This window comes from Arthrobacter sp. NPDC055585 (genome assembly GCF_053619115.1).
Genome location: NZ_JBSHIT010000003.1, coordinates 57,672 through 113,168, shown reverse-complemented (window position 1 = coordinate 113,168; position 55,497 = coordinate 57,672). Strand labels below are relative to the sequence as shown.

The 55,497-nt window shown below is 66.2% G+C and carries 56 protein-coding genes (2 of these 56 running past the window's edge); 33 read left to right on the top strand and 23 right to left on the bottom strand.

The annotated features are described in order from the left end of the window. The 8 genes in view from ACWGQ2_RS06720 to ACWGQ2_RS06685 are tightly spaced (each overlapping or abutting the next) and all read left to right on the top strand, a layout consistent with a single transcriptional unit that may run on beyond the window. Window positions 1-723, top strand: partial view of a hypothetical protein gene (locus ACWGQ2_RS06720; RefSeq protein WP_452015571.1) — the 3' portion only. It extends 303 nt beyond the left edge of the window; 723 of the gene's 1,026 nt are visible here — the last part of the coding sequence; its start codon lies off the left edge, out of view; the stop codon is at window positions 721-723. Continuing rightward, window positions 710-2,026, top strand: coding sequence for a V-type ATPase 116kDa subunit family protein (locus ACWGQ2_RS06715; protein ID WP_452015569.1), 1,317 nt, complete (start codon window positions 710-712; stop codon window positions 2,024-2,026). The genes ACWGQ2_RS06720 and ACWGQ2_RS06715 overlap by 14 nt, the downstream gene beginning before the upstream one ends. After that, window positions 2,023-2,475: an ATP synthase subunit C gene (locus tag ACWGQ2_RS06710; RefSeq protein ID WP_452015567.1), complete on the top strand. Its 453-nt coding sequence runs from the start codon at window positions 2,023-2,025 to the stop codon at window positions 2,473-2,475. Before ACWGQ2_RS06715 ends, ACWGQ2_RS06710 begins: the two co-directional genes overlap by 4 nt. Beyond that, a complete protein-coding gene (locus ACWGQ2_RS06705; protein WP_452015565.1) occupies window positions 2,472-2,702 on the top strand; it encodes a hypothetical protein in 231 nt (76 codons plus the stop codon). The genes ACWGQ2_RS06710 and ACWGQ2_RS06705 overlap by 4 nt, the downstream gene beginning before the upstream one ends. Further along, window positions 2,699-3,223: a hypothetical protein gene (locus tag ACWGQ2_RS06700; protein WP_452015563.1), complete on the top strand. Its 525-nt coding sequence runs from the start codon at window positions 2,699-2,701 to the stop codon at window positions 3,221-3,223. Before ACWGQ2_RS06705 ends, ACWGQ2_RS06700 begins: the two co-directional genes overlap by 4 nt. After that, window positions 3,211-4,989, top strand: coding sequence for a V-type ATP synthase subunit A (locus ACWGQ2_RS06695; RefSeq protein WP_452015561.1), 1,779 nt, complete (start codon window positions 3,211-3,213; stop codon window positions 4,987-4,989). Before ACWGQ2_RS06700 ends, ACWGQ2_RS06695 begins: the two co-directional genes overlap by 13 nt. Next, window positions 4,986-6,389 (top strand): V-type ATP synthase subunit B, encoded by a 1,404-nt coding sequence (locus tag ACWGQ2_RS06690; protein ID WP_452015559.1) that lies wholly within the window; start codon window positions 4,986-4,988, stop codon window positions 6,387-6,389. Before ACWGQ2_RS06695 ends, ACWGQ2_RS06690 begins: the two co-directional genes overlap by 4 nt. After that, window positions 6,386-6,973 carry a V-type ATP synthase subunit D gene (locus ACWGQ2_RS06685; protein ID WP_452015557.1) on the top strand — a complete coding sequence of 196 codons (588 nt, stop codon included), beginning with the start codon at window positions 6,386-6,388 and terminating at the stop codon, window positions 6,971-6,973. Before ACWGQ2_RS06690 ends, ACWGQ2_RS06685 begins: the two co-directional genes overlap by 4 nt. Here the strand turns inward: ACWGQ2_RS06685 and ACWGQ2_RS06680 are convergent. Both ACWGQ2_RS06680 and ACWGQ2_RS06675 read right to left on the bottom strand, forming a co-directional pair. Next, complete coding sequence (locus ACWGQ2_RS06680) at window positions 6,970-7,515, bottom strand: GNAT family N-acetyltransferase (protein WP_452015555.1); 546 nt, start codon at window positions 7,513-7,515, stop codon at window positions 6,970-6,972. The two genes, ACWGQ2_RS06685 and ACWGQ2_RS06680, sit on opposite strands and share 4 nt — an antisense overlap. Window positions 7,516-7,543: 28 nt before the next feature. Then, window positions 7,544-8,695 carry an acetyl-CoA C-acetyltransferase gene (locus tag ACWGQ2_RS06675; RefSeq protein ID WP_452015553.1) on the bottom strand — a complete coding sequence of 384 codons (1,152 nt, stop codon included), beginning with the start codon at window positions 8,693-8,695 and terminating at the stop codon, window positions 7,544-7,546. Between the two features lie 169 nt (window positions 8,696-8,864). Between ACWGQ2_RS06675 and ACWGQ2_RS06670 the strand changes: the two genes are divergently transcribed. The 7 genes from ACWGQ2_RS06670 to ACWGQ2_RS06640 all read left to right on the top strand — a co-directional run bounded on the left by ACWGQ2_RS06670 (window position 8,865) and on the right by ACWGQ2_RS06640 (window position 16,703). Then, on the top strand, window positions 8,865-10,493 hold the full coding sequence (locus tag ACWGQ2_RS06670; protein ID WP_452015551.1) for a peptide chain release factor 3: 1,629 nt from the start codon (window positions 8,865-8,867) through the stop codon (window positions 10,491-10,493). Between the two features lie 88 nt (window positions 10,494-10,581). Next, window positions 10,582-11,304: a VC0807 family protein gene (locus ACWGQ2_RS06665; RefSeq protein ID WP_452015549.1), complete on the top strand. Its 723-nt coding sequence runs from the start codon at window positions 10,582-10,584 to the stop codon at window positions 11,302-11,304. Window positions 11,305-11,414: 110 nt separating this feature from the next. Continuing rightward, the gene (locus tag ACWGQ2_RS06660) at window positions 11,415-12,788 is read left to right on the top strand and encodes a DUF6421 family protein (protein ID WP_452015547.1); all 1,374 of its coding nucleotides are present in this window, start codon (window positions 11,415-11,417) and stop codon (window positions 12,786-12,788) included. Continuing rightward, window positions 12,785-13,510, top strand: coding sequence for an SDR family NAD(P)-dependent oxidoreductase (locus tag ACWGQ2_RS06655; protein WP_452015545.1), 726 nt, complete (start codon window positions 12,785-12,787; stop codon window positions 13,508-13,510). Before ACWGQ2_RS06660 ends, ACWGQ2_RS06655 begins: the two co-directional genes overlap by 4 nt. A 42-nt stretch (window positions 13,511-13,552) precedes the next feature. Next, window positions 13,553-14,617 carry a threonine aldolase family protein gene (locus ACWGQ2_RS06650; RefSeq protein WP_452015543.1) on the top strand — a complete coding sequence of 355 codons (1,065 nt, stop codon included), beginning with the start codon at window positions 13,553-13,555 and terminating at the stop codon, window positions 14,615-14,617. Window positions 14,618-14,740: 123 nt separating this feature from the next. Then, a complete protein-coding gene (locus ACWGQ2_RS06645) occupies window positions 14,741-15,367 on the top strand; it encodes a DUF3000 domain-containing protein (protein ID WP_452016066.1) in 627 nt (208 codons plus the stop codon). A gap of 55 nt (window positions 15,368-15,422) precedes the next feature. Continuing rightward, the gene (locus ACWGQ2_RS06640; RefSeq protein WP_452015541.1) at window positions 15,423-16,703 is read left to right on the top strand and encodes an HRDC domain-containing protein; all 1,281 of its coding nucleotides are present in this window, start codon (window positions 15,423-15,425) and stop codon (window positions 16,701-16,703) included. Here the strand turns inward: ACWGQ2_RS06640 and sigJ are convergent, their stop codons facing one another. Continuing rightward, window positions 16,704-17,573, bottom strand: a complete 870-nt coding sequence (sigJ, locus tag ACWGQ2_RS06635) for an RNA polymerase sigma factor SigJ (RefSeq protein ID WP_452015539.1) — start codon at window positions 17,571-17,573, stop codon at window positions 16,704-16,706. It abuts the gene before it with no gap. Then, window positions 17,570-18,691, bottom strand: coding sequence for an NAD(P)/FAD-dependent oxidoreductase (locus tag ACWGQ2_RS06630; protein ID WP_452015537.1), 1,122 nt, complete (start codon window positions 18,689-18,691; stop codon window positions 17,570-17,572). The genes sigJ and ACWGQ2_RS06630 overlap by 4 nt, the downstream gene beginning before the upstream one ends. Before the next feature lie 233 nt (window positions 18,692-18,924). On the opposite strand from ACWGQ2_RS06630, the gene ACWGQ2_RS06625 reads away from it, so the two are divergent. The 7 genes from ACWGQ2_RS06625 (at window position 18,925) to ACWGQ2_RS06595 (ending at window position 26,970) form a co-directional block, all read left to right on the top strand. Beyond that, window positions 18,925-20,286, top strand: coding sequence for a hemolysin family protein (locus tag ACWGQ2_RS06625; protein ID WP_452015535.1), 1,362 nt, complete (start codon window positions 18,925-18,927; stop codon window positions 20,284-20,286). Beyond that, the gene (locus ACWGQ2_RS06620; protein WP_452015533.1) at window positions 20,279-21,319 is read left to right on the top strand and encodes a hemolysin family protein; all 1,041 of its coding nucleotides are present in this window, start codon (window positions 20,279-20,281) and stop codon (window positions 21,317-21,319) included. Before ACWGQ2_RS06625 ends, ACWGQ2_RS06620 begins: the two co-directional genes overlap by 8 nt. Before the next feature lie 79 nt (window positions 21,320-21,398). Continuing rightward, the gene (locus tag ACWGQ2_RS06615) at window positions 21,399-21,854 is read left to right on the top strand and encodes a DUF6153 family protein (RefSeq protein ID WP_452015531.1); all 456 of its coding nucleotides are present in this window, start codon (window positions 21,399-21,401) and stop codon (window positions 21,852-21,854) included. Window positions 21,855-21,956: 102 nt separating this feature from the next. Continuing rightward, window positions 21,957-22,562, top strand: a complete 606-nt coding sequence (locus tag ACWGQ2_RS06610) for a DUF305 domain-containing protein (RefSeq protein WP_452015529.1) — start codon at window positions 21,957-21,959, stop codon at window positions 22,560-22,562. Window positions 22,563-22,606: 44 nt separating this feature from the next. Next, complete coding sequence (locus tag ACWGQ2_RS06605; RefSeq protein WP_452015527.1) at window positions 22,607-23,476, top strand: F510_1955 family glycosylhydrolase; 870 nt, start codon at window positions 22,607-22,609, stop codon at window positions 23,474-23,476. A 114-nt stretch (window positions 23,477-23,590) separates the two neighbouring features. Further along, window positions 23,591-24,832 carry a thiolase family protein gene (locus tag ACWGQ2_RS06600; RefSeq protein WP_452015525.1) on the top strand — a complete coding sequence of 414 codons (1,242 nt, stop codon included), beginning with the start codon at window positions 23,591-23,593 and terminating at the stop codon, window positions 24,830-24,832. Continuing rightward, window positions 24,832-26,970 carry a 3-hydroxyacyl-CoA dehydrogenase NAD-binding domain-containing protein gene (locus tag ACWGQ2_RS06595; RefSeq protein ID WP_452015523.1) on the top strand — a complete coding sequence of 713 codons (2,139 nt, stop codon included), beginning with the start codon at window positions 24,832-24,834 and terminating at the stop codon, window positions 26,968-26,970. Before ACWGQ2_RS06600 ends, ACWGQ2_RS06595 begins: the two co-directional genes overlap by 1 nt. 587 nt (window positions 26,971-27,557) lie before the next feature. On the opposite strand, the gene ACWGQ2_RS06590 is transcribed toward ACWGQ2_RS06595, so the two are convergent. Genes ACWGQ2_RS06590 through arsB form a run of 3 tightly spaced genes read right to left on the bottom strand, consistent with a single transcriptional unit; the run spans window position 27,558 to window position 30,604 of the window. After that, window positions 27,558-29,015 carry an FAD-dependent oxidoreductase gene (locus tag ACWGQ2_RS06590; RefSeq protein ID WP_452015521.1) on the bottom strand — a complete coding sequence of 486 codons (1,458 nt, stop codon included), beginning with the start codon at window positions 29,013-29,015 and terminating at the stop codon, window positions 27,558-27,560. Between the two features lie 24 nt (window positions 29,016-29,039). Then, window positions 29,040-29,462, bottom strand: coding sequence for an arsenate reductase ArsC (locus ACWGQ2_RS06585; protein WP_452015519.1), 423 nt, complete (start codon window positions 29,460-29,462; stop codon window positions 29,040-29,042). Beyond that, window positions 29,459-30,604 (bottom strand): ACR3 family arsenite efflux transporter, encoded by a 1,146-nt coding sequence (arsB, locus tag ACWGQ2_RS06580; RefSeq protein WP_452015517.1) that lies wholly within the window; start codon window positions 30,602-30,604, stop codon window positions 29,459-29,461. Before arsB ends, ACWGQ2_RS06585 begins: the two co-directional genes overlap by 4 nt. A 96-nt stretch (window positions 30,605-30,700) precedes the next feature. On the opposite strand from arsB, the gene ACWGQ2_RS06575 reads away from it, so the two are divergent. The 4 genes from ACWGQ2_RS06575 (at window position 30,701) to ACWGQ2_RS06560 (ending at window position 33,371) form a co-directional block, all read left to right on the top strand. Beyond that, window positions 30,701-31,051 (top strand): ArsR/SmtB family transcription factor, encoded by a 351-nt coding sequence (locus tag ACWGQ2_RS06575; protein WP_452015515.1) that lies wholly within the window; start codon window positions 30,701-30,703, stop codon window positions 31,049-31,051. A 55-nt stretch (window positions 31,052-31,106) separates the two neighbouring features. Then, a complete protein-coding gene (locus ACWGQ2_RS06570; RefSeq protein ID WP_452015513.1) occupies window positions 31,107-31,274 on the top strand; it encodes a hypothetical protein in 168 nt (55 codons plus the stop codon). Between the two features lie 81 nt (window positions 31,275-31,355). Then, entirely contained in the window at window positions 31,356-32,663 is a 1,308-nt protein-coding gene (nhaA, locus tag ACWGQ2_RS06565) for a Na+/H+ antiporter NhaA (RefSeq protein WP_452015511.1), read from the top strand. 90 nt (window positions 32,664-32,753) lie between these two features. Continuing rightward, window positions 32,754-33,371: a TMEM175 family protein gene (locus ACWGQ2_RS06560; protein ID WP_452015509.1), complete on the top strand. Its 618-nt coding sequence runs from the start codon at window positions 32,754-32,756 to the stop codon at window positions 33,369-33,371. Window positions 33,372-33,403: 32 nt separating this feature from the next. Here the strand turns inward: ACWGQ2_RS06560 and ACWGQ2_RS06555 are convergent, their stop codons facing one another. Beyond that, window positions 33,404-34,015, bottom strand: a complete 612-nt coding sequence (locus ACWGQ2_RS06555) for a dihydrofolate reductase family protein (RefSeq protein WP_452015507.1) — start codon at window positions 34,013-34,015, stop codon at window positions 33,404-33,406. 3 nt (window positions 34,016-34,018) lie between these two features. Continuing rightward, the gene (locus tag ACWGQ2_RS06550) at window positions 34,019-34,471 is read right to left on the bottom strand and encodes a winged helix-turn-helix transcriptional regulator (protein ID WP_452016064.1); all 453 of its coding nucleotides are present in this window, start codon (window positions 34,469-34,471) and stop codon (window positions 34,019-34,021) included. Window positions 34,472-34,621: 150 nt separating this feature from the next. On the opposite strand from ACWGQ2_RS06550, the gene ACWGQ2_RS06545 reads away from it, so the two are divergent. Beyond that, the gene (locus tag ACWGQ2_RS06545) at window positions 34,622-35,482 is read left to right on the top strand and encodes an oxidoreductase (RefSeq protein ID WP_452015505.1); all 861 of its coding nucleotides are present in this window, start codon (window positions 34,622-34,624) and stop codon (window positions 35,480-35,482) included. A gap of 46 nt (window positions 35,483-35,528) precedes the next feature. Here ACWGQ2_RS06545 and ACWGQ2_RS06540 read toward each other — a convergent pair whose 3' ends face one another. Both ACWGQ2_RS06540 and ACWGQ2_RS06535 read right to left on the bottom strand, forming a co-directional pair. Further along, window positions 35,529-36,026 carry a DNA alkylation repair protein gene (locus ACWGQ2_RS06540; protein ID WP_452015503.1) on the bottom strand — a complete coding sequence of 166 codons (498 nt, stop codon included), beginning with the start codon at window positions 36,024-36,026 and terminating at the stop codon, window positions 35,529-35,531. 14 nt (window positions 36,027-36,040) lie between these two features. Continuing rightward, window positions 36,041-36,517 carry a DUF2975 domain-containing protein gene (locus ACWGQ2_RS06535; RefSeq protein ID WP_452015501.1) on the bottom strand — a complete coding sequence of 159 codons (477 nt, stop codon included), beginning with the start codon at window positions 36,515-36,517 and terminating at the stop codon, window positions 36,041-36,043. A gap of 298 nt (window positions 36,518-36,815) precedes the next feature. Between ACWGQ2_RS06535 and ACWGQ2_RS06530 the strand changes: the two genes are divergently transcribed. Then, a complete protein-coding gene (locus ACWGQ2_RS06530; RefSeq protein ID WP_452015499.1) occupies window positions 36,816-38,006 on the top strand; it encodes a M14 family zinc carboxypeptidase in 1,191 nt (396 codons plus the stop codon). A gap of 56 nt (window positions 38,007-38,062) precedes the next feature. Here ACWGQ2_RS06530 and ACWGQ2_RS06525 read toward each other — a convergent pair whose 3' ends face one another. Both ACWGQ2_RS06525 and uvrA read right to left on the bottom strand, forming a co-directional pair. After that, window positions 38,063-38,476: a hypothetical protein gene (locus ACWGQ2_RS06525; protein WP_452015497.1), complete on the bottom strand. Its 414-nt coding sequence runs from the start codon at window positions 38,474-38,476 to the stop codon at window positions 38,063-38,065. 267 nt (window positions 38,477-38,743) lie between these two features. Continuing rightward, complete coding sequence (uvrA, locus tag ACWGQ2_RS06520) at window positions 38,744-41,224, bottom strand: excinuclease ABC subunit UvrA (protein WP_452016062.1); 2,481 nt, start codon at window positions 41,222-41,224, stop codon at window positions 38,744-38,746. Window positions 41,225-41,389: 165 nt separating this feature from the next. On the opposite strand from uvrA, the gene ACWGQ2_RS06515 reads away from it, so the two are divergent. The 3 genes from ACWGQ2_RS06515 to ACWGQ2_RS06505 all read left to right on the top strand — a co-directional run bounded on the left by ACWGQ2_RS06515 (window position 41,390) and on the right by ACWGQ2_RS06505 (window position 42,966). Continuing rightward, window positions 41,390-41,881 (top strand): MarR family winged helix-turn-helix transcriptional regulator, encoded by a 492-nt coding sequence (locus ACWGQ2_RS06515; protein ID WP_452015495.1) that lies wholly within the window; start codon window positions 41,390-41,392, stop codon window positions 41,879-41,881. Between the two features lie 38 nt (window positions 41,882-41,919). After that, complete coding sequence (locus tag ACWGQ2_RS06510; RefSeq protein WP_452015493.1) at window positions 41,920-42,576, top strand: maleylpyruvate isomerase family mycothiol-dependent enzyme; 657 nt, start codon at window positions 41,920-41,922, stop codon at window positions 42,574-42,576. A gap of 99 nt (window positions 42,577-42,675) precedes the next feature. Then, window positions 42,676-42,966 (top strand): DUF4287 domain-containing protein, encoded by a 291-nt coding sequence (locus ACWGQ2_RS06505; RefSeq protein WP_452015491.1) that lies wholly within the window; start codon window positions 42,676-42,678, stop codon window positions 42,964-42,966. A gap of 69 nt (window positions 42,967-43,035) precedes the next feature. Here the strand turns inward: ACWGQ2_RS06505 and ACWGQ2_RS06500 are convergent, their stop codons facing one another. From ACWGQ2_RS06500 to ACWGQ2_RS06475, 6 genes are all read right to left on the bottom strand, one after another. After that, a complete protein-coding gene (locus tag ACWGQ2_RS06500; RefSeq protein ID WP_452015489.1) occupies window positions 43,036-44,013 on the bottom strand; it encodes an aldo/keto reductase in 978 nt (325 codons plus the stop codon). A gap of 46 nt (window positions 44,014-44,059) precedes the next feature. Then, on the bottom strand, window positions 44,060-44,377 hold the full coding sequence (locus ACWGQ2_RS06495; protein ID WP_452015487.1) for a primase-like DNA-binding domain-containing protein: 318 nt from the start codon (window positions 44,375-44,377) through the stop codon (window positions 44,060-44,062). 42 nt (window positions 44,378-44,419) lie between these two features. Beyond that, window positions 44,420-45,283 carry an SDR family oxidoreductase gene (locus ACWGQ2_RS06490; RefSeq protein WP_452015485.1) on the bottom strand — a complete coding sequence of 288 codons (864 nt, stop codon included), beginning with the start codon at window positions 45,281-45,283 and terminating at the stop codon, window positions 44,420-44,422. Window positions 45,284-45,324: 41 nt separating this feature from the next. Continuing rightward, window positions 45,325-47,298, bottom strand: coding sequence for a 1-deoxy-D-xylulose-5-phosphate synthase (gene dxs / locus ACWGQ2_RS06485; RefSeq protein WP_452015483.1), 1,974 nt, complete (start codon window positions 47,296-47,298; stop codon window positions 45,325-45,327). A gap of 160 nt (window positions 47,299-47,458) precedes the next feature. Further along, a complete protein-coding gene (locus tag ACWGQ2_RS06480) occupies window positions 47,459-50,284 on the bottom strand; it encodes an aconitate hydratase (RefSeq protein WP_452015481.1) in 2,826 nt (941 codons plus the stop codon). Window positions 50,285-50,573: 289 nt separating this feature from the next. Continuing rightward, on the bottom strand, window positions 50,574-51,926 hold the full coding sequence (locus ACWGQ2_RS06475; protein ID WP_452015479.1) for a class I SAM-dependent RNA methyltransferase: 1,353 nt from the start codon (window positions 51,924-51,926) through the stop codon (window positions 50,574-50,576). Window positions 51,927-52,067: 141 nt separating this feature from the next. On the opposite strand from ACWGQ2_RS06475, the gene ACWGQ2_RS06470 reads away from it, so the two are divergent. Together ACWGQ2_RS06470 and ACWGQ2_RS06465 are read left to right on the top strand one after the other, a co-directional pair. After that, window positions 52,068-52,742 carry a potassium channel family protein gene (locus ACWGQ2_RS06470; protein WP_452015477.1) on the top strand — a complete coding sequence of 225 codons (675 nt, stop codon included), beginning with the start codon at window positions 52,068-52,070 and terminating at the stop codon, window positions 52,740-52,742. Further along, complete coding sequence (locus ACWGQ2_RS06465) at window positions 52,739-53,401, top strand: potassium channel family protein (protein WP_452015475.1); 663 nt, start codon at window positions 52,739-52,741, stop codon at window positions 53,399-53,401. The genes ACWGQ2_RS06470 and ACWGQ2_RS06465 overlap by 4 nt, the downstream gene beginning before the upstream one ends. 14 nt (window positions 53,402-53,415) lie before the next feature. Here ACWGQ2_RS06465 and ACWGQ2_RS06460 read toward each other — a convergent pair whose 3' ends face one another. The 4 genes in view from ACWGQ2_RS06460 to dut are tightly spaced (at most 56 nt apart) and all read right to left on the bottom strand, a layout consistent with a single transcriptional unit that may run on beyond the window. Then, window positions 53,416-54,129, bottom strand: coding sequence for a DUF3159 domain-containing protein (locus ACWGQ2_RS06460; protein ID WP_452015473.1), 714 nt, complete (start codon window positions 54,127-54,129; stop codon window positions 53,416-53,418). Continuing rightward, entirely contained in the window at window positions 54,126-54,482 is a 357-nt protein-coding gene (locus ACWGQ2_RS06455) for a hypothetical protein (protein WP_452015471.1), read from the bottom strand. The genes ACWGQ2_RS06460 and ACWGQ2_RS06455 overlap by 4 nt, the downstream gene beginning before the upstream one ends. After that, on the bottom strand, window positions 54,475-55,188 hold the full coding sequence (locus ACWGQ2_RS06450) for a DUF3710 domain-containing protein (protein WP_452015469.1): 714 nt from the start codon (window positions 55,186-55,188) through the stop codon (window positions 54,475-54,477). Before ACWGQ2_RS06450 ends, ACWGQ2_RS06455 begins: the two co-directional genes overlap by 8 nt. Window positions 55,189-55,244: 56 nt before the next feature. Continuing rightward, window positions 55,245-55,497: the 3' portion of a dUTP diphosphatase gene (gene dut / locus ACWGQ2_RS06445; RefSeq protein ID WP_452016060.1), read on the bottom strand. 233 nt of this gene lie beyond the right edge of the window; 253 of the gene's 486 nt are visible here — the last part of the coding sequence; its start codon lies off the right edge, out of view; its stop codon occupies window positions 55,245-55,247.

Genomic DNA, 55,497 nt, shown 5'->3' with positions numbered 1-55,497 from the left:
GCCGGAGCCGCATTCGAGCTTGCCAACATTACGGTCCTTGCCCGCCGACTGCAGGAAGACGCGGCTGAAGAAGCCGGAACCCCGCTGCGCAGAAGCGTTGCGCTGCCTGAGTACTTCGAGCTGGGCGGACTTGCCACCGCCTGGCCGCGGCTGTCCAGGGCCGGAAACATTGCCGAGCTGGTGGACATGCTGCGCACCAGCCCCTGGGGAGACCCAGGCACTCCGGAGGACCTGGCGGACACCCTGGGCGTGGTCTGGATCCGCCGGCTGGCCGCCGCCGCGCCCCAGACCCGCAGCTGGATGGTCTCCGGCGCGGCGCTGCTGGCGGCGCGCCGGGTGCTCGTCCAGCCCGGCACGTCCGGTGAGCCGGGTTCGGCGGTCCGTCCCGACCCGGAGAGCAGGCTGAACAGCCTGCTGCAGCCGATGATCGGCGGCACCTGGGCCCAGGCGCAGGACGTTGACTCCTTCCGGGCAGCGCTTCCGGCCGCAGCGGCGCCGGTGCTGGTCGGCGTCGAGGAACCCGGTGACCTCTGGCGGGCCGAAGCAGCGCTGCGGGCACGGGTCGAGGAAGATGCGTTCCGGCTGCTGCGCTCGGGGCTGCCCGGACCGGACGTCGCAGTCGGGGCAGTCACCGTACTGGCGGTGGACGCCTGGCGGGTCCGTGCTGCGATGGCCGCAGCGGCCTCCGGCGGCGGAAGCGAGGTGCTTGATGCAGTGGCGTGAGACCCTCAGCCCCATCCGGATGGACCGCGTGGCGGTCATTGCTCCGACTGACCGGACACGGGAGGCGCTGGAACAGGTAGCCCGCAGCGCCGCCGTCGAACTTGAACTGCCCTACACCCCCGGTGACGGGCCGGAGGAAGTGGACCGTGCGGCCGAAGCCGCAGTGGAGAACGGCGCCGTCTCCGGCCTGGTGGGCTGGGCGCCGTCGCGCCGGGTTTCTGAACTGCAGCAGACGCTCAAGCCGCTGGGTGCCGGGCTGGTGCCGCTGAAGGCACCCCGCGGCGTCCAGCCGCCCACCCTGCTCACCGGAAACGAACGCCGCACCCGGCAGGCACCGAAACTCTCCCGCCTGCTGGTGGACACCTACACCACGGTGCCGTACGCAGACGTGGACCCGGCGCGGCTGGCCGGACTGGCGTACGTGGTGATGTTCGGCATGATGTTCGGCGACGCCGGGCAGGGGCTGCTGCTGGTGCTCGCCGGGCTGATCGTCCGTTCCGGGAGGATCGCGAGAATCCGGCGCTTCCAGCGGACCTGGCTGTTCATCTTCGGCGCCGGACTGGCAGCAGTGTTCTTCGGCGTGCTGTACGGCGAGTTCTTCGGGCCCACCCACGTCATACCGGTGCTTTGGCTGGAGCCCGTGGAGAATCCCATCCCCCTGCTCATTGCCGCCCTGATCTTCGGCGCGGTGCTGCTGGCCGTGGCCTTCACGGTCGGCACCATCAACCGGGTCCGCGAAGGCGGCTGGGGGTATGCCCTATACGCCCGGACGGGCCTGGCCGGGGCGCTGCTCTTCCTCGCCGTCGGAATGCTGGCCGGCGGGCTGGTGGCCGGCTGGACCCCCATGGTGATCGCCGCAGCCGTCCTGGCAGCGCTGGCCCTGGTGCTCATCTTCACCGGGCTGTTCGTTGAAGCCGGCGGCGGGGGAACGGGCACCATGCAGGCATCGGTGGAGCTGGTGGACACGGTCATCCAGCTTGCCTCGAATCTGGTGTCCTTCACCCGCCTCGCCGCGTTCGGCCTCACCCACGCTGCCCTGATGTCCATCGTCTGGCAGGGCACCACCGCCCTGTGGCATCCGGACTGGCGGGCCGTACTGGCAGTTGTGGTGTTCCTGGTTGGCAACGCGATCACGTTCGCGCTCGAAGGGCTGGTCGCAGCGATCCAGGCGCTGCGGCTGGAGTACTACGAGCTGTTCTCCCGCATCTTCACGGACGAAGGCCGTCCGTTCAAACCCTGGAGCCCCCAGCTGCCCGAATCCGCGGCATCCGGTTCGTCCACCACCGAAAGGCAAACGCCATGAACCCCTGGTTTGCCGGCATCCCCCTGGCACTGATCATCACCGTCCTGCTGGCCGGCGGAGCGATCTGGCTGCTCCGGCGCCGGCGCGGAGCGGGCATCAAGGTGATGCTCGGCGTGAACGGCCTGATCATGGCCGGTGCCCTGGCCCTGCTCGCCGCGGCCTTCGCTGCAGCACCGGCCACTGCGTCCGGCGGAGCGGCAGGAACGGCCGTCTCCATGGCCACGGACGGCAGCGGCAGCTCCAGCGCGGCCCTGCTCGGCGCAGCGATCGCCGTCGCCGGATCCTCGATTGGTGCGGCGATCGCTGTTGCGTACACCGGTTCCGCCGCGCTCGCAGCCATGAGTGAACGCCCGGAAATCTTCGGCCGCGCCATGGTGGTGGTTGGCCTGGCTGAAGGCATCGCCATCTACGGGCTGATCATTTCCATCATCCTGATCGGCCAGGCATGAGCACCCGGACGGTCATCGCGGCACTGGGCGCGCCGGGGATCCTGGCCGGCTACGAGCTGGGCGGCGCCCGGCTGGTCCCCGCGAAGTCGGACGAGGACGTGCTGCAGGCGTGGGAGCAGCTTCCCGAGGACACCGCCGTCGTTATCCTGACCGCCGACGCCGCTGCCGCCCTGGCCGGGCATCTGGACGATCCCGCGGCTCCGCTGACCGTGGCGCTGCCCGCATGAGCAGCCTGCCGCGCGCCGCAGCAACGGCCCTGATACCGATCCGCGATGCCATCCGCTCCGAGGCCGCTGCGCAGGCTCAAACCATCCTGGACACCGCGGAACGGCAGGCGGCGGACATCCGCGAGCGGGGCCGTGCCGAGGCAGAGCAGATCCGTAGCCGGGCAGAGGCGGACGGCCGGGAAGCGGCGCGAGCCGAAGCCGTGCTGCGCTCCGCCCGTGCGCGCCGGGCAGCCGGCGGCACGGTCCTGGCCCGGGAAGAGGAACTGCGCGGGCAGCTGCGCCGGCAGGTCCTGGCCGAGGCCGCCAAGCTCCGTGAAGATCCGCGGTATCCGGCCCTGCTGGACTCCCTGCGGGACCAGGCACGCAGCCTGCTCGGTCCGGACGCGCAGATCCGTGAAGCTCCCGGAGGCGGGATCACCGCCAGCCTCGGCTCACGCAGTGTGGACCTGTCCTTGCCTGCCCTGAGCAACGCAGCCATGGAACGCTATGCCGGGGAGGTGCGGGACCTGTGGCAGGAGTAAACACCGGGGGCATCCCCCGTGAGCAGCCGCCGCCCGGAACAAGCGCGGGCCGCATCCGCCGGGTCAGCGGACCACTGGTGGAAATCAGCGGGCTGCCGGACGTTTCAATGCTGGAAGTGGTGGCACTCGGGCCGGACCGGATCTCAGCGGAGACCATCGCCGTCAACGGGAACGACGCCGTCCTGCAGGCCTACGAATACACCGGCGGGCTGAAGGCCGGGGACACCGCTGAAGGAACCAGCCACCAGCTCTCCGCCCTGCTTGGCCCGCACCTGCTGGGACAGGTCTTTGACGGCCTGCTCCGGCCGCTGTCCTCGGCTCCCCTGTGGCTGAGCGCGGACCGGGAGGACGCCGCAGAGGACCATCTGGTCCTGGACCGGCAGTGGAAGTTCGAACCGCAGGCCACCGTCGGAGACACCGTCACCGCGGGGCAGGTGCTCGGCACCGTGCCGGAAGCCGGCAGTGTGCCCTTCCGGGTAACCGTGCCGCCGGGAGTCGACGGTGAACTCACCTGGCTGGGCAACGGCATGCTGCGCCCGCTGGAACGGGCCGCAGTCGTGGCAGGCACGGAAATCAACCTGGCCCAGCGCTGGCCGGTCCACCGGCCCCGGCCGGTCGCCTCGAGGCTCTCCGACGCGGTGCCGATGCACACCGGGCAGCGGGTGCTGGACCTGATGTTCCCGCTTCCCCGAGGTGCCGCCGCTGCGGTACCTGGCGGCTTCGGCACCGGCAAGACGCTGCTGCTGCAGCAGATCGCCAAATGGTCCGACGCCGATGTGATCGTCTACGTGGGCTGCGGCGAGCGCGGCAACGAGATGGCGGATGTCCTCGACGGGCTCAGCCACCTAGAGGATCCGCGCACCGGCGGTGCCCTGCTGGAGCGGACCGTAATCATCGCCAACACCTCCAACATGCCCATGATGGCGCGGGAAGCGAGCATTAACACCGGGGTCACCGTCGCGGAGTTCTTCCGCGACATGGGCTACCACGCTGTGGTGATCGCCGATTCGACCTCCCGCTGGGCCGAGGCGCTGCGCGAGTTCGCCAACCGCAACGGTGACCTGCCTGCCGAAGAGGGCTATCCGGCGTCGCTGGCCTCGGAGCTGGCCGCGTTCTATGAACGTGCCTCACTGGCCGTCACGCTGGGCGGGGAAACGGCGTCGGTCACCGTCATCGGTGCCGTCTCTCCCCCGGGAGGCGACATGAGCGAACCGGTGACCACCGGCACCCAGCGGTTTGTCCGTTCGCTCTGGCAGCTGGACCGGGACCTGGCGTACTCGCGGCACTATCCGGCAGTGAGCTGGCGCGGTTCCTTCTCCCGGGACGCCGATGCGCTGGGGCGCTGGCACGCAGCCAACGGGGATCCCGAGTGGGCCTCGCGGCGTGCCCGCGCCAGTCTGATCCTGGCCGAGGCCGACCGGCTGGCCGCCCTGGCGGAAATCATCGGAGCCAACTCGCTGCCCGGCCACGAACAGGTGGTTCTGCTGGGCGGGCGGCTGCTGCGCGACGGCGTGCTGGTGCAGAACGCGCTCAGCGAGAACGACGGCTACTCCTCGGCGGCCAAGGGCGCCGCACTGCTGCAGGCGGTGCTGGACACCATCGACGCCTGCCAAGATCTGGTGGCTCACGGCGTGCCGCCGGCCACCGTGGATTCCTTCGACTTTTCCCCGCTGCTGCGCCTGCGCGAGTCCGCCGGGCCTTCCGACGCCGAGGGCGTCACCGAACGCGCTGCGGCCTTCCTGGCCGGGCTGAAGGAGCTGCAATGACCGTCCCGAACCGGAACCTGGTTTCGCACCGCGACGTGCGTGAGCTGCGCGGGCCGCTCATGGTGGTAGGAGATGCCGACGGCGTGGGCTGGGATGAGTTCGCCGGTGTGGACGTGGACGGCGAAGCGGAGCGCCATGCCCTGGTGCTGGAGGTTGACGGCGACCAGGCCCTGCTGCAGGTTCTGGAAGGCACGGAGGGAATGCGGCTGGGCGGGATCTCGGTGCGTTTCCAGGGCCGGCCGCTGCACATCCCCGTGGGGCCTCAGTGGCTGGGCCGGGTCTGCAACGGACGCGGCGAACCGCTCGACGGCGGTCCCCCTATTACTGCGGACACGGTGGAGCCGGTAAGCGGATGGCCGCTGAACCCGGTCTACCGCATTCCCCCCAAGGAGGCGGTGATCACCGGTATTTCCGCCATTGACGCCCTCACCACCCTGGTCCGCGGGCAGAAACTGCCGATCTTCTCAGTGGCCGGGCTGCCGCATCTGACCCTCGCGACGCAGATCGCCGCCCAGTCCCGGACCGGCGGCAAGAACTTCCGGGTGGTCTTCGCAGCCATGGGCATGACCCACGCGGACATTTCCTACATCCGGGACCGGCTGGAGGAACGCTCCGGCGCCGGGGAACTGGTACTGCTGCTCAATGCAGCCGATGATCCGGTGATTGAACGCATCCTCACCCCGCGAATCGCACTGAGCATCGCCGAGCACCTGGCGTATGAGGAAGGCAGTGACGTCCTGGTGGTCATGAGCGACATGACCAGCTACGCCGAAGCCGTCCGCGAAGTCTCCGCGGCCCGGAAGGAAATCCCGGCCCGGCGCGGCTACCCCGGATACCTCTACAGCGACCTGGCAACCCTGTACGAACGCTGCGGACGGGTTCAGGGCCGGGAGGGTTCCGTGACGATCGTTCCGGTGCTGACCATGCCCTCGGGAGACATGACCCATCCGGTGCCGGACCTGACCGGCTACATCACCGAAGGCCAGATTGTGCTCTCCCCGGAGATCAGCGCGAGGGACATCTATCCGCCGGTGGACGTGCTGTCCTCCCTGTCCCGGCTGATGCGCTCCGGGGCCGGCAAGGGCCGGACCCGGGAGGACCACCTGGACGTAGCGGCACAGGTGTTGGCGGCGATGGCGAGGGCCCGGCAGGCCTCGGAGCTTGCGGAACTGGTGGGCCAGGAAGCACTGGGCGAGGCAGACCGGGCCTATATCGAGTTCCGGGCGGTGGTGGAGCAGAAACTGCTGAACCAGGGGGTGGATGAATACCGGTCCCTGGAGGCGACCCTGGGCCTGGCGTGGGAAGCCCTGGGTGTGCTGCCGCGCCGCGAGCTGAGCATGCTCTCCCCCGAGCTGCTGGATAAGTACCTCCCCGGACCGATCGGCGGAGCCCGGCTGTGAGCGGCACCGGCCGGGCAGCACGGGCAGAAACTGAACGCCGGCTCGAAACCGCACGGCGCGGGGCCGAACTGCTGGACCGCAAACAGCAGATCCTGCGGATCGCCATCGGCAACCGGGCCGAACAGTCAGAGGAAAGCCTGCGCCGGTTCCACGAGGCGTCCGCCCGGGCCACCCTCTGGCTCGGACGGTCACTGGCGCTGGACGGGCTGGGCCGGATCCGGGAGTCCGTTCCGGACACCCTCGCCGAGGCGGAGATCCGGTGGGGCGGGGCGATGGGCATCTCCTATCCCGAAGACGCCGCGGTGAACCTGCCGGCCCAGACACCCTCCGCGGGGTCATCGGCCCTGCTCTACGCCGCCGCCGCGCACCGGGACGCGCTCGCCGCCGCCGTCGTTCATGCTGCCGACGCGCGGGCCCTGCTGCTGGTCAGCCGGGAGCTTGCCGCCACCCGAACCCGGCAGCGCGCCGTCGAACACCGCTGGATCCCGAAGCTGGAGGCAGAGCTGGACCGGATCCAGCGCAGCCTCGCGGAACAGGAACTGGAGGAGAGCCTGCGCCTGCGCTGGGCTGCCGGCGCCGTCTAGGCCGAAACGTCTTCCCAGTCGAACGGCGTGATCTCCTGGTTGACCCAGTCCTGGCGCAGGATCGCGTACGCAACCGATGCCAGCCGGGTGCCGTCCGCGGTGGGCCAGCCCTGGCGGTAGTGCGCTTCCTTCAGGAATCCGGCACGCAGGAACGTCCGGCGCATCGCGATGTTGTCCTCGCGGGTCTGGCCTTCAAAGCGGACAGCCTCCGGGAACCGCTCAAAGACCATTGCGCACAGTTCCTTCAGGACTTCCACGCCCAGCCCGCGGCCGCGGTATTCCTCCCCCAGCCTCAGGTCGAACATGGGTGTGTCTTCTTCCAGGTCGTCCAGGACCACCAGTCCGATGCGCTGCCCGTCGTCCTCGATCCAGAACCCTACGGACTCCGAACTCCAGAAGCGTCCGTCCTCCACGAGTTTCCGGGCGGACTCCTTGGAATGGACGGGCAGAACGTGGAAGGGGAAACGGTTAGAGGTCAGGAACTGCACCAGAGCCGTGGACTCACTACTGGACTCCACCATGGGCAGGAAACTAATGGTCATGGCGGAAGTCTAGGAGAACGGGTGAATATCAGCCGAGCCGTTCGATGATCGTGACGTTGGCCTGCCCGCCGCCCTCGCACATGGTCTGCAGTCCGTACCGGCCGCCGGTGCGTTCGAGCTCGTGCAGCATTGTGGTCATCAGGCGGGCTCCGGTGGCGCCGATGGGATGGCCCAGGGAAATGCCGCCGCCGTTGACGTTGACCCGGGACATATCCGCCTCCAGCTCGCGCTGCCAGGCCAGGACCACGGACGCGAAGGCCTCGTTGATCTCCACCAGGTCCATCTGGTCCAGGGACATGCCGGTGCGCTTGAGGGCGTGCCGGGTGGCTTCAATTGGGGCGCTGAGCATCATGACGGGATCGTCCCCGCGGGCGGAGATGTGGTGGATCCGGGCCCGCGGCTTCAGACCGTACCGGCGCACTGCGTCCTCGGAGGCCAGCAGCAGGACGGCAGCGGCGTCGGAAATCTGCGACGACGTTGCAGCGGTGAGCTTGCCGCCTTCGCTCAGCGGTGCAAGGGAATCAATCTTTGCCCGGTTCGGGACCCGGGGTCCTTCGTCGGCCGTGATGCCGGCAAGCGGCAGGATTTCGCGGTCAAAGCGCCCCTCGGCCTGGGCTGCGAGCGCCCGTTCATGGGAGCCGACGGCGAAGTCCTCCATCTCTGCGCGGCTCAGCCCCCAGCGGTCCACCATCAGCTCCGCGCCGATGAACTGCGAGATCGGCTGCGTGCCGTAGCGGGCTTCCCAGCCGGCCGACCCGGCAAACGGGTTATCGAACCCCAGCTCCCGGGCGGCAGTGTTGGCGTAGGACAGCGGCACCGAGGACATGCTCTGCACCCCTCCGGCGACCACCAGGTCAGCGGTCCCGCTCATCACCGCCTGCGCGGCATATGTCACTGCCTGCTGCCCGGAGCCGCACTGCCGCTCCACCGTGGTTCCCGGCACCCGCTCGGAGAGCCCGGCTGCGAGCCACGCGGTGCGGGCAATGTCCATCGCCTGCGGGCCCACCTGGTCAATGGCACCCAGGATCACCTCATCGAATTCACCGGACTCGATGCCGGTACGCCGCACCGTTTCGCCGATGACGGCGGCAGCGAGGTCAGCCGGATGCACACCGCTCAGTCCCCCGCCGCGCCGGCCGACCGGAGTGCGCACCGCGTCGATAATGAATGCTTCAGCCATGGTCTATCCCCTGCACGTAGAGCGGCCTGTGTTCTGCACCACACTAAGCCAAAACACCTCCCGTCCGGTCTCCCGGCGGGCTCCGGGTAGAATGGAAAGCTGTGATCGCAGCGAACCGGCTGCCCAGCACACGCAGCCCCACCCCACACCCAAGTCTGAAAGCAGCGGAGTGTCCCAACAGGTTTCCACCACCGTCAGCACCACCGCCTCCCGGGAAATCGTGAAAGAAGCCGCCCGCCGGCGGACCTTCGCCGTCATTTCCCACCCGGATGCCGGCAAGTCCACGCTGACCGAAGCGCTGGCCCTGCACGCCCGCGTCATTGGTACTGCGGGGGCAACCAACGGCAAGGACAACCGCCGCGAAACGGTGTCCGACTGGATGCAGATGGAGAAGGACCGCGGTATCTCCATCAGCTCCACCGCACTGCAGTTCGCGTACCGGGACACCGTCATCAACCTGCTGGATACCCCGGGCCACGCCGACTTCTCCGAGGACACCTACCGCGTCCTCGCCGCCGTCGACTGCGCCGTGATGCTGGTGGACGCAGCCAAGGGCCTGGAAACGCAGACCATGAAACTCTTCGAAGTCTGCCGCTCCCGGAACCTGCCCATCATTACCGTGATCAACAAGTGGGACCGCCCCGGCCTGGACCCGCTGGCCCTGATGGATGAAATCACCGAACGCACCGGGCTGGCACCCATGCCGCTGACCTGGGCCGTTGGCATTGCCGGTGACTTCCGCGGCGTGTGGGACCTGCAGAAGGACGAGTTCGTCCGCTTCACCCGGCAGAACTCCGGCGCCTCGCTGGCACTGGAAGAGCACTTCAGCCCCGAAGAAGCCGCAGCAGCGGAAGGTGATGCGTGGGAAGACTCCCTCGGCGAAGCCGAACTGGTCATCGACGGACGCGAGTTCGACCGGCAGGCCTTCCTGGACGCCAAGGCCACCCCCATCCTGTTCTCCTCCGCTGCGCTGAACTTCGGCGTGAAGCAGATCCTGGATGCCCTGGTTGAACTGGCGCCGTCCGCTTCACCGCGCGTGGACAACGACGGCGGCCAGCGCCCCGTCGATGCCCCGTTCTCCGGTTTTGTATTCAAGGTCCAGGCCGGCATGAACAAGGCCCACCGGGACCACGTCGCCTTTATCCGCGTCTGCTCAGGCATCTTCGAGCGCGGCATGGTCGTGACGCATTCGAACACCGGAAAGACCTTCGCCACCAAGTATGCCCAGCACCTGTTCGGCCGCGAGCGCGAGGTGATCGACCAGGCGTACCCGGGCGACGTCGTCGGACTCGTCAATGCCTCTGCCCTGCGGGTGGGTGACAGCCTCTACGTCGAGGAACCGGTGCAGTACCCGCCGATTCCGTTCTTCAGCCCCGAGCACTTCCGGGTGGCCCGGTCCCAGGATCCCAGCCGCTACAAGCAGTTCCGCCGCGGCATCGACCAGCTCGAGCACGAGGGCATCATCCAGGTGCTGCGCTCGGACCGGCGCGGAGACCAGGCACCGGTGCTGGCCGCCGTCGGCCCCATGCAGTTCGAGGTGGTGGAAGACCGGATGAACCAGGACTTCAACGCCCCCATGCGCTACGAACAGCTCTCCTACTCCCTGGCACGGCTCACCGATGCCTCCGCCGCGGACATCCTCAGCAATGTGCACGGCGCAGAGGTGCTGGTCCGCACCGACGGAGCCTATGTTGCAGTCTTCAACGACGTGTGGGCGCTGCGGCGGGTGGAGAAAAACCATCCGGAGGTTCCCCTGGCCGTGATCGGCACCGAGTCACCGAACAGCGCGGGGTACTAGGCCCGCGGAACTGGTTTCCGCAGGCTCTGGCCCTGCTTACCTGCCCGGCGTACTTTTTTGCCCGTCGCTTCCAGACGGGAGAGAGGCTATGGGCAGCACCAGCCCCAGCAGAAAACCGGCAGCAGCCAGACTCCTGCGCGCGGGCATCGAGTTCCTCGTTCCCGTCGCATTGTTCTACGGACTTCGTGCGGCCGGCGTCAGCGCCTACGCCGCGCTGCTGGCCGGGACAGCTGTTTCGGTGGCGGGCTCCCTCGCGGACCTGCTGCGGTCGCGGAAAGTTTCCCCGTTTGGCCTCTACGCCCTGTCGCTGATGGTGCTCAGCACGGTGGTCTCACTCATCCCGGGCGACGAGCGGTTCCTCCTGGCCCGCGGCGCCCTGGTCATGGGAGTTTCCGGTCTGTGGTTCCTCATTAGCGCGGCAACACACAAGCCCCTGGTCTACGTTATGAGCCGGCCCATTCTCGAGGGCAGGTTCGGCTGGCCCGGGCAGTGGGACGTCCTGTGGGAGCAGCTGCCCCGGTTCCGGAGGATCTGGCGCATCAGCTCCGTGCTGTGGGGCGTGGGACTCTGCACTGACGCCGGGCTGCGTATCTACATGGCGTGGCACCTGCCGGTGGACGCCGTGCCCGGTCTGACGACGGCGCTGACCACGGGCACAGCCATTACCCTGATCGCGGTGGCAAACATTCACTACCAGGTCTCGGGCGCTGCCCGCGCCTGGTCGCCGTTCTACGCCGGCGTCCCCTGGGCGGTGGAGAACTACCCGAAGGCCCGCTGGGCCAAATCCCGCGGCCAGCAGCCGAAAGCATAAGCGTTGCTAATCTGAATGTACTTTGAGGCTAAGTTCAGTTGATTTGTGGCTACGCTGGGGCCATCACATCTTCCCGGCCCGGGAGTTAGTGCAACCGGAAGGTCTCAGCTATGTCATCCACTGCTTTCTCCTCCCCCGCGGACCAGCTCGCTGCGCCCGAGGACTCCGCCGCCTGGCAGCGGCTGAAGACTGCGGCTACTGAGTTCGCGCAGTTCCAGGAGCAGGACGGCTCCGTGCCCGCGGACCACAAGGGCGCTGCCGCCGAGCTGCTGGAGACCGTGCGCGGAGCCGTCGCCGAGCTCGCCCCTGCCTTCCCCCACGATGCCGAATACCTTGACCTGGTGATCCGGGACCTGGACCGGTGGCTCGAAGCTGGCCTGGAAGTGCCCGACTTCCTCGATTCACTGATGGCCTTCCAGCCACAGCTGGACCGCACCGACGGGCTCCTGCATCTGGTGGTGTTCCCTATGTACACGCAGAACGGCTCCCGGTCCCGCCTGCTCGAGGCTGTGCTGGTTGAAGTGATCTGGCCGGATTTCATCGCGGAGCTGGAAGCCGGCGAATACTCCAACAAGCTCTTTGTGCCGATCCGTTTCCGGGACTTCACCCCGGGCTATGACACGAACTCCGCCGTCCTGTTCCCGGAAACCGTCGCCGTGCGCGAGACACCCACGTTTACGTGGGGCGCCATCTTCGCCGACCGCGAGGCGGCACGTTTCCGCCGGGTCCTGCGGGCCGCGGCGGAGATCACGTCCCTCGAACTCCCGGAGGGCGCAGCTGAGCTGCTGGACAACCAGGAGCTCACCGAAGAGACCTTCGTGATGTGGGACCTGATCCACGACCGCACGCACATGCGCGGAGACCTGCCCTTTGATCCGTTTATGATCAAGCAGCGGATGCCCTACTTCCTCTACTCGCTCGAAGAACTGCGCTGCGACCTCACGGCCTTCCGCGAATCGGTGAAGATCCAGAAGGACGACGACGCCGATCCCAAGGCGCGCAGCACTGCCCAGCTGGTGCAGTACGCGGTGATCTTCGACCGGATTTTCCGCTTCGCCATCACCGGTTCCCGCGTGCGCAACTACGACGGCCTGGGCGGGCAGCTGCTCTTCGCCTGGATGCACCAGCACCGAGTGCTGCACTGGACCGACGGCAAACTCAGCATCGACTGGGACGAAGCCCCCGCCGTCGTAGTCAAGCTCGGCGAGGAAATCGAGGACCTCTACTGGCGTTCCATTGACCGCCCGAAGACAGCCCACTGGCTCGCCGCGTACGCTTTGGTGTCAGGCACGCTGACACCCCACCCCGCTTCCCGCTGGGCGAAGGGCCCGGACGCGCTGCCGCTCGAGGGACCGCCCCGGGCACTGACGGACCAGGTGCTCGACGACGAATTCCCGCTGTCAATGTTCTATGAGGCGCTGTCGAAGAAGATGGCACCGGTCATCGAATCCACCGCCGGAATCACAGGGAGCAGCACGTCATGAGCGCAGCCGGAGCAGAGGACACCACCGCACTGGCAGGGCTGAAGGTCCTGGTGGCCGGAGCGTCCTCAGCCTCCGGAACAGCGGTCTGCAAAGCCCTGGCTGCGGCCGGCGCGAAGGTAATTGCCGTCGGTTCCAGTGCCGGGCGCCTGGCCGAAGCGCTGGAGGACGTCTCCGGGGTTGAACTCCGCACGTGTGATCTCAGCCGGCAGGGCGACGTCGACGGGCTGGCCCGGGACCTGCAGGCCGAAGGCGGCGTGGACGGGCTGATCCACCTCGTGGGCGGCTGGCGCGGCGGGGGAACCCTCGCAGACCAGAGCGATGAAGACTGGGACTTCCTGCAGCAGAACATTCTGACCACACTGCGCAACGTGAGCCGCAGCTTCATCGGAGCGCTGGCGGCGTCCCCGCACGGGCGCCTGGCAATCGTCTCCTCCACCGCGGTTGAATCCCCTACCAGCGGAAACGCCGGTTACGCGGCAGCCAAAGCCGCCGCTGAGGCCTGGGTGCAGGCCATCGCCGCCGACTTCAGCGGCACCCGGGCCGCCGCCGTCGTCTTCGTTGTAAAGGCGCTGGTGAACGATCCAATGCGCGCGGCGGCGCCCGAGCGGAAGTTCCCCGGTTACACCAGCGTCGACGACCTCGCCGCAGCCTCTGTGCGGCTCTTCACCACCGATGCCGCACAGATCAACGGAAAGCGGATCAGCCTGGTGCCCCGCACCTGACCCGTTTTCACCAATGACCCACCTTGAGGAATACTGACACCCGTGACTGATACTGCCTCCCTGCATGATCCTGCCCTGCGAGCCTTTGCCTCGGACAACTACTCCGGTGTCCACCCGGAAATCCTGGACGCACTCGCGGCGGCGAACCTGGGCCACCAGGTGGCCTACGGCGAAGACGTGTACACCGCCAAACTGCGCGAGGTCTTCACCGGCCACTTCGGCAACCGGATGCGTGCCTTCCCCGTGTTCAACGGCACCGGAGCCAACGTCATCGGCCTGCAGTCCCTGCTGCCCCGCTGGGGTGCGGTCATCTGCGCCTCCACAGCCCACATCAACGTGGATGAAAACGGCGCCCCGGAGCGCGTAGGCGGCATGAAGCTGCTCACCGTTCCCGCTCCGGACGGCAAGCTCACCCCTGAGCTCATCGACCGGGAGGCATGGGGCTGGGGTGATGAGCACCGCGCCCAGCCGCTGGCCGTCTCCATCACCCAGTCCACCGAGCTGGGCACCCTGTACACCGTGGAAGAGATCCAGGCGATTGCCGACCACGTGCACGCCCGCGGCATGAAGCTGCACATGGACGGTGCCCGGCTGGGCAACGCGGCCGCAGCGCTGGGCGTACCTCTGCGCGCGATCACGGCCGACGCCGGAGTGGACATCCTCTCCCTGGGCGGAACCAAAAACGGCATGATGTACGGCGAGTGCATCGTTGCCCTGGATCCGGATGCCGCCCCGGGCCTGGATTACCTGCGCAAGATGAACATGCAGCTGGCCTCCAAGATGCGCTTCGTCTCCGCCCAGTTCATAGCGCTCTACGGCACGGACCTGTGGGAGCGTTCGGCATCCACGGCCAATGCCATGGCTGCCCGGCTGCGTGCTGCAGTGGAAAAGATCGAGGGGATCACCCTTACCCAGCCGACCCAGTCCAACGCCGTGTTCGCCACGCTGCCTGCCGGCGTGGCTGACAAGCTGCGGGACAAGTTCCGGTTCTACGACTGGGACCAGTCGACCGGCGAAGTCCGCTGGATGTGCACCTTCGACACCACAGAAGCCGACGTCGACGCGTTTGCCGCAGCCATTGCCGAAGAGGTTTCAGCAGCCCGCTAAACCCCCGTACTGTCGGTGCCGGTGTGCTCCTGCGTAAGCTGTAGGCACGTAACGAATAGGACACACCGGCGAGCCTGCGCGTCCTGCGCGCAGGAGCGGCCGTAACCTTCGAGGGTGAGTGCGATTGGTGACCTGTCACAGGTGCCCCCGGATTTCCTGACAGCCCTGGGGGCGCTGCGCCGGGCGAAATGCCGGCCGGAACTGCGGCTGGAAGAAATTCCAGCCCCCACAAGGCTGGCTCCCTATGCCGTTTCGCTGGCTGCCGACGTCACGGCGTCGGGCCCGCAGCCGGTCAACGGAACCTTCCACGGACCTGTTGGTCCTGTTCTGCCGGAGAGCCGGGAGCTGGCGACGGGACGTTTTATCCTGCTGCACGACCCGGACGGCAGCGATGTCTGGAACGGAACCTTCCGGATCGTCACGTACATCCGGGCGGAACTTGAACCGGATATGGGCAACGACCAGATGCTCGGCTCCGTCGCCTGGACCTGGCTGGTAGAGGCCCTGCAGGAGCACGGCGCACAGTATTCCTCAGCCGGCGGCACAGCCACCCGCATCCTCTCGGAGAGCTACGGCACTCTGTCCGAACGCAGCGACGCGATCGACATTGAACTCCGGGCGTCCTGGACACCGGCTGGCGCCGACGTCCAGGCCCACCTCGAAGCCTGGTCGGATATGGTGTGCACTTTCGCCGGTCTGCCTCCGCTGCCCGACGGCGTGTCCCCGCTTCCGCGGCGCCGGCTGAACTAGCCTCAATCAGCCGGAAAACAGGATCACCGCCAGTTCTCGATAGACTGAAGTTCTTATGACCGCGCAAACTTCCGGCAATCCGGCCTCCGAGCTCTCCGCAGACGAACCCGCCGCGCCCCTTCCAGTCCTTGATGCTCCCCGTGAAGGCGTTCCGCTCGTCATTGACACCTTCAGCGGCCTGGAACGTGCTGCCAAGGCCCTTGCGGCCGGCACCGGCCCCGCAGGCGTCGACGCCGAACGCGCCTCCGGCTTCCGCTACGGCCAGCGCGCGTTCCTGGTGCAGATTCGCCGCGAAGGCGCCGGAACCTGGCTCATCGACCCGGAACCCCTGCGCGACCTGAGCATCATCAACGAAGCCCTCTCCGGCGTCGAATGGATCCTGCACGCCTCCACCCAGGATCTGCCCTGCCTGTCCGAGCTGGGCATGTGGCCGGACAAACTCTTCGACACGGAACTTGCCGCACGGCTGGCCGGGCTGCCCCGCGTGGGACTGGCCGCCGTGATCGAGAACCTGCTGGGCTTCAGCCTGGCCAAGGAGCATTCAGCAGCGGACTGGTCCACCCGGCCGCTGCCCGAACCCTGGCTCCGCTACGCGGCGCTGGACGTGGAAGTCCTGGCTGAACTGCGTGAGGAGCTGATCAAGATCCTCGAAGCGGACGGCAAGCTGGCGTTCGCCGAGGAAGAGTTCGAGGCCATCCGCACCGCTGAACCGGCGCCGCCGCGGACGGATCCCTGGCGCCGCACCTCAGGCATGCACCAGCTGCGTGACCGGCGGCAGCTGGCAGCAGTACGCGAGCTGTGGCAGGAACGCGAGCAGCTGGCCGAACGCCGGGACACCGCGCCCGGCCGCCTGATCCCGGACGCCGCCATCGTTGCCGCTGCCCGCGCCATGCCGTCCACCGTTCCCCAGCTCCTCTCCACCCCGGGGTTCCACGGCCGCGCCGCCCACAAGGAAGCACCGCGCTGGCTGCGCTGCATCGCCGCCGCCCGCGGCACACAGGATCTTCCCCCGCTGCACATTCCCACCAACTCCCCGCCGCCGCCGCGGGTCTGGGCCCGGAACGATCCGGCCGCTGCTGCCCGCCTGCACACTGCCAAGCCGCGCCTGGCAGCTCTGGCGGAACGGCTGAACATGCCGGTGGAAAACCTGCTCACTCCGGACCACCTGCGCCGGCTGGCCTGGCGTCCGCCGGCCGTGATCGATCTGGACACCATCACCGCTGCCCTGCGCGAGCTGGGTGCACGCGAATGGCAGGTTGAGCAAACCGCCGCAGTGCTCACGGTCGCCTTCCTGGACCCCGACCCACTTCCGGAGAAGGACACCGACAAGGAGTAGCTACTGCAGGAGCCGGAGCTTATCCGGGTTCCGCATGGCGTAGACGCCGGTTATCAGTCCGTCCTGACGTACCAGCTGGAAGACCGTGGTGACCGTTCCGTCCTCCCGGAAGGCAACGGCCGGAAGCCCGTTCAGTTCAACGAACTCCGGCGCGGCACCCTCGCCGAATTTGACGGCAAGTCCCAGGAGCAGTGCTGCAACCTTCTCCGGCCCGTAAACCGGCCGGCGGGCCGCACTCACCTTGCCGCCGCCGTCGGAGTGCAGCACCACCTCCGGTGCCAGCACCTCCAGGAGCGCCTGGGTTTCCCCGGTGAGTGCAGCCTGAAGGAAGCGTTCGACGGCGGCGCGGTGCTCAGCCTTGTCCGGCTGGGTCCGCGGCACACCGGTCCGCACACGTTCGCGGGCCCGGTGAACCATCTGGCGGACAGCCGCTTCAGAGGATTCCAGCACAGCACCCACCTCCGCGTAACCGAAACCAAAGACGTCCCGCAGCACGAGCGCCACCCGTTCGGGTCCGCTCAGCTGCTGCAGCAGCACCAGCATGGCCGTGGAGACTTCAGCCTCAGTGAGGGCGGACGCTTCGGGGTCGGTGTCCGCCCGCGCGTCCCGCCCGGTGGGAAGCGGCTCAGGCAGCCACTCCCCGGAGTACTCCTCGCGGCGCCGAGCCGACGTGCGAACGGCGTTCAGCGCCTGCCGTGACGCCATGCGGGCCAGATACGCCCGCGGGTTCTCCGGCGGGCGGGAAACAGCCGCGAAGCGCAGCCACGTTTCCTGCACCACGTCCTCAGCATCTGCCACCGATCCGGTCACGTCGTAGGCGATGGTGAAAACCAGGCGGCGGTGCGCCAGGAACTGCTCCTGGGCTCTCACACCTGCTGCAGTGCTGGATTCGGTTCCATCCGGGGTCCGGCCGGCCATGTGTAACCTCCGCTTCGCTTGGCTTCACCGCGCATCCACCGCAGCGTCATGCGGCAGATTACTTCTTTTAGCACCGCTGCGCTTCTGCCGTGCACATGCAATCGCCGGGGCGTGCAACCCGGGTACAGGAACTGGACCGCACCGTCACGCCGGCCCAGCGACACACACTGGGCCTGAAATCCACTGTCGTGCGGAGGCAGATCCTCACCGGCCAGGGAGCGCAGGATGTTCGATGCCGCTTCGGCGCCCATAGGCATGGCCGTGGCGCAGGTCTGTGGAAGATAGCCGTAGCCGGGATCCATGATGACGGCCGCATCCCCGGCTCCGAAGATCCGCTCGTGCCCCTGCACACGGAGCCGGGACTCCACCAGCAGCCGGCCGGCGGCGTCGACCGGCAGCCCGCTGCGGGCGGCCAGGTCCGGCACACTGAAACCGGCACACCACAGCACAGCCGCCGCTTCCGGCAGGTGCTCCGGATCCACCAGCTGCCTCCTCACCTGCACCCCGGCGCGCTTCAGGCTGCGCAGCACGCCCTGGCGGGTACTGTCCGCAAAGTGCTGAACCAGCGGCCCGGCGGCGTAGACCGTCACGGGGTTCCGCGGATGGGCGTGCGCGGTCTCAGCGGCCACCTCGACGGCGGTCAGCCCGCCTCCCACCACCGCAACCGGATCGCCTGGCCTCAGGCTGCCCAGCTTTTCCCGTGCTGAACCGGCACCGCCCAGACTCTCAGGTGCCTCCGCTCCGGCGGGGGCGGAACCGCTGCCGCTGCCCACGGCGTAGACCAACCAGTCATAGTCCAGGGACGTTCCGCCGGTGAGCTGCACCCGGCGGGAAGGCGCGTCGATTTCCTCCGCGGCCGCCTGGATGACCTCAACGTCCGGGTGCAGGAGAGTGCTGAAGGGAACGGTTGGATCCGCTCTGGTGCCGGCCGTGAACTCGTGCAGCCGGATCCGCTCCGTGAAGCGTGGTTCCGGACTGACCAGCTGCACGCTGACGCCCTGTCCTGCCAGCCGGTTCGCTGCCATCACGCCGGCATAGCCGGCACCGAGGATTACTGCTGTGCTGTTCACTGGATTCTCCTCCTGGTCGTGGAAACCGCCTGTTTGTGCGGCCACACATAAGACACCGCCGGAGAGGATTTTGTGACAGCCTGTGCCGGCGTTGTTGGCTGCACGGCTCTGGCTAGGCGTTTTCAGGATTTTCCTAGGAAAAAGCCGTAAGCTTTTGGCTACTATGGACGATCCTTCTCATAAACCCATGCCCTCCTGTGTGCCAGACGACTTGGTTCTAGGAGGGCAGCCCCATGTATGAATGGCTCATGATCGGCGTCGGCCTCCTGCTGACCGTCGGCACCGGCCTCTTCGTGGCTTCTGAATTCGCCTTGGTCAACCTGGACCGCAGCGACCTGGAGGCCCGCCAGGCCGCCGGGGAAAAGCGCCTTGGACCGACCATCAAGGCCCTGAAGATCACCTCGACCCATCTTTCTGGCGCCCAGCTGGGCATTACCCTGACCACCCTGCTCTCCGGTTACACCTTTGAACCGGCCATCAGCTCCCTGCTCCGCGGACCACTGCTTTCCGCGGGCGTCCCGGAAGCAGTGGTAGGCGGCACCGGAGCAGTCATCGCCATCGCCGTCGCCACCCTGCTCTCGATGATCATCGGCGAACTGGTGCCGAAGAACTTCGCCCTGGCACTTCCCAAAGCCACCGCCAAGGTGGTGGTTCCGTTCCAGGCCCTGTTCACCACCGTCTTCAAACCCGTCATCCTGGTTTGCAATAACACGGCCAACAAGGTCATCCGCTCCTTCGGCATCGAGCCGAAGGAAGAGCTTTCCGGTGCGCGCAGTGCCGAGGAACTGAGCTTCCTCGTGCGCCGTTCCGCCCTGGAAGGCGTACTTGATCAGGACCACGCCGAGCTGCTGCACCGCACGCTGCGATTCAGCGACCACACCGCCGAGGACGTCATGACCCCGCGCGTGCGCATGGTCGGCGTCCAGGCAACGGACACGGCCGAGGACATCATCGCGATTGCCGTTTCCACCGGATACTCCCGCTTCCCGGTCCTGGGCCGGGACTCAGATGACATCCTGGGCGTGCTGCACGTCAAGCAGGCCTTTGCCCTGCCGCTTCAGGCACGTGCCACCACGACGGCGGCAGACGTGATGGTCCCGCCGCTGCGCGTCCCCGAATCCATGGGCGTTGACTCCCTGCTGGGCATCCTGCGCAGCCAGGGCCTGCAGATCGCCGTGGTGACCGACGAACACGGCGGAACCGCCGGCGTCGTCACCCTGGAAGACCTCGTGGAGGAGATTGTCGGCGAACTGGAGGACGAACACGACCGCGCGCGCGTCGGCGTCGTACGCACCGGACGCTCGGTGACCTTTGATGCGTCCCTGCGCCCCGATGAACTCCTGGACCGTGCGGGTATCACCGTGCCGGAAGGCGAGGACTACGAGACGCTGGCCGGCTTTGTCACGCACTGCCTGGACCGGATGCCCGAACTGGGCGATGAAGTGGAAGTCGACGATGGCGTCCTGCGCGTCGAGCGCGTCGTGGGAACCCACGTCGAACGCCTCCGCTTCACCCCCAACCCCGGTTCGGAATCACCGCGCAGCGCGCACGACCGCCTGGTCGACACCCTGACGAAGGAAGCCATCCATGAGTGAGTATCTGCCCGGCATCATCTGGCTGTTTGTGCTGCTGGCCGTGAACGCCTTCTTCGTCGGTGCCGAATTCGCCGTCATTTCTGCCCGCCGTTCCCAGATTGAACCAAAGGCCGCCCAGGGCAGCAAGGCCGCCAAGACCACGCTGTGGGCAATGGAACACGCCACCCTGATGCTGGCCACCAGCCAGCTCGGCATCACCGTCTGTTCACTGCTGATCCTGAACGTATCCGAACCGGCCATCCACCATCTGCTGGAAATCCCGCTGGCCAACACGCCGCTGACACCGGAGGCCATCAGCATCACCGCCTTCATCGTGGCGCTGCTGCTGGTGACCTTCCTGCACGTGGTGGCAGGCGAGATGATCCCCAAGAACATCTCCTTCTCCGTGCCGACCCGCGCGGCACTGCTCCTGGCTCCCCCGCTGGTGCTCGTGGCCAAGATCTTCAAGCCTGTCATCTGGACACTGAACTCCATCGCCAACGGCGTGCTCCGCCTGTTCAAGGTGGAACCGAAGGACGAGGCGACCAGCACCTACACGCTGGATGAGGTCGCCACGATCGTGGAGCAGTCCACCCGTGAGGGTGTACTGGACGACGCTACCGGCGCCCTGACCAACGCCTTCGAGTTCACGTCGAAGACCGTCGCGGACGTTGAAGTGCCTCTGGCGGACATGGTCCTGGTTCCGGCCCAGCCAACCCCGGCGGACATCCAGGCGGCGGTGGGCAGCCACGGCTACTCGCGCTACATCCTGGCCGACGCCGACGGCGGCCTGACCGGCTACCTTCACCTGAAGGACGTCATGGACCTGAACACGGCGGAGAAGTTCAACGCCCCGGTTCCGGCCAAGCGCATCCGACGCCTCGCCTCGGCGTTCCGCGGCAGCGAGCTGGAGGACGCCCTGGATACGATGCGACGCACCGGATCCCACGTGGCCCGCGTATTCGACGCCGATGGCAACACCACCGGTGTCTTGTTCCTCGAGGACATCATTGAAGAGCTGGTGGGCGAAGTCCAGGACGCCACCACCGTATAGCTGCACCTGTCCCCGGGAGCCGGAACCGCACAGCGCGGTTCCGGCTCCCTTGTTTTTCGCTGTTAGACTCCTTGCCATTATGAGGGCCGCCATCCGCACCATAGCTGCCCGGACAGTGCATGTCCGGTCGCTTCCGCGGCTCGTGATCCCCGCACTGGGCCTGCTTTCGATACTCGCCGGCATTCTGGGGATGCACATGGTAGCTGACCCCTACCCGGCTGCGGACCACACGGCTGCCCATGCCGCTGCCTCCTCCGCGCAGCAGCACAGTGCCGATCCGGCACCTTCCGGGGCAAGCGCTGTCCCGACCGAGGGGCATCACGCGGATGGCTGCGCCCAATGCGGGCCCGCGGGATGCATGGCAGGGCTCTGTGTCCTGTTCCTGGTAATGGTTAGCCTTGCCGCCGTACTCGGGCTCGATCCCCTGCGGCTTCTCCGCGGTCCGGACAACACCGGCCCGCCTTCGGTCCTGCCCAGGGCAGGGGTCCCCGTGCTCACTCCTTCGCTCGATCAGCTCTGCATCAGCCGTACGTAAAATCCACGGCCCGGCTCTATGCCCGGGCCCATCCTGCGCACCCTTCTCCGGTGAGCAGGGCTGAATGCACAGTCCCAGATCGTTCTTATGAAGGAACCCACCATGAACAACCATGCCCTTTTCCCCGCAGCAGCCGTTGCTGCTGCCGTCCTCCTCGCAGGCTGCAGCACCCCTGACGTCCCGGGCTCCACGCCGGGCACTGCGGGCAGCATGAGCCACCATGCGGAAGAAACATCCGGCGGCACGGCGGAGAACAACAGTGCGGACACCATGTTCGCGCAGATGATGATTCCGCACCACGAACAGGCCATCACCATGAGCGACATCATGCTCGCCAAGGAAGGACTGGATCCCCGAATCACGGAACTGGCCGGGAAGATCAAAGCGGCGCAGGGTCCGGAGATCCAGAAGATGGAGGATTGGCTCCACGACTGGAATGAGCCAGGGGACCCGATGGCAGGGCACTCCATGATGATGGACGGAATGCTCAGCGACGAGGATCTTGCGGCTCTGGAGGAGGCACAGGGTACGGAGGCTGCCAGGCTTTTCCTGACCCAGATGATCGCCCACCACGAAGGGGCCGTGGAGATGGCCGAGGATGAGGCCGCTGCCGGGGGGAACGCCGGCGCCGTCGAACTGGCGGAGGCGATCAGAGCGGAACAGAACGCTGAGATCGAGCAGATGAGAGCGCTGCTGCGGGACTTCTAACCCCCTCCGCTCCGAGAATCCACACCAGTTCGATTGGAACCACCATGACCATTCAACACACCTCCCGCCGGCGCCCGCTCACCGCCGCAAGCGCCGCAGCTGCCCTGCTCTTCACCCTGGCCGCGTGCGGCCAGGCCGGCGGGGGCGGACAGGAAACCACCAAACCGACCTATCCCACCCACGTCCATGCACTGGCCCTCAAGCCGGGAACCACTGACGTGCTAATCGCTTCGCATGAGGGCATTTACGAAGTCTCCGGCAGCGAGCTGCGCCCCACCGGCGCAAACATCGATCTGATGGGCTTCACCGTTGACGGCGACGGCGTTTACCTGGCCTCGGGGCACCCGGGGCCAGGAGTCGACCTCCCGGATCCGGTTGGGCTCATCAGCTCCGCCAACGGGGAGGACTGGACGCGGGAGTCGCTGGCCGGCAAATCCGACTTCCACGCCCTCACTGTCGCCAGCGGCGGAATCATCGGGTTCGATGGAACGCTCCGGCTCAGCGCGGACGGCCGGTCGTGGACCGATGCACCGGCACAGTTCACGCCGCACAGCCTGGCCGGTTCGCCGTCCGGTCCACTGGTTCTCGCCACGACCGAGGACGGCCCGCTGGTTTCCAACGACTCCGGCCTCACCTGGGGCCCGCTTCCGGGTGCACCGGTGATCATGCTGGCCGCCGTCACCGAGTCCCGGATTGTTGGTGTCCTACCTGATGGAGAAATCCTTATCAGCACTGACCGCGGGCAAAGCTGGGACACTGCCGGCCGCGTATCCGGCTATCCGGCCGCCGTAACCGCAGCCGAGGCCGCTGACGGCCTGCAGGTCTGGGTCATGACTGACGCAGGACTGGAGTACTCCGCCGACGGAGGGAGGACCTTCAGCGTAAAAGTCGAACAGCCCGCCAAGGCACCGTAGTCTGCTAGCAGGCGTCAGGGGCGGCAACAGGCCCGCCCCTGACCCTTGCAGCCTAAGTTACTGACGAGTAACATTGAACGTGAGCCAATCCACATCTCAAAGAGGAGCAGTACGTTGAGCCCACAGAGCCGAGCACGGCAGATCAGGGACGTCGTTTTTGTCGACGGCGTTCGGACCCCCTTCGGAAAAGCCGGCGAAAAGGGTATGTACGCCGACACCCGTGCCGATGACCTGGTGGTCAAGTGCATCCGTGAACTCCTTCGCCGCAATCCTTCCCTGCCTCCCGAGCGCGTGGATGAGGTGGCCATTGCCGCAACGACGCAGGCCGGCGACCAGGGCCTGACCATCGGCCGCACCGCAGCGCTGCTGGCAGGGCTCCCCCGCACGGTTCCCGGCTTCGCCATCGACCGCATGTGCGCCGGCGCCATGACCGCAGTGACCACCACCGCCTCCGGCATCGGCTTCGGCGCCTACGACGTCGTTATTGCCGGCGGTGTGGAGCACATGGGACACCACCCGATGGGCTTCGACGCCGACCCCAACCCGCGCTTCGTCACCGAACGCCTGGTGGATCCGGCAGCACTGAACATGGGCAACACGGCAGAGAACCTGCACGACCGCTTCCCGGATATGACCAAGGAACGCACCGACGCGTACGCCGCCGCCAGCCAGGAGAAACTGGCCAAGGCCTACGCAGGCAACCAGATCCAGCCGGACCTGGTTCCGGTCGCCACCAAAAAAGCCGGCGCGGGCTGGACCCTCAGCACAGTCGATGAAGGGCCCCGCCCGGGAACCACCGTCGAGGACCTCGCCACGCTGCGCACCCCCTTCCGCCCGCACGGCCGCGTCACCGCCGGCAACGCTTCCGGCCTGAACGACGGCGCCACCACCGCCCTGCTTGCCTCCGCGGACGCCGCCGAGGAACTCGGGCTGCCCGTGAAGATGCGCATGGTCGGCTACGCCTTCGCCGGCGTCGAACCCGAGGTCATGGGCATTGGACCGGTTCCTGCCACGGAGAAGGCACTGAAGCAGACCGGACTGTCCATCGAGGACATCGGACTGTTTGAAATCAACGAGGCCTTCGCCGTCCAGGTGCTCTCCTTCCTGGACCACTTCGGCATTGCCGACGACGATCCCCGCGTGAACCGCTACGGCGGGGCGATCGCCGTCGGACACCCACTGGCTTCCTCCGGCGTGCGCCTGATGACGCAGCTGGCCCGTCAGTTCGAGGAAGACCCGTCCGTGCGCTACGGCATGACCACCATGTGCATCGGTCTGGGCATGGGCGCCACCGTCATCTGGGAAAACCCCAACCACCCTGAGTACAACACCGAGTCCACGGAGGCTTCGAAGTAATGACCGCACCTGATTACCAGCGCCTGGCCGGGCTCTTCCCGAACGAGGTCGTCACCCACTCCTACGTCTCCGACGTCGAGCTGCCCGGCGGTGCCGGCACCTTCGCGCTGATCACCCTGGACAACGACGTCGACCACTCCCGCCCCACCACCCTGGGCCCGAACACCCTGCTGGAACTCGGCGGCGTTCTGGATGAGCTGAAGGAACGCGCCGCCAAGGGCGAGATCGTGGGCGTCGGCGTGACCGGAAAGCCGCACTACCTCGTCGCCGGCGCCGACCTTTCGGCCGTGAAGACCCTGGCTGAGTACGAGGACGGCGTAGCTATGGCCGCTCTGGGCCACGAGGTGTACGGCAAGCTCGGCACGCTGGGCGTTCCCAGCTTCGCGTTCATCAACGGCGTAGCCCTCGGCGGCGGACTGGAGATCGCTCTGCAGTCCGACTACCGCACGGTCTCCACCGGAGCGGGCGCCCTGGCGCTGCCGGAAGCGTTCATCGGCCTGGTGCCGGGCTGGGGCGGCGTGTACCTGCTGCCGCGCCTTATCGGTCCCGAGAACGCCGTCAAGGTCATGATCGAGAACCCGCTGAGCAACAACCGCACCCTCTCCGGTCCGGCGGCCTACAAGCTCGGCATCGCTGATGCGCTGTTCGAGCCGGCGGACTTCCTGGAGCAGTCCCTCGCCTGGGCCGCCCGCGTCATCACCGGCGCGGAGACGGTCACCCGGCCCAACGCCGTCGACCCCTCCGTGGTGGGCGACCGCTGGGACGCCGCCGTGGCAGCCGGCCGCGCCTTCGTCGAGGCACGCACCTCCAACGCTGCGCCCGCCCCGGCGAAGGTGCTGGACATTCTTGAAGCCGGCAAAGACTGGACCCGCGAGCAGTCCCGCGAAGCCGAGTGCGACGCACTGGCCGAACTGATGCAGACTCCGCAGTTCCAGTCCACCGTGTACGCATTCCTGGATCTGGTGCAGAAGCGCGGCAAGCGTCCCGCCGGTGCCCCGGACAAGAAGCTTGCCCGTCCGGTGACCAAGGTCGGCGTCGTCGGAGCAGGCCTGATGGCCAGCCAGCTGGCGCTGCTGTTCGCCAAGCAGCTCAAGGTGCCCGTGGTTATGACGGACATCGACCAGGCGCGCGTGGACAAGGGCGTGGGCTATGTCCACGCCGAGGTGGACAAGCTGCTGGGCAAGGGACGCATCTCCCCCGACGCCGCGAACCGCACCAAGGCACTGGTCACCGGGTCTGTGTCCAAGGAAGCCTTCTCGGATGCTGACTTTGTGATTGAAGCCGTGTTCGAGGAAATGTCCGTCAAGAAGCAGGTCTTCGCGGAGGTGGAGGCCGTGGTCTCCCCCGAGTGCATCCTGGCGACCAACACGTCCTCGCTGTCCGTCACGGAAATGGCGGCGGACCTGCAGCACCCCGAGCGCGTGGTTGGATTCCACTTCTTCAACCCGGTGGCCGTAATGCCGCTGCTGGAGATTGTGCGCGCCCCGAAGACCGACGACGCCGTGCTGGCTACCGCGTTTGTCCTGGCTAAGCAGCTGAAGAAGACCGCGGTTCTGGTGAAGGACGCGGCTGCGTTTGTGGTCAACCGCATCCTTGGCCGGATGTTCGGCGAGATCACGAAGGTGTTCGATGAGGGCACCGACGCCGCCACCGCGGACAACGCCCTGCACCCGATGGGCCTGCCGATGACCCCGTTCAGCCTTCTGGCCCTGGTTGGCCTGCCGGTTGGGCAGCACGTGCAGGAGTCCCTGCACGCAGCCTTCGGCGACCGGTTCTACGTCTCGGAAAACTCGCAGAAGCTGATCGACGCCGGCATTAAGTCGCTGTGGCAGAAGGACGAGGACGGCAAGCCGTACGTGCCGCAGGAAACCCTCGACCTGCTGACCTTCGGCGACTCGCCCTCCACCTCGGAGGAAGTCCTGCGCCGCACGCAGGACGCCCTGGCTGAGGAAATCGGCATGATGCTGGACGAAGGCGTAGTGGCCGGCCCGGAAGACATCGACCTTTGCGTCATCCTCGGCGCGGGCTGGCCGATGCATCTGGGCGGCATCACGCCGTACCTGGACCGTGTCGGTGCCTCTGACCGGGTCAACGGGAAGCTCTTTAACGCCGGTGCTGTTCCGGTGGCTGCTTCCTAGTTCTTGCTGGTTTCATCTGCTTGGTAAGCGCCGGGCGGACCGGAACGGCGGCATTCCTGCCGCCTAACCCGGTCCGTCCGGCGCTTTTGCTGTGCGTACCCTCGCGCTTCTTGAGCAGCGGCAAACCTTCGGGGAGATGATGCTGCTTAGGTGGTGAATCACGAAACCCTCGGTGAGTTGACGCTGAATTGGAGCGCTCCGAACGGCGTTAACTCACCGAAGGTTTTCCCAGAGGGGTCCTAAACGCCCGTATCTCCCCGAAGGTTGAGCCTGAACGCATCCGGGACGGGCGGAATGGAACGACTTACCCCGGTCCGCCAGGATCTTTGGCGCGAGCTCTCTGCATTAGGAGGGCTACAAGTATGCCCAGAACGGCAGCCAAACCAAGGCCCGAGGGAACGAGGCGAACACCCTGTGGCGCGTCCAGGACGATAAGGACAATGCTCGCGGCGGCACACACGACGCAGACCCCTGCCACCACCCACCCGGTGACGGTCGGCCAGGCTGCGCCTTTGTCCCCCATGATCTGATGCCTCCATCGCTGAAAACCGAACTGTGCGATCACGCTAGCATGCGGGCCATCGGACTCAGGACAGTCCTCCGGAACGCCCGTGCTGCAGGCCGGTGGGGATGCCAAGGAAGGCCGGTTCCGGAGCGGCACAGCAGGAGGACTCGGTAGTTGAGGCGGGAGCCTCTTCGACGGGAGCGCAGCAGGAGGACTCGGTTGCTGTTTCAGGGGCAGCCTCCCCGGCCGCAGGAGCGTCACAGCAGCTGCTGCCGACATCCGTGGAACACACGCCCGTCTCGGGCAGCACGAGTTCCACATTGTCCGCTGCCGCCTGGTCCCCCGCGAGGGCAGCGGCGATGGAACGGACCTGCTCATAGCCGGTGGCCATCAGGAACGTGGGAGCCCGCCCGTAGGACTTCATGCCCACTATGTAGAAGTCCTTTTCCGGGTGGGACAGCAGCCGGGCTCCGTGCGGTTCAACAGTGCCGCAGCTGTGGAACTCAGGATCAATGAGCGGACCGAGCTGCCGCGGTGCTTCGACGGCAGGGTCCAGGTCCAGCCGGATCTCGCGCAGCAGGTCCAGATTCGGCCGGAAACCCGTGGCAGGAACCAGCAGGTCCACTTCCAGCTGTTTCCCGCCGTCGGGCGTGGTTCCGTAGACCGTCAGGTTCTTCGCCGATTCGAACCCGGTGATCGTGAAGGACGTGTGCAGCTGAATCCGGCCGTCCTCAACCAGGGAACGCAACCGGCTCCCAAGGGCGCCACGTGCCGGCAGGCCGTCCAAGTCTCCGCCGCCGTAAACGCCGGCAGCACTGGCGCTTCGGATGGCCCAGCTGATCCGGGTCCCCGGTTCCTGCTCGGCCAGCTTGCCAAGTGACAGCAGGGTGTTCGCTGCCGAATGGCCCGCCCCGACCACCAGGACGTGCCGCCCGGCAAATTTCGGCCGGTTGCTCCCCGTGACATCGGGCAGCGGATCCGTGATGAACCCGGCGTTATGTGCCTCGGTTTCGCCGGGGGCAGGGAATCCGGCGTGGCCCAGCGGATTGGGAGTGTTCCAGGTCCCGGACGCGTCAATAACTGCGCGGACGCGATGGTCAGTGACCACGCCGTCTGCTGTGCGCACCCGGACCAGGAACGGCGTCGCCGCCCGGCCTGCGCTGCGGGTCTTGTCCAGGCCTTCCCGGCCGACCGCGATGACTTCGCTGGAGGTGTGCAGTGCGGCGGCGATGGCCGGGACCTCGGCCAGCGGGCGGAGGTACTGGTTCCAGAGTTCGGCGCCGGTCGGGAGTTCATCCGGGTCCGGCTCCTGCCAGCCGGTAGACGCCAGCAACCTGCGGGCAGCGGCGTCGGTGTTGTAGCGCCAGGGTGAAAACAGCCGGACGTGGCCCCAACTGGCCACCGCCGCGGCCGGCGAGGCCCCGGCTTCGAAGATGACCGGCGTCAGGCCCCGTTCAAGCAGGTGCGCGGCGGCGGCCAGTCCCACGGGACCGGCACCAAGGACGGCGACTGGCAGTTCGGGTAGTTGGATCTTAGACACTGGATTGTTCCTTCGCTGAAGTTCTTAGGCTGCCGGCAGCAGATCGGTGATGAGCAGCTGGATGCGGCGCTTGATGTCGTCGCGGATGGGACGGACCGCCTCCACACCCTTGCCTGCCGGGTCCGTCAGCTGCCAGTCCTCGTAGCGTTTGCCGGGAAAGACTGGACAGGCGTCGCCGCAGCCCATGGTGATCACGACGTCGGAGTCCCGCACGGCGTCAACGGTCAGCACCTTGGGCAGTTCGGCGGACATGTCGATCCCGTGCTCCGCCATTGCTTCCACAGCAGCCGGGTTGACGCTATCCGCGGGTGCGGATCCGGCTGAGCGGACTTCGATCCGACCCTGCCCCAGGACGCGCAGGTAGGCCGCGGCCATCTGGGAGCGCCCGGCGTTATGGACGCAGACAAACAGGACAGAGGGCTTTTCCCGGACTGCAGACGAATTCACGGGACGCTCCTTTCGGCGGGTGCGGCTCCAGGGACAGCGAGGGCCTCGGGCCAGAACCTTCTGCGGGCCCAGAGGGCCGCGTAGACCAGGGCAACGAGGACAGGAACCTCAATCAAGGGTCCGACGACGCCGGCCAGCGCCTGCCCGGAAGTCACCCCGTAGGTGGCAATGGCTACGGCAATGGCGAGTTCGAAATTGTTGCCCGCTGTGGTGAAGGCAAGGGTGGTGGTGCGGGCGTATCCGAGCGAGAGCAGTTTGCCCAGCAGCATTCCGGCGCCAAAAACCACTACAAAGTAGACCAGCAGCGGCACAGCGATCCGCGCGACGTCGAGGGGGTTGGAGGTGATCTCGTCGCCCTGCAGTGCAAACAGGAACACGATGGTGAACAGCAGTCCGTAAAGAGCCCAGGGGCCCAGCCTGGGCAGGAACCTGTCCTCGTACCATTGCCGGCCGCGCGCCTTCTCACCGAGCGCGCGGGTCAGGAATCCGGCCAGCAGCGGAATGCCCAGGAACACGAGCACGCTCAGGGTAATCGCCCAGAAGGAGAACTCCACGCTGGTGGTCTCCAGCCCCAGCCAGCCCGGCAGAACCTGCAGGTAGAACCAGCCGAGGGCGCCGAAGGCCAAGACCTGGAAGACGGAGTTGACCGCCACCAGGACGGCGGCAGCCTCCCGGTCGCCGCACGCGAGGTCGTTCCAGATCAGAACCATGGCGATGCAGCGCGCCAGCCCCACGATGATCAGGCCGGTGCGGTATTCCGGCAGGTCGGGAAGAAAGATCCAAGCCAGGGCAAACATAAAGGCCGGAGCGGCCAGCCAGTTCAGCACCAGTGACGTGAGCATAAGTTTGCGGTCCGCGACCACCGTGCGGGTTTCGTCATACCGCACCTTCGCCAGCACCGGGTACATCATCACCAGCAGGCCAAGGGCGATCGGCAGGGATACCCCTGCCACCTTGACCGAGTCCAGCGCCGGTCCGATGCCGGGAACGAACCTTCCCAGCAGCAGGCCCGCAGCCATAGCGGCCAGGATCCAAACGGGCAGCAACCGGTCCAGGGTGGAGAGCCGAAGTGCCGTCCTCCGGTCACTCCGGTCAGCGGCTGCCGGCAGCGCGGGGTGGGTCACAGGGCTCCTTGGGTGCATCGTTTGCAGAATTGCCACCGTAAAACATCGATGACTTTCGATGTATAGTATCCGCGCAGATATCGACAGATGTCAATCTAAGGGCATAATGGTCGGGTGAACGCTGTCGAGACCTCCCCCGAAAGCCCTGCCGCGGACTGCTGCACCCCGCTGACGCAGGAAGTGCTCAGTGTCGAAGAGGCCCAGCAGTTTGCCCAGCTGCTGAAAGCGGTGGCAGAGCCTACCCGCCTTCGCCTGGTGTCCATCATTGCCGCCCAGGAGAACCGGGAGGCGTGTGTCTGCGATCTGACCGAGCCGGTCGGCCTGGGCCAGCCCACGGTGTCCCATCACCTGAAAATCCTGGTGGATGCAGGCATCCTGCATCGTGAAAAGCGCGGCGTGTGGGCTTACTACTCGATCATCCCCGGCGCCCTGGAACGGGCGGCAGCAGTGCTTTCTCCCCACTAGGTCCTATCCGCCGACTTATTCCCGGGATATCAGCAACCTTGGTAATGTGAAGGGCATGACTGCCCGACGCCGCCTGGCCACCCCTGCCTCGACGCAGGTTCTGGGGGCGTACCTGAAGCGGCTGCTGCTGGCGAAGCGGGCCAGCGGAACCAACGGCTGGATGAGCTCCTGGGGCACCAACGCGCACGGGGAAATCGCCGGCTGCCCGCCGCCACGTACCTGATCCCGCACCTGACACCCCAACACACCGGATTCTGCAGGTGCACTCTGCCCATTTCAGGTACAGCGCACGAAAGAGCACGTCATGCCCTCATCTCCCCACGCCCTTCCAGACAACCAGCGCCCACATGCAATCTGGCGAGGCGTCCACCAGACACTTGCCAAGGACACCACCGGCGGAGCTCTGCTTCTCGGCGCCACCATCCTGGCCCTCATCTTCGCCAACTCGCGCCTCGCCGGCTTCTATGAGGAAGTGCGGGAATTTTCGTTCGGCCCCGAAGCCCTTCACCTGAACCTGAGCGTCGCCGCCTGGGCCGCCGACGGCCTGCTGGCCGTGTTCTTCTTCGTGGTCGGGCTCGAGCTCAAGGAAGAATTTGTTGCCGGCAAGCTGCGGGACCCACGCACAGCACTTGTGCCCATCGTCGCCGCGATCGGCGGCGTCGCGGTTCCCGCACTAATCTTCACGGCCATCAACCTGAACGCCGGAGGTGACGCGCTCAACGGCTGGGCAATCCCGGCCGCGACGGACATCGCCTTCGCCGTGGCCGTGATCGCCGTCGTTGGCCGGTTCCTCCCTCCCGCCCTGCGCACCTTCCTGCTCACCCTTGCCGTGGTGGATGACCTGCTGGCAATCTCCATCATTGCCATCTTCTACACCGACGGCATCGCGTTCGTGCCGCTGCTTGCCGCCCTGGTGCCGCTGGCGGTATTTGCGATCCTGGTCCAGCGCGGTGTCCGGTCCTGGTGGGTACTGATTCCCCTCGGCGTCGCGGTGTGGACTCTCATTCATGCCTCCGGGATCCACGCCACCGTAGCCGGCGTCCTGCTCGGCTTCATGGTTCCGGTCGTCGCGAAGGGCCGCGCCAAGGTCCGGGTTGGCACCAAGGACGACGGCACGCCCCTGTACGAGGGCATGGCAGCCCACTTCGCCGACAAGTGGTCCGTCTTCTCAAGCGCATTCGCCGTGCCGGTCTTCGCGTTCTTCTCCGCCGGCGTCACGGTGGGCGGTTTCAGCGGGCTGCTTGATTCCCTGGGCAGCAGTATTGCGCTGGGTATCATCGGTGGTCTGGTGCTCGGCAAAGCCATCGGCATCACGGCCGGAACATTCCTGGTCACTCGCCTCCGAGGCATCGTCATCGACAAGTCGCTGGCCTGGATCGACATCATAGGAATGTCTTTCATCGCCGGAATCGGGTTCACCGTCTCCCTGCTTGTCGGGGAACTCTCCTATGACGCCGCGAGCGACGCAGCCGGCGAAATGAAGGTCGGGGTGATCGTCGGGTCGGTCATCTCAGCGACGATCGGCGCGGTGATCCTGACAGCCCGGAACCGGCGCTACCGGGCCGCAGCAGCATCCATGCATGCGGAGGCAGCTGAAGCCCGCCGGGATTGATTTCTGTCAGCCGGGAGGCGTGCTAGCCTCCCGGCATGGCAGCAAGCCCTGAACACGGACCGGAGAGACCGGGGCGGCCTGCCGCGGCCTTTGACCGGAGTTCGGTCGAGTTCGGTCGAGTTCGGGCGGGGTGTCTCGTTCTTCGATGCGATCTACGGTTTCGCCATCACCCTGCTCATCACGAATATTGACCTGCCGCCCGCGCAGGCCTGGTCCAGCCTCTCCGCGCTCCTGGAGTCCAGCGTCGTACCCCAGGTGTTCGGTTTCCTGCTCAGCTTCGCTGTCATCGCAGTGTTCTGGCGGGTCAATTACCGGATTACGGCCGGCATTAGCCTGATGACTCCGGCAATCATGACCTGGAACATCATCGCCGCTTTGTTTATTGTCCTGCTGCCGTTCACCACCCAGGGGACCAGTGATCCCGGCACCTCCCATTACGCGCTGCCCACTGTTCTGTACGCGGCAAACATCGGTGTGGCCTCGCTGGCCCAGACGGCCATTCTCTTCTCGGCGCGCAGACAGGGCCGGGCACCGGGGTCCAGGAACGCCAGCGGGATCCGGCAGGCACTGCCTCATCTCACAGTGCCGGCAGTTTTCTTTGCATCCATTCCCGTGATCTTCCTGGCCGGCCCCGGACCCGGCCGCCTGGTCTGGGCGGCGCTTCTGGTGCTGGGCCCGCTCGCAGGCAGGATTCAGGTCAGGGCCTAGCCCGTCGCCCTGGAACCGTCCGTCCGGACCCGCTACTCGCCGGCGTCGATACCGGTCACCGGGGTTCCGGTGTGGTCGTAGACCAGCCGCAGCACCCCGGAAGGAAAAGCCTGCGGCGGCTCCGCCAGCGTGAACGCGGCAGGGACACCGCCGTCTCCGTAGAAGACCCGCTTCCCGGTGCCCAACGTTATTGGATACAGGAAGAAATTCAGCCGGTCCAGGATCCCGGCGGCGAGCAGCGACCCGGCGAGGGCACCGCTGCCCACAACGTGGATGTCCCCGTGCCGGTCCTTCAGTGCCGCCGCTTCTTCCGCGGTGGGAAGGACAGTTGTTCCATCCCAGTCCGCATCAGCCATGGTCCGGGACACCACGTATTTTGGGATGGAATTGAACTTCTCTGCGATCGGGTTGGAGTTTCCCCGATGCGGCCAGTACCCGGCGAAGATGTCATAGGTCCTGCGGCCCAGCAGCAGCGCGTCCATCTGGTTGATGCCAGCCATGATCGCGGCCCCGGATTCGGCGTCGGCAAAGGCGGCCTGCCAGCCTCCGAGGGTGAACCCGCCAGAGGTGTCCTCCTCCGCACCGCCGGGACCCTGGTAAACGCCGTCAAGCGTCATGAACAAGTCCAGTGAAATGGTGCCCATGCTTCACTCCCCTCCGGCCGGACCGCTGCTGACCGCTGTGGCGGAGCTGCGGGCGTCATAAGCGGCCCGCTCGGCGAATACCTCATCCATGTGCTGTTCCGCCCAGCCCTTGAAGCCGCGCAGCAGCTGGTGGAGGGACACCCCAAGGGGCGTGAGTTCGTAAGAAACCGTCACCGGCACGGTCGGCGTGACAGTCCGGGTGAGCAGCCCGTCGCGCTCCAGTGAACGAAGAGTCTGGGTCAGCATTTTCTGGCTCACTCCGGCTAGGACCCGCGACAGCTCCGAGAAACGCATCGGCTGCGGGTGACCGTCACAACCGGGACCGCTCCCCAAGGCCGAGAGGATCAGCATGACCCACTTGTCCGAAATACGGTCGAGCAGCTGGCGGCTGGGACACGCTGCCAAGAAGGCGTTGTACCGAGCCTTGGATTCTTCCCGTTTTTCGGCCGCCGTCATAGTTGCCACTGCACTGCTCCTGTTCCTTCGGGGTTACCTAGGCACCCGAAAGTGCCGTCTTCCACACGCAAAGTTCCCTGCCAATACTGGGATAACCCGCTTCAGAAAACCACCTTCCTCCGCATGAAATGGTAGAACATGAATTCTTCGATGACATCCCTTCCGGGCGGCACCTGGAATTTTGGCGACCTTGAACTCAGCCGCTTTGGATACGGTGCAATGCAGCTGGCTGGACCGGGGGTTATGGGCCCTCCACCAGACCGCGACGGCGCGCTGGCCGTCCTGCAGGAAGCCGTGGCCAGCGGCATCACGCACATCGACACCAGCGGGGCGTACGGCCCCAACATCACGAACCGTCTAATCCGCGAAGCGCTCTATCCCTACCCGGGCAGTCTGCACCTGGCCACAAAGGTCGGAGCCGTCCGCGACGAACAAGGGGCGTGGGTCCCGGCGAGCCGACCCGATCAGCTGCGCCGCGCCGTCGTCGAAAACCTTGAAACACTCGGTCTTGAAACACTGGATCTCGTCTATTTCCGTGCAGGCGATGCGCGGGGGACGGTGCCGGGGTCCATCGCCGAGCCAATGGAGACCCTTGCCGAGCTGCAGCGCGACGGCATCATTCGCCATCTCGGTGTCAGTAATGTTTTGCCCGAACAGGTCACAGAGGCCAGGAGGATAACGCCCATCGTCTCCGTACAGAACATGTACAACCTCGCGTTCCGTGGGGATGACGATCTCATTGATTCTCTGGCGCGGGACGGCGTGGCCTACGTTCCATTCTTCCCGCTTGGCGGATTCAGCCCGCTGCAGTCGGCAACCCTGTCTGCTGTGGCGGCTCGGCTCAGTACCAGCCCAATGTCCGTAGCGCTTGCCTGGCTGTTGCGCCGCTCCCCCAACATCCTGCTGATTCCCGGCACATCGTCACAGGCACACCTGCTGGAAAACATCTCCGGTGCCTCACTGGACCTTTCAACCACCGAGGTTGCAGAGCTAAACGGAATCGGCGGATAGACGCCACCGGCCCAGGGGCAGTTTTCCAGCCGGGAGCAGCTCCTTACTATGCTTCCTGCCGGCGAACCATCTCGGCGATCCAGCAGTTCAGCGAGAGGTCGAGGCCCTCGGGGGTTTTGGAGACGCGTTCGCTGGTGAGCGCCCAACCGGCGCTGGCCACCACGGGATCCGGATCGGCAAACCAGCGAAGGCGAAGTTCCTCAGCATGGGGGCTCTTCCGGACCACGTAGTTCACCAGCCAGTCCTGCACCTTGGGGCTGCGCGCTTCGCGCAGCATGGCGTCCAGCTCGTCCGCTTCGAAGGCCTTGGGCCGGCAGATGAGCAGCGCCAGGAGCCGCGCCGCAGTGTCTCCTGTCTGCCAGAGCCGGCGGGACAGATCCTGCTGGATCTTCAGTTCCTGGGCGACGGCGCGGAGCTGGCTGAGGTTCACTCCGTGGTCGTCTCCATGCCTCTCGTTGACCGCCCGTATTTTCGGGTCCTCTATAGCGGCCAGCCGTGCCATCACACTGTCCACCGCAGTGTCCGCGGTACCTGTCGCAGCCATGCCGGTAGCTCCTTTCACATGCCGTAGCCCGGCCTGCGCATGTCCGGGCCGGAATCGATGCCAAGTTTCAGGAACTTGTTCCGCAACGCCACAGCAGCGGGAACCAGTGCCAGGCCCGCAAACAGGCCGAACAGCATCGCTGGACCGCCGACTGCTACTACCGACCCGGCGTGAGCGCATATCCCGGCCAGGGTTAGCCCCGTCAGTCCGAGCGCGAACGCCAGAACGTTTACCCACGTGGTCGAACCGAGCGTCACAGCACCTTCCGCCACCACGGCCGCGAGGATCTGCCACGCTGCCAGCAGGCCAACCTGGAAGCAGGCGATTCCTGCGATGGCGGACACCGTGTAGGGCACGGCGAGATTAGCGATCTGGGGATAGGCAGCCGCGTACCCGCCGGCCAGGAGGGGCAGCATGAACTGGACGAACAACGCGGCGCAGGCGAAGGCTACAAGGGCTGCTCGCAGTGGAAGTGCTTCCTGCTTGGTCATACCCGAACTCTCTTCGAGTACTCACCGGCTGTCAATCACGGGACCGCAGGATGCTGGACCGTAACTCTTCGTAATACACAAGGAATCCGAAATATTTGCTCAAGTTTCTCTCAAGAACTTAGACGAACTTTCCGGTTTTGTGTCTGCGGGGGCGGGTCGGTCTCCATCGCCGCCGCGGATCTTGGCCCGGATATCCCCGACCACCTAGCGTCAAACCACCTCCCTGATCCCACAGGGAAGCCCCTCACCCTGGCCCGGCAATGGCGCCGGGTCCGCAGACCTTCATTGGAGGACGACATTGAAGAACACCCCTGCCTGCACCCCTGTAACCAAGACTCCCCGAAGGTGGCGCGGGCTGGCCGCTGCAGCCGCCCTCGCCGTCGTAATTCCATTCAGCGGCGCAGTGCCGGCAGCTGCGGACGCCAATTTTCCCTCGCCGAACGGCAACACGAACATCTCCAGCGTCCTGACCTACAACGACGTAGTGTCCCAGCTGCAGAAGCTTGAGAAGACCAGCCGGTTCAACGTTGATGCGTTCACGCTGGCTGAGTACGGAACCAACGTAAACACGTCTGAACAGGGCCGGGACCTGTGGGTCGCCACGGTCGGCACTGGCCCGGAGCATGTCTGGGTCCAGGGACGGATCCACGGCAACGAACCCTACGGTAGTGACTCGATCCTCGCCCTGCTCAAGGACCTGGGAAGCAACGGATCCCCCGACTACAAGCTGCTGCGGGAGAAATTCACGTTCCATTTCATCCCGATGTACAACCCCGACGGTTCGGAGGCCAATCTGCGCCAGACCATCCTCTGGGACCAGCAGACGGACACACCCCGGCTTGGGCCGAACGGCAGGGAGCAGCGGATCGACCTGAACCGGGACTGGACGCCCACCGGGTTCGTGGCGAACGAATCGCTGGCCTTCTACGAGTACTGGACCAGCGTGAAGCCGGACTACGGGATCGATATCCACCACCAGGGCCTCAAGCAGGAATGGGGCACGGGAGACGATGTGAGCCTGTCACTGGGCATCTCGCTGGCGCCGGGCGGACCGACCCTGCCAGGCATCAAGGACGGTGCGTACGACGTGCTGACCCGCCAGATGCTGGTACACGTTTATGACGAACTCTCCGGCTACGGCTATATCAACATGGACCGCTACCAGGTGGGCAACGGCCTGGAGATCGACATCAAGGGCGGGGTGGTCTCAGCGATGATGCTGGGGCTGAACTATCAGGGCATGAATCCGGACGGCCACTCCAACCCCGTGGTCTTCTTTGAGACTTCCGGCAACACTTCGGACGGCAGCCTCGGCCAGAAGGCACGCGGCAAGAACATTCAGCAGAACGTCCTGGCCATGAAGGAACTGCTGCTTGGCCTGGCCACCGGTGAGGTCCAGCAGGAAGACCCGGAGCGCTGGGAGGAAATCCCCCACCAGCCGGTCACCGGCTATAACACCGACTACGCGGGCACAGTCCCGGTCCAGTAGTTTCCACGGCCCGGGAGGCTCTGCGGCATTCGCCGCAGAGCCTCCCGGGCTGCGAATCAGCTTCGGGCCCACTGGCAAATCCCGGGAGCATCTTCGGGCCGCTCCGTGCTGCCAAACACGCCGCCGGGAGCGTATTCACATATCCCTTCAACCGATATTTTCGTGAACGCGAAGCTGACCGGTGCAGACGCAACGAACAGCAGCCCTGCCGTGCACACCGCCATGGTCCAGGCCCTGCGGCCCGTGACAGCCCGATGGGCAAGGACCCCGGTGACGACGGCGGCCACGACCGCTGCCAGGAACGGCAGCAGGAACAGGCTTTCCGGCGAAACACCTCGCCCCTGCGCCATTGAGGAAACGAAAAGTATCGGGGTCAGCACCAACGGGAGCACGGGCACGAAGGTGAACACCACTGCGCAAAGCACCAGCGGGCCCGGACGCCCTGACCGCGCAGCGGGCTCGGTGCTCACAGCAACCTGTCCACCTGGCATCTGTTCTTCCCCGGGTTCGCGGCCGTCCCGCATAACCGGACGTTGTTCCGGCACCTGTTCGCGGAACACTACACCCGGATCGCGTTGTGCGCCCGGTGAACCCCGGCCGAATTCCCACGGCTGGAGGGTTCGGGTTAGGCGGCTTTAATACTCCCGGCGAGCTCTGCGAGCCGGGAGTTTCGTTGCCGCCGTTCCGAATCCTCCGGCCGAACAGCCCGCTGCTCCTGCCGCCGAACCCGGCGCAACTCAGTTCATCCGCTCCAGCGCAGCAGCCAGATACGGCGCTGTCCGCGAGGCGTCACAGGCTGCAACCTCGTCGGCGGTCCCGGCGCAGATGATCCGGCCGCCGTCGTCGCCGCCTGCGGGTCCCATCTCAATGACCCAGTCAGCCGAGGCAACCACGTTCATCGAGTGCTCCACCACCACGACCGTGTTGCCCGCATCCACCAGCCGGTTCAGCTGGGCCAGCAGCAGCTGCACGTCCTGCGGGTGCAGGCCGGTGGTCGGCTCGTCCAGCAGGTACAGGGTGTGGCCGCGGCGGGCCCGCTGCAGCTCAGTGGCCAGCTTGATCCGCTGCGCCTCGCCGCCGGAGAGCTCCGTGGCGGGCTGGCCGAGCCGCAGGTAGCCGAGGCCGACGTCGAGCAGGGTCCGCAGGCTGCGGGCGGCAGCCGGAACATCGGCAAGGAACTCCGCAGCGGTCTCCACCCGCATGCCCAGGACGTCCGCGATCGACTTGCCGCGGTAGGTGACCTCCAGGGTCTCGTCGTTGTACCGGGCACCGTGGCAGTCGGGGCAGGGACCGTAGGTGCCGGGGAGGAACAGCAGTTCGACGGCGAGGAACCCCTCACCCTGGCAGGTTTCACAGCGGCCGCCGGCAACATTGAAGGAGAACCGCCCGGCGTTGTAGCCGCGTGCCCGTGCTTCGTCGGTGCCGGCGTAGAGCTTGCGGACATGGTCGAACAAGCCGGTGTAGGTGGCCAGGTTGGAGCGCGGCGTCCGGCCGATGGGCCGCTGGTCCACCCGAACCAGACGGTCCAGGTGCTCGAGTCCCTGAATACGCCGCACCTGCACGCCGGGATCACCGCTGCCTGCGTCTTGGGGCTCGTCGTCGTCCTCGGCTTCCGGCGGCGCGCCGTTGACCTGGGTGCCTACGGCTTCGGCGAGGACCTGGCTGACCAGGGTCGATTTGCCGGATCCGGACACCCCGGTGACCGCGGTGAGTACGCCGAGCGGAATATCGGCGTCGAGCTCCCGCAGGTTGTGCCGCGAAATGCCCTTCAGGGACAGCCAGCGCTCTGCACGCCGCCGGGCGGGAACGGATTCTTCGGCGTCTCCGAAGAGGAACGGCCGGGTGGCGCTTTCGGGTACGTCGGCGAGTCCGGCCACCGGACCACTGTAGAGCACGGTACCGCCGCCGTCGCCGGCCTGCGGACCGACGTCGACAATCCATTCGGCGCTGCGCACCACGTCCATGTTGTGCTCGACGACGAACACTGAGTTCCCGGCGGCTTTGAGTTCCTGCAGGACGGCGAGCAGCGGTTCGGCGTCTGCCGGGTGCAGTCCTGCCGACGGTTCGTCCAGGACATAGACGACGCCGAACAGGCCCGAGCGCAGCTGCGTGGCGATGCGCAGCCGCTGCATCTCCCCCGGTGAGAGCGTGGGCGTGGCGCGGGACAGGCTGAGATAGCCCAGGCCCAGGGAGATCAGGACCTCGAGCCGGGAGAGCAGGTCCCGGGTGATGGTGACGGCAACCTCGGTGTTCTCGTTCGATGCCGAGGAGCGGGAAGCGGTACCGGCGGCCTTGAGTTCCGCCGTCGGCCGGATGATCTCGGCCAGCTCGCCGAGGGTTGCTCCGTTGAGTTCGGCAATATTGCGGCCGGCGAAGGTGACGGCCAGCGCTTCCGGACGCAGGCCCGCTCCTCCACAGACCGGGCAGGGGCCGGAGACCATGTATTCCAGGACCCGTTCGCGCATCTTCGCACTTCCGGAATCGGCCAGGGTGTGCAGCACATAGCTGCGGGCGCTCCAGAAGCGGCCCTTGTACGGTTTGGCCACACGGTCACGCTGCGGAGTGATGGTGACCACGGGCTGTTCCTCGGTGAAGAGTATCCAGTCGCGGTCCTTCTTCGGCAGCTTCCGCCAGGGCACATCGACGTCGTAACCCAGGTGGATCAGGATGTCCCGCAGGTTCTTGCCCTGCCAGGCACCCGGCCACGCAGCGATGGCACCTTCCCGGATGGTCAGGGACGGATCAGGGACCAGGGACTCTTCGGTAACCGTATGTGCGATGCCCAGGCCGGAACATTCGCGGCACGCGCCCGCGGCAGTGTTGGGCGAGAAGGCATCGGAATCCAGGCTGCCGGGCTCGGCGTCGGCCGGGTAGGTGCCGCCGCGGGAGAAGAGCATCCGCATCGAGTTTGAAAGCGTGGTGAGCGTGCCGACCGTGGACCGCGAACTGGCGGTGCCGCGGCGCTGCTGGAGCGCGACGGCGGGAGGCAGGCCCGTGATGGCCTCCACCTTGGGATTGTGGCCCTGGGAGATCAGGCGGCGGGCATAGGGCGCAACAGATTCGAAGTACCGCTTCTGCGCCTCCGCGTAGATGGTTCCGAACGCCAGGGAGGACTTGCCGGAGCCGGAGATCCCGGTGAAGGCAACGATCGCATCGCGGGGAATGTCGACGTCGACGCTGCGCAGGTTGTTTTCCTGGGCGCCGCGGACACGGACCATGCCGTTGCCGGCGGGATCGGACGTGGAGCCGGGACCGGACTGGGCAGCAGGTTCAGGTTGAGTGCTCACCCATCGACGCTAACAGGCAGTCTGCTTCCGAATCAGCGAATCCGGCCGGGTTTCACCAACGGCGTGATCAGCGCACGAACGGATAGGTTGGAGACCATGAAGGACCAGATAGAGCAGATCCTCGCTCAGTGGACGGCAGAACGGCCGGATCTTGATGCCTCCCCCATGGCCGTCGTCGGGCGGATCTCCCGGGTATCCCGGAAGGTGGACGCCCGGCTCGGGGCGACCTTTGCCTCACATGGGCTCGACGCGGCTGCCTTTGACGTGCTGGCGACCCTGCGCCGCTCCGGCGCTCCCTATACCCTGAGCCCGTCAGAGCTGACGGCCAGCACCATGGTCACCTCCGCCGCCATCGCCCAGCGGCTGAACCGCCTGGAAGAACGCGGCCTGGTGTCCCGCACCAAAAATTCCTCGGACGGGCGGGGGAAGAAGGTGGCGCTCACGGCGGACGGCCTCGCGCTGGTTGAGCGGGCACTGCCGGACCACCTGGCGACTGAGGAGGGAATCCTCGCAGGGCTAAGTTCCGAGGAGCGCGAACTTCTGTCTGGCCTGCTGGCTCGCATCGAGGCGACCCTGGACCAGAAGTAGTCTGTACAACCTCCGCCCGCGCTGGTTGAGTACCGGGCATGGGATCCCGAAGCAGATCTTCCGTCTGGCCGGCAGTGCACGAGGAACGCCGCGCGCTGATTGCGGATCTGGAGAACCTTCCGGACGATGCCTGGCAGACGCCGTCGCTGTGTCCCGGCTGGAGTATCCACGACCTCCTTGCCCATCTAGTGGACACCGCGCGAACTACCCGGCTCGGTTTCCTGCGCGGCATGGTGAGCGCCCGCTTCGACTTTGACCGCAGCAACGCCGACGGCGTCCGGAAGCACCGCGGACGCACTCCGGCTGAGACCCTGGCCGCGTTTCGCGCGGTCGAGCACCGGACCAGCGGTCCGCTGGCGCCCCGCGCCACCCGCCTCGTTGAGGCAGTGGTCCACGGCGAGGACATCCGGCAGCCCCTCGGCATTGTCCGCACCTATCCGTTCGACACGGTTGCCGGGGCCCTGGCTAACCAGGCCGCAACATCGGTGAAGCTCGGCGGCGGGCGGGAGCTGGTAGACGGCCTGAGCCTGGCCGCGGACGACGGCGCCTTCCGGCACGGCAGCGGCGATGAGGTCCGCGGGTCCGCCCTGACCCTGCTGCTCGCAGTATCCGGCCGGCCAGTCGGGGAGGACGAGCTTTCGGGTCCCGGAGCAGGCGCCCTTCTGCAGCGTCTCTCAGCGCGGCGGAACACCTAGCTGTCCGGCATCCACTTCCGGGTAACCGCGATATGTACATTTCCGGGCCTTGGGGCAAGAATCGCTCCATCATCTTCCGCACACCAAGCGAGGAACACTATGTCATTTCAGGCGTACCTGGACGCTATTGAGAAAAAGACCGGGCGAACACCCCGCGAGCTGACGAACGAAGCCCGGGCGAAAGGACTGGACAGGCCTGAGGTGAAAGCCGCTGAGATCCTTGAGTGGCTGAAAACGGACTACGGACTGGGCCGCGGCCACGGGATGGCGCTGGTGCATGTGATCCGCAATGGTCCCGCGATCGATGCCAAGCATGTGGGGACTTCCGGACCGCACCGGGACGAATCAGACACGCTCTGGCTGGACGGGATCGCGACCAAACCGTCGTGAGGTCCGAAGGGTCCGAAGAAGCGGGGATTCACCACCGCAGTCCCGGACCCTCCGGCCTCCACTCCGGCACTAGAACAAAGCGACCTTCGGCGTCTGCGGGAAGATCCGGTCCAGTTCCTCAAGATCCTTCTCGGACGGCACCCAGGAAGCCGCTTCAGCGTTCTGCTGGACCTGTTCAGGCTTCGTCGCTCCGGCGATCACGGAGGCAACCGACGGACGGGACGCCAGCCATGAGAACGCCACCTGCACTTCGGTCAGGCCGCGGTCACGCGCAAACTCACCGAACTCGCGCAGCTGCTCGAAGTCGGCGTTCTGAAGCAGGTTGGTGCGCGAGTGCGTCAGCCGGCTTCCCTCGGGTGCCTGACCGGAACTGTACTTGCCGGTGAGCAGGCCGTTGGCCAGCGGGAAGTACGGCAGCACCCCGAGCCCGTAGGCTTCGGCGGCAGGAGTAACTTCCAGTTCGGCGCGGCGGTCCAGCAGGTTGTAGTGGTTCTGCGCAGAAATGAAGCGGGTGCTGCCCTTGATGCGGGCTGTGAACTCAGCTTCGGCGATCTGCCAGCCGGAACGGTTCGAGTGGCCGATGTAGCGGACCTTGCCGCTGGTAACCAGGTCATCCAGGGCGGCCAGGGTTTCGTCGATGGGGGTCAGCGGGTCCGGGGTGTGGAACTGGTACAGATCAATCCAGTCCGTTCCAAGCCGGCGCAGGGAGGCTTCGGCAGCGCGCACAATGTAGCGGCGGGATCCGCGTGCGCCGAAGTCCGGTCCGTTGGCGCCCCGCATGTCCATGCCGAACTTCGTGGCCAGGACAATGTCTCCGCGGCGCGAACCGAGGGCCTTGCCCAGCCGGGTTTCGCTCAGGCCGGGTTCGGCACCGTAGGTGTCGGCAGTATCAAAGAGGGTGATGCCGGCGTCGATCGCGGCATGGACGACGGCGTCTGTCCCCTCCTGGGATTCGGTGACGGTACCCGTTCGGCCGAGGTTGTTACAGCCCAGGCCGACGGTGGAAACGGTCAGCCCGGAATTGCCAAGTCTGTTGTAGGTGGTCATCCTGCCACGCTATCAATTGCCGCCGCGCAGCCGGGGCCGCGACAGGCTAGGAGCCGAAGGTGCTCATGGGACCGTTCGGGCTGGGAGGCTTATCCGTTTCCAGGATGTACTGGATTGGAATTGGCCCCGTGGGAAGCATCCCCGGATAGATGCTCTCGTGGTTCCGGCGGCGGGGGTAGTTGCCGCTTTCCTTGAGCCGGCGGGAAAACGCCGTCGATGAGACCGGTTCCAGCTCGCCATGCTCACACCAGATGATGTACATCCCGTACAGGTCCGTCGCGGGAGTTGCTTCATTCTCACTGAGTCCGGTGATGGTGCATTGCTGCAAAAAGTCCGCGACGGGACCGGGTTGTGCCTGTTCCATAGTTCTGACACTAACCACGCGCCCCACCGGTGGGAAGAGCCATTAAGGTGAACTCTTGCCTTCGCCGCGAAGATTGTCTTCAAAAGCCATCGGGGGCGCTCCGGTGAGTTCGGCGACGTCGTCGCTGACCCGGGCCTGTTCCCCCGTCGCGATCGCTGCGTAGCTGGTGGCCCAGGCCACGGCCTGCCACTGCGTGGCGCCTGCTGCCAGCCGGGACTCCACCGCCTCATCGAGGGACTCCGCATGGTAGCTGATGTTCTCACCCGTGACGCGGGAAAGGATCTCCGCCACCTCGGCCATGGTCAGGGCCTCCGGGCCTGTCAGTGTGTAGGTCCGGTTGGTGTGCGGATCGGGATCGGTGAGGATCCGCTCTGCGGACCGTGCGACGTCGGCGCGCGCCACGGGCGCGAACTTCCCGTCAGCGGCGGGGCCGCGGATCACGCCGTCGCGCCCGACGAAGGTCGGCAGGATGTCCTGGTAGAAGGCATCTCGCAGGAATGTGTAGGCCAGTCCGCGTTCTTTGATGTACTGCTCTGTGTCCCAATGGTCGCGGCCCAGCGTGAAGACATCGTTCTCCGCGGCCCCCATAAAGGACGTGTAGACGATGTGCTTGACGCCGGCGTCGACGGCCGCGTCCACGAAGGTGCGCTGGTCCTGGGCGCGGTAGGGATTCTCCGCCGCGGAAACCATGAACAGGGTCTGCGTTCCGCGCAGTGCACGCTCGGCATGTTCCTTGTCCGCGTAGGAAACCGCGAAGGTGGCGGTCTCGGTCTGCTGCGGAATCCGGGCGGTGTGCCGGGCCAGCAGCCGGACGGGAATCCCGGCGTCACCCAGCAGACGCGCGACCATGCCGCCGAGTGCACCGGTGGCCCCCGTGACGGCGAGAGGAGGGAGGTTGTTCGGCATTCCGGCCACCTGCTTTCCTTTGCCCCGCCGGGCTGCGGAGCTTACTTGATCTTGGGTATCTGTCCTGTTGGTGCCTGCTGCCCTGGCAGCGGCCGGGCGAAGGGAACCTTCGTTCCCAGCACCTGGGCGACGACGTCGTTGGCTACCTGGCGGGCCGTGAGGCCCACCCGCTCCAGGACTTCAGCGCGGGTGCCGTGGTCCAGGAACTCGACCGGCAGGCCAACCTCGTTCAGGGCAGTATCAACACCCGCTGCGCGCATCTCCTGGCGGATCCGGGAACCCACTCCCCCGGCCCGCACGCCGTCTTCAATCACGATCACAATCCGGTGTTCGGCCGCCATGGACACGATCGAGCGGGGGACGGGGAGAACCCACCGCGGATCCACCACGGTGGAGCTGATGCCCTGGTCGCCCAGGCGGTCGGCGACTTCAAGTGCCATTTCCGCCATGGCTCCGACGCTGACAATCAGTACGTCGTTGCGGGCATCGCCGGAGGGGCGGCGGGCAAGGATGTCCACACCGTCTTCGGTGCGTTCCTCGGCATCGACGTCGGGTCCCACGGTTCCCTTGGAGAAGCGCACCACGCTGGGTGCGTCAGAGATGGCGACGGCCTCACGGAGCTCTTCGCGCAGCCGGGTGGCGTCCCGCGGTGCGGAGAGGTGCAGCCCGGGGACAATCTGCAGCATGGACATGTCCCACATGCCGTGGTGGCTGGCGCCGTCCGGTCCGGTGACCCCGGCACGGTCAAGCACGATCGTCACGCCCGCCTTGTGCAGGGCAACGTCCATCAGCAGCTGGTCGAAGGCCCGGTTCAGGAAAGTGGCGTAGAGGGCGATGACGGGATGCAGCCCGCCGTATGCCATTCCGGCAGCGGAGGTCAGAGCGTGCTGTTCGGCAATGCCGACGTCGAACACCCGTTCCGGATGCCTTTCGGCGAAGCGGTGCAGTCCTACGGGAATGAGCATGGCACCGGTGATGCCCACGATGTCTTTGCGCTCGTCGGCGATGTCTGCGATTTCGGTGGCGAAGACGGAGGTCCAGGACTGCTTGCCGGCGGCGGAGACGGGCGCGCCCGTTTCCGGATCAATCACGCCGACGGCGTGGAACTGGTCTTCCACGTGTGCACGGGCCGGCGCATAGCCGTGGCCCTTTTCAGTGATCGCATGGACGATCACGGGCCCGCCGTAGTTCTTGGCCTTCTCCAGCGCCTGTTCCACGGCAGCCAGGTCGTGGCCGTCAATCGGGCCAACATACTTCATGCCCAGGTCCTCGAAGAGTCCCTGCGGTGCCCACCAGTCCTTGATGCCCTTCTTGGCGGCATGGAGGCTGTGGTACGTGAACCGGCCAACCGGGCCGCCCCCCTGCAGGCGGTCCTTCCACCAGTCCATGGTGTTCTCGTACATCTTGTGCGTGCGCACGGCGTCAATGGTGGGGCGCAGCGAGGCGAGGTAATCGGCAACGCCGCCGATGGTCGGTGCGTAGGACCGGCCGTTGTCGTTGACCACGATCACCACGCGGCGCCGCTGGTCGGCTGCGATGTTGTTCAGCGCCTCCCAGGCCATGCCGCCGGTGAGGGCGCCGTCGCCCACCATCACAACGGTGTAGCGGTCCCCTTCGCCGTTCAGCTGCCGGGCGCGGGAAATGCCGTCGGCCCAGGACAGGGAGGAGGACGCGTGGGAGCTCTCAACGATGTCGTGCACGGATTCGGCGCGGGAAGGATAGCCCGAGAGCCCGCCCTGCTGGCGCAGGGTGGAGAAGTCCTGGCGGCCGGTGAGGATCTTGTGAACGTAGGACTGGTGTCCGGTGTCGAACACAATGCTGTCCCGCGGAGAGTCAAAGACCCGGTGGATGCCCATGGTCAGTTCAACGACGCCCAGGTTCGGTCCCAGATGCCCGCCGGTCTGGGCCACATTCGTGATGAGGAACGAACGGATTTCCTCGGCGAGGGCTGAGAGCTGGGAACTGCTCAGCTTGCTGAGGTCCCGCGGATCACGGATGGTTTCCAGAAGTCCCAAGAGGGCGCCTCCCTTGCGTCATAGGCAACGGGCAAACGCACCGTCACAGCTTTTAACTCTAACGCCTGCCCCGCGCCCCGGGTTTCCACAGAACCGCAAAACGCCCCGTTTCCTTCCAACCGGAAGGAAACGGGGCGCTGCGCTAAAGGGCTGTGCAGGCCTACTTTGCCGAAATCTGGCGAAGCACGTACTGCAGGATGCCGCCGTTGCGGTAGTAGTCAGCCTCACCCGGGGTATCGATGCGCAGGACAGCATCGAAGGTGATGGCTTCACCGTTCTCCGGCACCGCGGTGACCTTGACGGTCTTCGGGGTGTTGCCGTTGTTCAGTTCGGTGACGCCTTCGACCGAGAAGGTTTCAGTACCGGTCAGGCCCAGGGACTCGGCGTTGACGCCGGCCGGGTACTGCAGCGGAAGAACGCCCATGCCAATGAGGTTGGAGCGGTGGATACGCTCGTAGCTCTCGGCGATGACGGCCTTGACGCCCAGCAGTGCGGTGCCCTTGGCTGCCCAGTCACGGGAAGAACCGGAACCGTATTCCTTGCCGGCCAGGACAACCAGCGGAGTGCCGGCGGCCTGGTAGTTCACCGATGCGTCGTACACGGTGTTCTGCGGGCCTTCGGGCTGCGTGAAGTCGCGCGTGAAGCCGCCTTCAACGCCGTCCAGGAGCTGGTTCTTGATGCGGATGTTCGCGAACGTACCGCGGATCATCACCTCGTGGTTGCCTCGGCGGGAACCGTAGGAGTTGAAGTCCTTGCGGGCCACGCCGTGCTCCAGCAGGTACTTGCCTGCCGGGGTGTCCGACTTAAAGGAGCCGGCCGGGGAGATGTGGTCGGTGGTGACCGAATCGCCCAGCTTGAGCAGCACACGGGCACCTTCGATGTCCGTGACGGGCTCCGGCTGTGCCTTCATGCCCTCGAAGTACGGGGGCTTCCGAACGTACGTGGACTCCGAATCCCATTCGAAGGTTGCACCTTCGGGGGTCGGCAGGGACTTCCAGCGGTCGTCACCTTCGAAGATGGTGGCGTAGGAATCCGTGAACATTTCCTGGCTGATGGACGCGTCGATGATCTCCTGGACCTCGGACGGGTTCGGCCAGATGTCCTTCAGGAAGATGTCGTTGCCTTCAGAGTCCTGGCCCAGCGGGTCGTTCTCGAAGTCGAAGTCCATGGAACCGGCCAGTGCGTAGGCAACTACCAGCGGCGGGGAAGCCAGGTAGTTCATCTTCACGTCTGGGTTGATGCGGCCTTCGAAGTTGCGGTTGCCGGAGAGCACTGCGGTGACTGCGAGGTCGGCTTCGTTGATCGCGGTGGAGATTTCATCTTCCAGCGGACCGGAGTTGCCGATGCAGGTGGCGCAGCCGTAGCCCACTACGAAGAAGCCGAGCTTCTCCAGGTATGGGATCAGGCCGGACTTCTCGTAGTAGTCGGTGACTACCTTGGAACCCGGAGCGATCGAGGTCTTGACCCACGGCTGGGCGACGAGGCCCTTTTCGACGGCGTTGCGTGCCAGGACGGCAGCGGCCATCATGACCGACGGGTTGGACGTGTTGGTGCAGGAGGTGATCGAGGCGATCGTCACTGCGCCGTGGTCCAGCTCGAAGCTGCGGCCGTCGGCCATGGTCACGGGAACCTTGTTCACCGAACGCTCGGCGGGAGCATCGGATTCCTTGACCAGGTCGTGTTCGACGTCCTTGATCTTGGTGCTGCCTTCAGCGAAGGACGGGGCGTCGGAGGCCGGGAAGGTTTCTTCCAGTGCTTCGTCGACAGTGCCGTTCTGGGTTTCCACGGTCTCGTGCACGTAGTTCTTCAGGTCGGCACGGAACTGCTGCTTGGCGCTGGTGAGCTCCACGCGGTCCTGCGGGCGCTTCGGGCCGGCGATGGAGGGAACCACGGTGGAGAGGTCCAGCTCGAGGTACTCGGAGTACTTGACCTCGTTGGACGGATCGTGCCAGAGGCCCTGTTCCTTGGCGTAGGCCTCGACGAGGGCTACGTTTTCCTCGGAGCGGCCGGTGAGGCGCAGGTAGTCCAGGGTCACGTCGTCGATCGGGAAGATCGCGGCGGTGGAACCGAACTCGGGGCTCATGTTGCCGATCGTGGCGCGGTTGGCCAGCGGCACGGAGGCAACGCCTTCGCCGTAGAACTCCACGAACTTGCCGACGACGCCGTGCTTGCGCAGCATCTCGGTGATGGTGAGGACGACGTCGGTGGCGGTGGCGCCGGCCGGGATCTCACCGGTGAGCTTGAAGCCGACAACGCGCGGGATGAGCATGGAAACGGGCTGGCCGAGCATCGCTGCTTCGGCTTCGATGCCGCCAACGCCCCAGCCGAGCACGCCCAGGCCGTTGACCATGGTGGTGTGGGAGTCGGTACCGACGCAGGTGTCCGGGTAGGCACGCAGGACGCCGTCAACTTCACGCGTCATGACGGTGCGGGCAAGGTACTCAATGTTGACCTGGTGGACAATGCCCATTCCCGGGGGAACAACCTTGAAGTCGTCGAATGCGGTCTGGCCCCAGCGCAGGAACTGGTAACGCTCGCCGTTGCGCTGGTATTCGATTTCCATGTTGCGCTCGAGTGCGCCGGCGTTGCCGAAAGCATCGATCTGCACGGAGTGGTCAATAACCATTTCGGCCGGTGCCAGCGGGTTGACGCGCTTGGGGTCGCCGCCCAGGTCGGCCACTGCTTCACGCATGGTCGCCAGGTCAACGATGCAGGGAACACCGGTGAAGTCCTGCATGATCACGCGGGCAGGCGTGAACTGGATTTCGGTGCTGGGCTCTGCGTTGGCATCCCACTTGGCCAGTGCACGGACGTGGTCCGCGGTGATGTTGGCACCATCTTCGGTGCGCAGCAGGTTCTCCAGCAGGACCTTGAGGCTGAACGGAAGGCTCTGGGCGCCCTCGACGGAATTCAGCCGGAAAATTTCATACTCGTTCCCGCCGACGTTCAAGACGCCTTTGGAACCGAAGCTGTCCACATTACTCATAACAGGACTCCTCTCGCCACCGTTTTATCTTTGTCCAGTGATCCGCCGCACGCTAGTTAGGAGCTCCTAACCGGCACAGCTGTTGGGCCCGGCCGGGAAATGGTGGGTGATTTCCCGGGCTGGCTAGTCCCCCTGCGCTGCTAAACGTTCCAGCGGGCATCCCTTCGGCACGGAGCCGGACAACTGTTCCCATCCTAGCCGGATGCGGGTCCGCTGGACCGTTCACCGCGCCGGTTACCGGTATATGGCCCGTCCCACACCGGCCCACGGCGCCTGTAGCGGCCGTGTATTACGGACGGCGTAGGAGTGCGAAGGACTCCATGTGATGGGTGTGCGGGTACAGGTCGAAGACGCGGAGGGTTTCCAGTTCCCAGCCGGCGTCCCGGAACCAGGCCAGGTCACGGGCGAACGACGCCGGATCGCAGGACACGTAACCGACCGCACGCGGGTTGGCGGCATTGATCTGGTCCACGACCACCCGGCCGGCCCCGGTGCGCGGCGGGTCCAGCAGTACGGCGTCGAGGCGGCCCTCATGGGTGCGCAGCACCCGGTCCACGCGTCCCTGGACGACTTCCACCTGCGGAGCGGCGAACAGGTTCTTGCGGGCATCCCGGCTGGTGCCTGGAGAGCCTTCAACTGAGAGGACATGCCCGGCAGAGCCGGCGGCGTCCGCCAGCGGTGCCGTGAAGAGGCCGGCACCGGCGAAGAGATCGGCGACGCGTTCGCCCTCGCGGACTTCAAGCCCCTGGAGCACGGCGTTCACCAGGACTTCGGGGGCACTGCGGTGGATCTGCCAGAAACCTGCGCCAGTGACGCGGTACTCGTGTCCGGCTGCGTGTTCGCGGACCCAGGTGCGGCCGCGCAGACGGGTCAGTTCGTGGCTCTCGGGGTTCCAGGCGGCCACCGAGACAGTTTCCCCGGCTCCGGCGTCCGCTGCCGCGCCCACTTCGGAGGCGATCCGCGCCAGGGTCCGGGGATGGGTTCCGGCAGAGGGAATGACCAGGACGAGCGGCGGACCACCGGCGGCGGGGGCAGCGACCTCTACGCGGTCAGCGCCGGTGAAGTCCACCTCCCAGAGCCTGAGCGCATTGATGGCGGCAGAAGCCAGCGGCATTTCCTGGACGGGGACCAGGTCCTCAGAGCGGTGCGGGTGCATGGCCAGGCGGCCGCCCGGTGCCACGGAGAAACCGGCACGGGTCCGCCAGCCCAGGCCGCCGGTGCTCTCATCCTCCGGGACTTCCACCGTGATTTCCCGGTCCACACCGCCGAGCCGCGTGAGCTGCTCGGCGAAGATCCCGGCTTTCAGCCGGCGCTGTTCGGCCAGGTCGATGTGCCCGAACTCGGCGCCGCCCACGGGAAGGCGGCCGCGTGAACCGGCCTTCAGTGCATCTGCGGGTGCCCAGAAGTGCGGCACGCGGACATCTGAGGCTTCCAGGACCTCAACGACGTCGGCGCGCCAGAACTTCGCCTTCTCCCCCGCGTCGGTGAGCCGGGCACGGACACGCTCCCCGGGCAGGCCGTGGCGGACAAACACCACACGGCCCTCATGCCGGGCAACAAAGTGCCCGCCGTGTGCGGCCGGACCGATGGTCAGTTCAAGATCGCGGGGAGGATTCGTGCCGGGCAGGGTTTCGGGGGTCATAGTGCGTTCGAACTTCCGTGTTGGTGCTAAAACACCATCACACCACGATTTCAGGCGTACGCCGGACTATGCTTTCCTTTGGCCCGGAGCGGGTTACGGAAGCGGCGGGGAATCCCGCGCAGGAACATGAGGTAGGACACGGTGGCGCATTACGTGATCATGGGGTGCGGCAGGGTCGGGGCCATGCTGGCCCATACTCTGGACAATGCCGGGCATTCCGTGGCTGTCATCGACCAGGATCCCCGCGCCTTCCGGCGGCTGCGCCCGGCGTTCAGCGGCACCCGGGTCAACGGCGTCGGATTTGACCGTGCCACCCTGGAGCAGGCCGGAATTGAAGAGGCGTATGCCTTCGCCGCGGTTTCCAGCGGCGACAATTCGAATATCCTTTCCACCCGGGTTGCCCGGGAGACCTTCCACGTCCCGCACGTCGTTGCGCGGATCTATGACCCGGGACGGGCAGAGATTTATCAGCGGCTCGGCATCCCCACCGTGGCTGCCGTGCGCTGGAGCGCGGACCAGGTGCTGCGCCGCATCCTGCCGGAACAGAGCATCAACGGCGACTTCCGGGAATCCTCCGGCCGGCTCATTCTGGGTGAACTCTCGCTGGAACCGTCCTGGCTGGGCCGCCCGCTGCATGAGGTGGAGGCCGCCGCCGGCGTACGGATCGCGTACATCACCCGTTTCGGGGAAGGGGTACTCCCCCGCGCGGATACGAGCTACCAGGAGGGGGACGTCCTGCACGCCATGATGCACGTTGAACGAACTGCGGAGATCAGCCGGGTGCTCTCGGCTCCGCCCGTAAAGGAGAACCCGTGAAGGTAGTAATTGCCGGGGCCGGCAGTGTGGGGTCCTCCATCGCAAGGGAGCTGCTCTCCCACGGCCACGAGGTGCTCCTCATCGATGAGAAGCCGGAGACTGAGGGACGCAGCGAACTTACCGGAGCAGCATGGCTGATTGGCGACGCCTGCGAGCTGACCACTTTGAAGGACGCCAAGCTCGACGCCGCTGATGTGGTGGTCTCCGCCACCGGCGATGACAAGGTTAATCTGGTGGTCTCACTGCTGGCCAAGACCGAGTTTGGTGTGGCCAGGACGGTGGGACGTGTCAACAACCCCAAGAACGACTGGATGTTTGACGATTCCTGGGGCGTGGACGTGGCCGTCAATACTCCTCGACTGATGACCGCCCTGGTTGAGGAGGCCGTGGAGGTTGGCGACCTGGTGCGCCTGCTGACCCTTCAGACGGGAGTGTCTTCCATGGTGGAGTTCACCGTCCCCTCGGCCTCACCCATGCTGGGTGCACGTGTGGGATCCGTTCCCTGGCCGCAGGACTCCACGCTCGTGGCGATCCTGCGGGACGATGCACCGATTACGCCCAGCAGCGACGACGTCATCGAGGCCGGCGACGAACTCTTCTTCGTCACCACAATCGCCGCGGAGGATGAGCTGCGGAACCTGCTGGCTCCGAAGTCCTAAGGAGCGCCGGGGATTTAGGAAACAGGCTCCCCGCGGACCACAGCCGGACGGGAAACCACCCAGGCCAGCCAGAGTCCCAGGGCATAGAGAGGCACACCCATTGCCAGCCGCATGGTGCCCAGCGCCGCCACGTTGTCCGCCAGGTAGAGCGGCAGCTGGACGGCGAGCCGAAGCGCGAAGACCGAGATGATGATCCAGGTGGCCAGGGTGTAGGCACGAAGGCGCCTGGGCTCGCTGCGCCAGGAGAGATTCTCGCCGCGGATGAAGCCGAAGAGCAGACCGGCTACCGGCCACTTCACCGCCACGGAGACGGCGAACGCCAGGATGTAGGCCCCGTTGAGGTAGAAACCGGGCAGGAAGTACGTGGTTCCGCTGCCGCTCTGCAGCGCAAATATTGCACAAATGACGACGCCGATGACGCCGGTCAGCGACTGCACCAGCGGGCGCTTCTGAATGAGGTTTGCCACGGCGAAGGCGCCGGCGGCAACTACCGCAGCGCCGAGGGAAACGTAGAGTTCAGTGGTGATGGTGTAGATCAGGGTGAACAGCAGGCCCGGCAGGATCGCCTCGGCCAGGCCGCGGACTCCGCCAACCGACTTCAGGACGTCGATCTGACCGTCCTCTCCGCGTTCAACGCCGGAGCGGGCAGCGTACTGTCCGGCCAGCTCGCTCATCGAAGGCTGGCTGTCGGGGCGGCCCTTTCCTTCAGATTCTGGGCTGGTGCTCATAATTCGCCTTCCGGACGTCCAATGATTTCGTATCGGGGATTGAAGATGGTGGGCTGTCCGCCAACGCTGCTCACCATGCCCTCGAACGCTACCTGAGTTCCGGCGACGATGCCGGGAATGCGGCGCTGCCCTATCCAGATAAGGCGCACCCTCCGCCTCGCATGGGCCGCGGCGGGATCCCGGTAGGCACCCTGCAGGTCGGCCAGGGTAGCCGTGAAGCGGGGTGCGGCATCTGCGGGCACCAGTGTGACTGATTCAACGTAGCCGCTGCTGTGTGCCCGCCCCCGGGCAGGAAGCTCCGAAATGCGCAGCCGGGCCGAAGCGCCGGCCGCCGGAGGCATCCGCTTAGCCAATGGTGGTGATTTCCGGTCCGCGCTTCGGCGGTTCCGGCTTCACTGCATCTTCGCTGCGATTGGGCAGCGGGGACGCGTCACGGGGCAGGGTGAGCTGCAGCAGGTCGCGCGGCGGAAGCGGGGCGTCGCCGCGGACCACCACTACGTTGCGGAAGACGTCCTCCAGCGGTGCGGCTGCGTCGGGATTCATCGCTGCAGGACCGCCGAACACGCCGCGCAGGAACCAGCGCGGTCCGTCAACGCCCACAAACCGTGCAACGCGGTATCCCTTGGAACCGTCCTGTGCCTGAGCAGGCACACGGGCCAGCAGCTCAGTGCCCAGCCGACCCTCGAGTTCGTCGGCGGTGCCGCCCTGGGAAGACACGGACTTCACGATCTGTCCGCGGATCTCATCCCAGAGTGTCTCGGATTTCGGTGCGGCGAAAGCCTGCAGCTGCAGGCTGGAACCATCCATATCCAAGGTCACGGCAACGACGCGCTTGGTCTTTTCCTCCACTTCCAGGCGGAGGGCCAGGCCCTGAGTCGCTGCGATGCGAAGCGCACCGAGGTCTACGTAGCCTTCCTCGGAAGGACGGTCGGCGACGTCGAACGGGCCGTGTCCGGGGCTGGTTCCGGTTCCTGGAGCCTCAGAGGCAGTGTCATTGTCCTGCTCCTGGGGCACGTACCCGGATTCCGCCCGGTCTTTCCTGCGGCGTCCAAATGCCATCGCCTGGTCCTCTTTCCTTCTGTGGTTCCGGGCAGTTGAACCCGGGATATAGCGGCCTAGGCCGTTGCTGTACCGAATCCGCCGGTGGAGCCGAAGCCGCCGGCCCCGCGGACCGAATCGGAGAGCTCTGCAACCGGTTCGAACTCCGCGGTTTCGACGCGCTGGATCACCATCTGCGCAATCCGGTCTCCGCGCTTGAGCCGAATCGGTTCCGCGGTGTCCGTGTTTAACAGTGTGACGGAAATTTCACCGCGGTAACCCGCGTCTACGGTACCGGGCGCATTGACAATCGTGAGCCCATGCTTCGTG

Bases quoted from the DNA above. Each gene is read 5' to 3' on its own strand.
- ACWGQ2_RS06715 (WP_452015569.1), top strand. From the start codon at position 710: ATGCAGTGGCGTGAGACCCTCAGCCCCATCCGGATGGACCGCGTGGCG.
- ACWGQ2_RS06710 (WP_452015567.1), top strand. From the start codon at position 2,023: ATGAACCCCTGGTTTGCCGGCATCCCCCTGGCACTGATCATCACCGTC.
- ACWGQ2_RS06705 (WP_452015565.1), top strand. From the start codon at position 2,472: ATGAGCACCCGGACGGTCATCGCGGCACTGGGCGCGCCGGGGATCCTG.
- ACWGQ2_RS06700 (WP_452015563.1), top strand. From the start codon at position 2,699: ATGAGCAGCCTGCCGCGCGCCGCAGCAACGGCCCTGATACCGATCCGC.
- ACWGQ2_RS06690 (WP_452015559.1), top strand. From the start codon at position 4,986: ATGACCGTCCCGAACCGGAACCTGGTTTCGCACCGCGACGTGCGTGAG.
- ACWGQ2_RS06680 (WP_452015555.1), bottom strand. From the start codon at position 7,515: ATGACCATTAGTTTCCTGCCCATGGTGGAGTCCAGTAGTGAGTCCACG.
- ACWGQ2_RS06675 (WP_452015553.1), bottom strand. From the start codon at position 8,695: ATGGCTGAAGCATTCATTATCGACGCGGTGCGCACTCCGGTCGGCCGG.
- ACWGQ2_RS06665 (WP_452015549.1), top strand. From the start codon at position 10,582: ATGGGCAGCACCAGCCCCAGCAGAAAACCGGCAGCAGCCAGACTCCTG.
- ACWGQ2_RS06660 (WP_452015547.1), top strand. From the start codon at position 11,415: ATGTCATCCACTGCTTTCTCCTCCCCCGCGGACCAGCTCGCTGCGCCC.
- ACWGQ2_RS06655 (WP_452015545.1), top strand. From the start codon at position 12,785: ATGAGCGCAGCCGGAGCAGAGGACACCACCGCACTGGCAGGGCTGAAG.
- ACWGQ2_RS06640 (WP_452015541.1), top strand. From the start codon at position 15,423: ATGACCGCGCAAACTTCCGGCAATCCGGCCTCCGAGCTCTCCGCAGAC.
- ACWGQ2_RS06625 (WP_452015535.1), top strand. From the start codon at position 18,925: ATGTATGAATGGCTCATGATCGGCGTCGGCCTCCTGCTGACCGTCGGC.
- ACWGQ2_RS06620 (WP_452015533.1), top strand. From the start codon at position 20,279: ATGAGTGAGTATCTGCCCGGCATCATCTGGCTGTTTGTGCTGCTGGCC.
- ACWGQ2_RS06615 (WP_452015531.1), top strand. From the start codon at position 21,399: ATGAGGGCCGCCATCCGCACCATAGCTGCCCGGACAGTGCATGTCCGG.
- ACWGQ2_RS06610 (WP_452015529.1), top strand. From the start codon at position 21,957: ATGAACAACCATGCCCTTTTCCCCGCAGCAGCCGTTGCTGCTGCCGTC.
- ACWGQ2_RS06605 (WP_452015527.1), top strand. From the start codon at position 22,607: ATGACCATTCAACACACCTCCCGCCGGCGCCCGCTCACCGCCGCAAGC.
- ACWGQ2_RS06595 (WP_452015523.1), top strand. From the start codon at position 24,832: ATGACCGCACCTGATTACCAGCGCCTGGCCGGGCTCTTCCCGAACGAG.
- arsB (WP_452015517.1), bottom strand. From the start codon at position 30,604: ATGCACCCAAGGAGCCCTGTGACCCACCCCGCGCTGCCGGCAGCCGCT.
- ACWGQ2_RS06570 (WP_452015513.1), top strand. From the start codon at position 31,107: ATGACTGCCCGACGCCGCCTGGCCACCCCTGCCTCGACGCAGGTTCTG.
- nhaA (WP_452015511.1), top strand. From the start codon at position 31,356: ATGCCCTCATCTCCCCACGCCCTTCCAGACAACCAGCGCCCACATGCA.
- ACWGQ2_RS06555 (WP_452015507.1), bottom strand. From the start codon at position 34,015: ATGGGCACCATTTCACTGGACTTGTTCATGACGCTTGACGGCGTTTAC.
- ACWGQ2_RS06550 (WP_452016064.1), bottom strand. From the start codon at position 34,471: ATGACGGCGGCCGAAAAACGGGAAGAATCCAAGGCTCGGTACAACGCC.
- ACWGQ2_RS06545 (WP_452015505.1), top strand. From the start codon at position 34,622: ATGACATCCCTTCCGGGCGGCACCTGGAATTTTGGCGACCTTGAACTC.
- ACWGQ2_RS06540 (WP_452015503.1), bottom strand. From the start codon at position 36,026: ATGGCTGCGACAGGTACCGCGGACACTGCGGTGGACAGTGTGATGGCA.
- ACWGQ2_RS06535 (WP_452015501.1), bottom strand. From the start codon at position 36,517: ATGACCAAGCAGGAAGCACTTCCACTGCGAGCAGCCCTTGTAGCCTTC.
- uvrA (WP_452016062.1), bottom strand. From the start codon at position 41,224: ATGGTCCGTGTCCGCGGCGCCCAGGAAAACAACCTGCGCAGCGTCGAC.
- ACWGQ2_RS06515 (WP_452015495.1), top strand. From the start codon at position 41,390: ATGAAGGACCAGATAGAGCAGATCCTCGCTCAGTGGACGGCAGAACGG.
- ACWGQ2_RS06510 (WP_452015493.1), top strand. From the start codon at position 41,920: ATGGGATCCCGAAGCAGATCTTCCGTCTGGCCGGCAGTGCACGAGGAA.
- ACWGQ2_RS06505 (WP_452015491.1), top strand. From the start codon at position 42,676: ATGTCATTTCAGGCGTACCTGGACGCTATTGAGAAAAAGACCGGGCGA.
- ACWGQ2_RS06500 (WP_452015489.1), bottom strand. From the start codon at position 44,013: ATGACCACCTACAACAGACTTGGCAATTCCGGGCTGACCGTTTCCACC.
- ACWGQ2_RS06495 (WP_452015487.1), bottom strand. From the start codon at position 44,377: ATGGAACAGGCACAACCCGGTCCCGTCGCGGACTTTTTGCAGCAATGC.
- ACWGQ2_RS06490 (WP_452015485.1), bottom strand. From the start codon at position 45,283: ATGCCGAACAACCTCCCTCCTCTCGCCGTCACGGGGGCCACCGGTGCA.
- ACWGQ2_RS06480 (WP_452015481.1), bottom strand. From the start codon at position 50,284: ATGAGTAATGTGGACAGCTTCGGTTCCAAAGGCGTCTTGAACGTCGGC.
- ACWGQ2_RS06475 (WP_452015479.1), bottom strand. From the start codon at position 51,926: ATGACCCCCGAAACCCTGCCCGGCACGAATCCTCCCCGCGATCTTGAA.
- ACWGQ2_RS06460 (WP_452015473.1), bottom strand. From the start codon at position 54,129: ATGAGCACCAGCCCAGAATCTGAAGGAAAGGGCCGCCCCGACAGCCAG.
- ACWGQ2_RS06450 (WP_452015469.1), bottom strand. From the start codon at position 55,188: ATGGCATTTGGACGCCGCAGGAAAGACCGGGCGGAATCCGGGTACGTG.